This is a genomic window from Microbacterium sp. NPDC089695 (assembly GCF_044749085.1).
Classification (GTDB): Bacteria; Actinomycetota; Actinomycetes; order Actinomycetales; family Microbacteriaceae; genus Microbacterium.
The window spans coordinates 113,221-168,541 of the sequence record NZ_JBIVHG010000002.1; the positions used below are offsets into that span (position 1 = coordinate 113,221).

The 55,321-nt window shown below is 69.9% G+C and carries 61 protein-coding genes and 1 tRNA gene (2 of these 62 running past the window's edge); 26 read left to right on the top strand and 36 right to left on the bottom strand.

Annotated elements, in window-relative coordinates; all coding sequences use genetic code 11:
- From fliQ to ACIPYT_RS13750, 25 genes are all read right to left on the bottom strand, one after another.
- Positions 1–6, bottom strand: the 5' end (the start) of a protein-coding gene (gene fliQ / locus ACIPYT_RS13630; RefSeq protein WP_401075199.1) for a flagellar biosynthesis protein FliQ. The gene continues 270 nt to the left of window position 1, outside the view; 6 of the gene's 276 nt are visible here — the first part of the coding sequence; the start codon lies at positions 4–6; its stop codon lies off the left edge, out of view.
- Positions 6–842, bottom strand: a complete 837-nt coding sequence (gene fliP, locus ACIPYT_RS13635; RefSeq protein WP_401075202.1) for a flagellar type III secretion system pore protein FliP — start codon at positions 840–842, stop codon at positions 6–8. The genes fliQ and fliP overlap by 1 nt, the downstream gene beginning before the upstream one ends.
- A 115-nt stretch (positions 843–957) precedes the next feature.
- Positions 958–1,431 carry a flagellar biosynthetic protein FliO gene (locus ACIPYT_RS13640; RefSeq protein WP_401075204.1) on the bottom strand — a complete coding sequence of 158 codons (474 nt, stop codon included), beginning with the start codon at positions 1,429–1,431 and terminating at the stop codon, positions 958–960.
- A 3-nt stretch (positions 1,432–1,434) separates the two neighbouring features.
- A complete protein-coding gene (locus ACIPYT_RS13645) occupies positions 1,435–2,088 on the bottom strand; it encodes a FliM/FliN family flagellar motor switch protein (RefSeq protein ID WP_401075207.1) in 654 nt (217 codons plus the stop codon).
- Positions 2,088–3,005, bottom strand: a complete 918-nt coding sequence (locus ACIPYT_RS13650) for a flagellar motor switch protein FliM (protein WP_401075210.1) — start codon at positions 3,003–3,005, stop codon at positions 2,088–2,090. The genes ACIPYT_RS13645 and ACIPYT_RS13650 overlap by 1 nt, the downstream gene beginning before the upstream one ends.
- A 7-nt stretch (positions 3,006–3,012) precedes the next feature.
- Positions 3,013–3,831, bottom strand: coding sequence for a flagellar motor protein MotB (locus ACIPYT_RS13655; protein WP_401075212.1), 819 nt, complete (start codon positions 3,829–3,831; stop codon positions 3,013–3,015).
- Positions 3,828–4,616 carry a motility protein A gene (locus ACIPYT_RS13660; protein WP_401075215.1) on the bottom strand — a complete coding sequence of 263 codons (789 nt, stop codon included), beginning with the start codon at positions 4,614–4,616 and terminating at the stop codon, positions 3,828–3,830. The genes ACIPYT_RS13655 and ACIPYT_RS13660 overlap by 4 nt, the downstream gene beginning before the upstream one ends.
- A gap of 2 nt (positions 4,617–4,618) precedes the next feature.
- On the bottom strand, positions 4,619–4,849 hold the full coding sequence (locus ACIPYT_RS13665) for a flagellar FlbD family protein (RefSeq protein ID WP_401075218.1): 231 nt from the start codon (positions 4,847–4,849) through the stop codon (positions 4,619–4,621).
- Between the two features lie 176 nt (positions 4,850–5,025).
- Entirely contained in the window at positions 5,026–6,192 is a 1,167-nt protein-coding gene (locus tag ACIPYT_RS13670) for a flagellar hook protein FlgE (RefSeq protein ID WP_401075221.1), read from the bottom strand.
- Positions 6,193–6,222: 30 nt separating this feature from the next.
- Entirely contained in the window at positions 6,223–6,678 is a 456-nt protein-coding gene (locus ACIPYT_RS13675) for a flagellar hook capping FlgD N-terminal domain-containing protein (protein ID WP_401075224.1), read from the bottom strand.
- An 11-nt stretch (positions 6,679–6,689) separates the two neighbouring features.
- Positions 6,690–8,069: a hypothetical protein gene (locus ACIPYT_RS13680; RefSeq protein WP_401075227.1), complete on the bottom strand. Its 1,380-nt coding sequence runs from the start codon at positions 8,067–8,069 to the stop codon at positions 6,690–6,692.
- Positions 8,066–8,491 (bottom strand): hypothetical protein, encoded by a 426-nt coding sequence (locus tag ACIPYT_RS13685; protein WP_401075229.1) that lies wholly within the window; start codon positions 8,489–8,491, stop codon positions 8,066–8,068. Before ACIPYT_RS13685 ends, ACIPYT_RS13680 begins: the two co-directional genes overlap by 4 nt.
- Entirely contained in the window at positions 8,488–9,813 is a 1,326-nt protein-coding gene (locus ACIPYT_RS13690; protein ID WP_401075231.1) for a FliI/YscN family ATPase, read from the bottom strand. Before ACIPYT_RS13690 ends, ACIPYT_RS13685 begins: the two co-directional genes overlap by 4 nt.
- The gene (locus tag ACIPYT_RS13695) at positions 9,810–10,448 is read right to left on the bottom strand and encodes a FliH/SctL family protein (RefSeq protein ID WP_401075234.1); all 639 of its coding nucleotides are present in this window, start codon (positions 10,446–10,448) and stop codon (positions 9,810–9,812) included. Before ACIPYT_RS13695 ends, ACIPYT_RS13690 begins: the two co-directional genes overlap by 4 nt.
- A 112-nt stretch (positions 10,449–10,560) precedes the next feature.
- Positions 10,561–11,640 (bottom strand): flagellar motor switch protein FliG, encoded by a 1,080-nt coding sequence (gene fliG, locus ACIPYT_RS13700; RefSeq protein ID WP_401075237.1) that lies wholly within the window; start codon positions 11,638–11,640, stop codon positions 10,561–10,563.
- Entirely contained in the window at positions 11,637–13,283 is a 1,647-nt protein-coding gene (gene fliF, locus ACIPYT_RS13705) for a flagellar basal-body MS-ring/collar protein FliF (protein ID WP_401075240.1), read from the bottom strand. Before fliF ends, fliG begins: the two co-directional genes overlap by 4 nt.
- Positions 13,284–13,285: 2 nt before the next feature.
- On the bottom strand, positions 13,286–13,606 hold the full coding sequence (gene fliE / locus ACIPYT_RS13710) for a flagellar hook-basal body complex protein FliE (protein WP_401075242.1): 321 nt from the start codon (positions 13,604–13,606) through the stop codon (positions 13,286–13,288).
- Positions 13,603–13,998 carry a flagellar basal body rod protein FlgC gene (gene flgC / locus ACIPYT_RS13715; protein WP_401075245.1) on the bottom strand — a complete coding sequence of 132 codons (396 nt, stop codon included), beginning with the start codon at positions 13,996–13,998 and terminating at the stop codon, positions 13,603–13,605. Before flgC ends, fliE begins: the two co-directional genes overlap by 4 nt.
- Positions 13,995–14,342 (bottom strand): flagellar basal body rod protein FlgB, encoded by a 348-nt coding sequence (locus ACIPYT_RS13720; protein WP_401075247.1) that lies wholly within the window; start codon positions 14,340–14,342, stop codon positions 13,995–13,997. Before ACIPYT_RS13720 ends, flgC begins: the two co-directional genes overlap by 4 nt.
- 105 nt (positions 14,343–14,447) lie before the next feature.
- Entirely contained in the window at positions 14,448–14,723 is a 276-nt protein-coding gene (locus ACIPYT_RS13725; RefSeq protein WP_401075250.1) for a hypothetical protein, read from the bottom strand.
- 7 nt (positions 14,724–14,730) lie between these two features.
- A complete protein-coding gene (fliS, locus tag ACIPYT_RS13730) occupies positions 14,731–15,144 on the bottom strand; it encodes a flagellar export chaperone FliS (protein WP_401075252.1) in 414 nt (137 codons plus the stop codon).
- Between the two features lie 15 nt (positions 15,145–15,159).
- A complete protein-coding gene (fliD, locus tag ACIPYT_RS13735) occupies positions 15,160–16,524 on the bottom strand; it encodes a flagellar filament capping protein FliD (RefSeq protein WP_401075254.1) in 1,365 nt (454 codons plus the stop codon).
- A gap of 112 nt (positions 16,525–16,636) precedes the next feature.
- Complete coding sequence (locus ACIPYT_RS13740) at positions 16,637–17,464, bottom strand: flagellin (protein WP_401075257.1); 828 nt, start codon at positions 17,462–17,464, stop codon at positions 16,637–16,639.
- A 126-nt stretch (positions 17,465–17,590) separates the two neighbouring features.
- On the bottom strand, positions 17,591–18,448 hold the full coding sequence (locus ACIPYT_RS13745) for a sigma-70 family RNA polymerase sigma factor (RefSeq protein WP_401075260.1): 858 nt from the start codon (positions 18,446–18,448) through the stop codon (positions 17,591–17,593).
- A 121-nt stretch (positions 18,449–18,569) separates the two neighbouring features.
- Positions 18,570–19,691, bottom strand: a complete 1,122-nt coding sequence (locus tag ACIPYT_RS13750; RefSeq protein WP_401075263.1) for a VanZ family protein — start codon at positions 19,689–19,691, stop codon at positions 18,570–18,572.
- 204 nt (positions 19,692–19,895) lie between these two features.
- Between ACIPYT_RS13750 and ACIPYT_RS13755 the strand changes: the two genes are divergently transcribed.
- Genes ACIPYT_RS13755 through ACIPYT_RS13785 form a run of 7 tightly spaced genes read left to right on the top strand, consistent with a single transcriptional unit; the run spans position 19,896 to position 27,320 of the window.
- Entirely contained in the window at positions 19,896–20,372 is a 477-nt protein-coding gene (locus tag ACIPYT_RS13755; protein WP_401075266.1) for a GtrA family protein, read from the top strand.
- A complete protein-coding gene (locus ACIPYT_RS13760; RefSeq protein ID WP_401075269.1) occupies positions 20,369–21,853 on the top strand; it encodes a glycosyltransferase in 1,485 nt (494 codons plus the stop codon). The genes ACIPYT_RS13755 and ACIPYT_RS13760 overlap by 4 nt, the downstream gene beginning before the upstream one ends.
- Entirely contained in the window at positions 21,850–23,856 is a 2,007-nt protein-coding gene (locus ACIPYT_RS13765) for an ArnT family glycosyltransferase (RefSeq protein WP_401075272.1), read from the top strand. Before ACIPYT_RS13760 ends, ACIPYT_RS13765 begins: the two co-directional genes overlap by 4 nt.
- A 36-nt stretch (positions 23,857–23,892) precedes the next feature.
- Positions 23,893–24,735, top strand: coding sequence for a DUF4397 domain-containing protein (locus tag ACIPYT_RS13770; protein WP_401075275.1), 843 nt, complete (start codon positions 23,893–23,895; stop codon positions 24,733–24,735).
- A complete protein-coding gene (locus tag ACIPYT_RS13775; RefSeq protein ID WP_401075278.1) occupies positions 24,735–25,889 on the top strand; it encodes a glycosyl hydrolase family 8 in 1,155 nt (384 codons plus the stop codon). Before ACIPYT_RS13770 ends, ACIPYT_RS13775 begins: the two co-directional genes overlap by 1 nt.
- Positions 25,886–26,509 carry a class F sortase gene (locus ACIPYT_RS13780; protein ID WP_401075281.1) on the top strand — a complete coding sequence of 208 codons (624 nt, stop codon included), beginning with the start codon at positions 25,886–25,888 and terminating at the stop codon, positions 26,507–26,509. Before ACIPYT_RS13775 ends, ACIPYT_RS13780 begins: the two co-directional genes overlap by 4 nt.
- Before the next feature lie 19 nt (positions 26,510–26,528).
- A complete protein-coding gene (locus tag ACIPYT_RS13785) occupies positions 26,529–27,320 on the top strand; it encodes a polyprenol monophosphomannose synthase (protein WP_401075283.1) in 792 nt (263 codons plus the stop codon).
- 31 nt (positions 27,321–27,351) lie between these two features.
- Here ACIPYT_RS13785 and ACIPYT_RS13790 read toward each other — a convergent pair.
- Positions 27,352–27,424, bottom strand: a tRNA-Val gene (locus tag ACIPYT_RS13790).
- Between the two features lie 153 nt (positions 27,425–27,577).
- Here ACIPYT_RS13790 and aceE point away from each other — a divergent pair.
- The 6 genes from aceE (at position 27,578) to ACIPYT_RS13820 (ending at position 35,200) form a co-directional block, all read left to right on the top strand.
- A complete protein-coding gene (aceE, locus tag ACIPYT_RS13795; RefSeq protein ID WP_401075665.1) occupies positions 27,578–30,304 on the top strand; it encodes a pyruvate dehydrogenase (acetyl-transferring), homodimeric type in 2,727 nt (908 codons plus the stop codon).
- A 31-nt stretch (positions 30,305–30,335) separates the two neighbouring features.
- Positions 30,336–31,532 carry a PucR family transcriptional regulator gene (locus ACIPYT_RS13800; protein ID WP_401075667.1) on the top strand — a complete coding sequence of 399 codons (1,197 nt, stop codon included), beginning with the start codon at positions 30,336–30,338 and terminating at the stop codon, positions 31,530–31,532.
- 102 nt (positions 31,533–31,634) lie between these two features.
- Positions 31,635–32,555, top strand: coding sequence for an ACP S-malonyltransferase (locus tag ACIPYT_RS13805; RefSeq protein WP_401075286.1), 921 nt, complete (start codon positions 31,635–31,637; stop codon positions 32,553–32,555).
- Positions 32,552–33,553: a beta-ketoacyl-ACP synthase III gene (locus tag ACIPYT_RS13810; RefSeq protein ID WP_401075289.1), complete on the top strand. Its 1,002-nt coding sequence runs from the start codon at positions 32,552–32,554 to the stop codon at positions 33,551–33,553. The genes ACIPYT_RS13805 and ACIPYT_RS13810 overlap by 4 nt, the downstream gene beginning before the upstream one ends.
- Before the next feature lie 69 nt (positions 33,554–33,622).
- Positions 33,623–33,871 carry an acyl carrier protein gene (locus ACIPYT_RS13815; protein ID WP_050720772.1) on the top strand — a complete coding sequence of 83 codons (249 nt, stop codon included), beginning with the start codon at positions 33,623–33,625 and terminating at the stop codon, positions 33,869–33,871.
- A gap of 90 nt (positions 33,872–33,961) precedes the next feature.
- Positions 33,962–35,200, top strand: a complete 1,239-nt coding sequence (locus ACIPYT_RS13820) for a beta-ketoacyl-[acyl-carrier-protein] synthase family protein (protein ID WP_401075292.1) — start codon at positions 33,962–33,964, stop codon at positions 35,198–35,200.
- Between the two features lie 66 nt (positions 35,201–35,266).
- Here ACIPYT_RS13820 and ACIPYT_RS13825 read toward each other — a convergent pair whose 3' ends face one another.
- Positions 35,267–35,935 (bottom strand): YitT family protein, encoded by a 669-nt coding sequence (locus ACIPYT_RS13825; protein ID WP_401075295.1) that lies wholly within the window; start codon positions 35,933–35,935, stop codon positions 35,267–35,269.
- Positions 35,936–36,030: 95 nt separating this feature from the next.
- Between ACIPYT_RS13825 and ACIPYT_RS13830 the strand changes: the two genes are divergently transcribed.
- On the top strand, positions 36,031–37,434 hold the full coding sequence (locus tag ACIPYT_RS13830; RefSeq protein WP_401075298.1) for a PLP-dependent aminotransferase family protein: 1,404 nt from the start codon (positions 36,031–36,033) through the stop codon (positions 37,432–37,434).
- A 139-nt stretch (positions 37,435–37,573) separates the two neighbouring features.
- Here the strand turns inward: ACIPYT_RS13830 and ACIPYT_RS13835 are convergent, their stop codons facing one another.
- Positions 37,574–38,077, bottom strand: a complete 504-nt coding sequence (locus tag ACIPYT_RS13835; RefSeq protein ID WP_401075301.1) for a DUF3145 domain-containing protein — start codon at positions 38,075–38,077, stop codon at positions 37,574–37,576.
- Between the two features lie 175 nt (positions 38,078–38,252).
- Positions 38,253–39,026, bottom strand: a complete 774-nt coding sequence (locus ACIPYT_RS13840; protein WP_050721962.1) for a hypothetical protein — start codon at positions 39,024–39,026, stop codon at positions 38,253–38,255.
- 175 nt (positions 39,027–39,201) lie between these two features.
- Here ACIPYT_RS13840 and ACIPYT_RS13845 point away from each other — a divergent pair, with 175 nt between their 5' ends.
- The 3 genes from ACIPYT_RS13845 to ACIPYT_RS13855 are packed head-to-tail and all read left to right on the top strand — an operon-like array spanning position 39,202 to position 42,805.
- Complete coding sequence (locus tag ACIPYT_RS13845) at positions 39,202–41,205, top strand: DUF262 domain-containing protein (protein WP_401075303.1); 2,004 nt, start codon at positions 39,202–39,204, stop codon at positions 41,203–41,205.
- A 1-nt stretch (position 41,206) separates the two neighbouring features.
- On the top strand, positions 41,207–42,469 hold the full coding sequence (locus tag ACIPYT_RS13850; protein WP_401075305.1) for an alpha/beta fold hydrolase: 1,263 nt from the start codon (positions 41,207–41,209) through the stop codon (positions 42,467–42,469).
- Between the two features lie 54 nt (positions 42,470–42,523).
- A complete protein-coding gene (locus ACIPYT_RS13855; protein ID WP_401075308.1) occupies positions 42,524–42,805 on the top strand; it encodes a hypothetical protein in 282 nt (93 codons plus the stop codon).
- Positions 42,806–42,875: 70 nt separating this feature from the next.
- On the opposite strand, the gene ACIPYT_RS13860 is transcribed toward ACIPYT_RS13855, so the two are convergent.
- The 3 genes from ACIPYT_RS13860 to glgA all read right to left on the bottom strand — a co-directional run bounded on the left by ACIPYT_RS13860 (position 42,876) and on the right by glgA (position 45,230).
- Positions 42,876–43,130 carry a type B 50S ribosomal protein L31 gene (locus ACIPYT_RS13860; RefSeq protein ID WP_400853324.1) on the bottom strand — a complete coding sequence of 85 codons (255 nt, stop codon included), beginning with the start codon at positions 43,128–43,130 and terminating at the stop codon, positions 42,876–42,878.
- Positions 43,131–43,241: 111 nt separating this feature from the next.
- Positions 43,242–44,027 (bottom strand): ABC transporter ATP-binding protein, encoded by a 786-nt coding sequence (locus tag ACIPYT_RS13865; protein ID WP_401075311.1) that lies wholly within the window; start codon positions 44,025–44,027, stop codon positions 43,242–43,244.
- Positions 44,028–44,045: 18 nt separating this feature from the next.
- Complete coding sequence (glgA, locus tag ACIPYT_RS13870) at positions 44,046–45,230, bottom strand: glycogen synthase (protein WP_401075314.1); 1,185 nt, start codon at positions 45,228–45,230, stop codon at positions 44,046–44,048.
- Positions 45,231–45,299: 69 nt separating this feature from the next.
- On the opposite strand from glgA, the gene ACIPYT_RS13875 reads away from it, so the two are divergent.
- The 3 genes from ACIPYT_RS13875 to ACIPYT_RS13885 are packed head-to-tail and all read left to right on the top strand — an operon-like array spanning position 45,300 to position 47,958.
- Positions 45,300–46,541, top strand: a complete 1,242-nt coding sequence (locus ACIPYT_RS13875; protein WP_401075317.1) for a glucose-1-phosphate adenylyltransferase — start codon at positions 45,300–45,302, stop codon at positions 46,539–46,541.
- A gap of 50 nt (positions 46,542–46,591) precedes the next feature.
- Positions 46,592–47,227: a phosphoserine phosphatase SerB gene (gene serB / locus ACIPYT_RS13880; RefSeq protein WP_401075320.1), complete on the top strand. Its 636-nt coding sequence runs from the start codon at positions 46,592–46,594 to the stop codon at positions 47,225–47,227.
- A 32-nt stretch (positions 47,228–47,259) separates the two neighbouring features.
- Complete coding sequence (locus ACIPYT_RS13885; RefSeq protein ID WP_401075322.1) at positions 47,260–47,958, top strand: alpha/beta fold hydrolase; 699 nt, start codon at positions 47,260–47,262, stop codon at positions 47,956–47,958.
- Between the two features lie 58 nt (positions 47,959–48,016).
- Here the strand turns inward: ACIPYT_RS13885 and fabG are convergent, their stop codons facing one another.
- Positions 48,017–48,727 carry a 3-oxoacyl-ACP reductase FabG gene (gene fabG, locus ACIPYT_RS13890; protein ID WP_401075324.1) on the bottom strand — a complete coding sequence of 237 codons (711 nt, stop codon included), beginning with the start codon at positions 48,725–48,727 and terminating at the stop codon, positions 48,017–48,019.
- 138 nt (positions 48,728–48,865) lie between these two features.
- On the opposite strand from fabG, the gene ACIPYT_RS13895 reads away from it, so the two are divergent.
- The 4 genes from ACIPYT_RS13895 to ACIPYT_RS13910 all read left to right on the top strand — a co-directional run bounded on the left by ACIPYT_RS13895 (position 48,866) and on the right by ACIPYT_RS13910 (position 50,885).
- Positions 48,866–49,441 (top strand): DUF4190 domain-containing protein, encoded by a 576-nt coding sequence (locus tag ACIPYT_RS13895; protein WP_401075327.1) that lies wholly within the window; start codon positions 48,866–48,868, stop codon positions 49,439–49,441.
- 78 nt (positions 49,442–49,519) lie between these two features.
- Positions 49,520–49,885, top strand: a complete 366-nt coding sequence (locus ACIPYT_RS13900; protein ID WP_401075330.1) for a DUF3099 domain-containing protein — start codon at positions 49,520–49,522, stop codon at positions 49,883–49,885.
- Positions 49,882–50,076: a hypothetical protein gene (locus ACIPYT_RS13905; protein WP_401075333.1), complete on the top strand. Its 195-nt coding sequence runs from the start codon at positions 49,882–49,884 to the stop codon at positions 50,074–50,076. The genes ACIPYT_RS13900 and ACIPYT_RS13905 overlap by 4 nt, the downstream gene beginning before the upstream one ends.
- The gene (locus ACIPYT_RS13910) at positions 50,073–50,885 is read left to right on the top strand and encodes an SURF1 family protein (protein ID WP_401075336.1); all 813 of its coding nucleotides are present in this window, start codon (positions 50,073–50,075) and stop codon (positions 50,883–50,885) included. The genes ACIPYT_RS13905 and ACIPYT_RS13910 overlap by 4 nt, the downstream gene beginning before the upstream one ends.
- Positions 50,886–50,893: 8 nt before the next feature.
- Here ACIPYT_RS13910 and ACIPYT_RS13915 read toward each other — a convergent pair whose 3' ends face one another.
- From ACIPYT_RS13915 to ACIPYT_RS13925, 3 genes are all read right to left on the bottom strand, one after another.
- Positions 50,894–51,478 carry a pyridoxal 5'-phosphate synthase gene (locus ACIPYT_RS13915; RefSeq protein WP_401075338.1) on the bottom strand — a complete coding sequence of 195 codons (585 nt, stop codon included), beginning with the start codon at positions 51,476–51,478 and terminating at the stop codon, positions 50,894–50,896.
- A 35-nt stretch (positions 51,479–51,513) separates the two neighbouring features.
- Positions 51,514–53,112 carry an ABC-F family ATP-binding cassette domain-containing protein gene (locus ACIPYT_RS13920; protein WP_401075340.1) on the bottom strand — a complete coding sequence of 533 codons (1,599 nt, stop codon included), beginning with the start codon at positions 53,110–53,112 and terminating at the stop codon, positions 51,514–51,516.
- A 75-nt stretch (positions 53,113–53,187) separates the two neighbouring features.
- Entirely contained in the window at positions 53,188–53,529 is a 342-nt protein-coding gene (locus ACIPYT_RS13925; RefSeq protein WP_401075342.1) for a CHY zinc finger protein, read from the bottom strand.
- A 69-nt stretch (positions 53,530–53,598) separates the two neighbouring features.
- On the opposite strand from ACIPYT_RS13925, the gene ACIPYT_RS13930 reads away from it, so the two are divergent.
- Both ACIPYT_RS13930 and ACIPYT_RS13935 read left to right on the top strand, forming a co-directional pair.
- On the top strand, positions 53,599–54,219 hold the full coding sequence (locus ACIPYT_RS13930; protein WP_401075345.1) for a DedA family protein: 621 nt from the start codon (positions 53,599–53,601) through the stop codon (positions 54,217–54,219).
- Between the two features lie 5 nt (positions 54,220–54,224).
- A protein-coding gene (locus ACIPYT_RS13935) for a sensor histidine kinase (RefSeq protein WP_401075347.1) crosses the window boundary here: on the top strand, positions 54,225–55,321 show its 5' portion. Its footprint extends 160 nt past the window's final position; only the first 1,097 of its 1,257 coding nucleotides appear in the window; its start codon is at positions 54,225–54,227; its stop codon lies off the right edge, out of view.

Below are 55,321 nucleotides of genomic sequence, written 5' to 3' on the forward strand. Positions count from 1 at the left end.
GCTCATCAGCCACCCCCGTTGTACGACTGCACGAGCGCCGTGATGACCATGCCCCAGCCGTCGATCAGCAGGAACAGGAGGATCTTGAACGGCAGCGAGATCATGACCGGCGGCAGCATCATCATGCCCATCGACATCAGCGCGCTCGCGACGACGAGGTCGATCACGAGGAACGGCACGAAGATCACGAACCCGATGAGGAACGCGGCGCGCAGCTCGCTGAGCATGAACGCCGGCACGAGGGTCTGCAGGCCGATCGCCGACACGTCGTCGGGGTTGTCCATCTGCGCGGCGCGGTGCATCAGCGCGATGTCCTCTTCGCGGGTGTATGCCAGCATCCATTCCCGCAGCGGCTGCTGGGCCAGCTCGAACGCACGACCGAAGTCGATGTCGCCCGCGGTGAACGGGCTGACCGCGACCGCGTTGATGTCGGTGAGCACCGGCCACATGATGAACAGCGTCAGGAACAGGCTGAGCCCCGCGAGCACCTGGTTCGGTGGGATGGACGGCAGCGAGAGCGCGTTGCGGGTCAGGGCCAGCACCACGAAGATCTTGGTGAAGCTCGACATCATGAGCAGCAGCGCGGGTGCGACGCTCAGCACCGTGATGCCCAGCAGCGTCATGATGCTGTCGGACGGCGTGCCGTTGATGCCGTTGATCGTCACCCCGCCGCCCGTGCCGTCACCGGAGTCGGTCGGGTCGGTGGTCGCGGCGTCCGCGCCCACGGCCGTGCACAGCATCCAGGCCACGGCGATGGCCAGCGCGATCACGATCAGGATCACCGCGCGCGGAAGCCGACGGTCGCGCGCTGGCGACGCGATCACGGACGCGGAAGGGGGCACGGCGGCACTCCGGGACAGGGTGTCGTGGCCGATCCGTAGCCGAGGGGGCGAGCGATCCGTGCTCGTCGAGGACTATCGCGACAGGGCGGGGCGCCCGTAACCGCGAGTCAGCGGGTCAGGCGACCGAGCGCAGTGCGCGATCGACGATGTCGTCGGGCGGCTCGACCGTGGCGAGGGGTTCGGCCGCGGCGTCGTGCGCCTCGATCTCATCGTCGACGAGCGGCGCCTCCTGCGTGTCGACGACGCTCACGCCGCTCTCGGTGACGCCGAGCACATAGCGGATGCCGCCGAACTCGGCCACGACGAGCTGCGTCCTGCCGCCGAGTCCGGTGCGCGCGACGACCGTGATCTTCTCCGGGCGCGCTTTCGCACGGGTCCCCTGGCGGGATGCCGGGCGCGATGCCGTCCGGGCGGTCGTCGCGGCGGGCACCCGCGCGAGCAGCGCCCCCAGACGACCGGGCAGCAGCGCCGACAGCGGAGCGTCGCCCTTCGCCTGGCTCTTCTGCAGCCGGCGGCTGAGGAAGAGCAGCAGACCGAGCACCGCCGCCAGGGCGACCACCGCGCGCAGCGCGACGAGCAGGTCGTCCATGACTCAGACGACCTCGGCGCCGTCGAGGATCCGCTCCACGCGGATCGCGAAGTCCCCCTCGGCCACGACGACCGTGCCGTGCCCGATCAGACGCCCGTTGAGCTTGATGTCGGCGGGCGACCCGGCAGCACGGTCGAGCTCGACCACGCGACCCGGCTCGAGCGACAGCACGTCGCGCACCGGCATCCGCGTGCGTCCGATCTCGACCACGAGCTCCATCTCGACGCCGGCGATGCGACTCAGCCGCTGGTTTCCGGGCGACGCCGTGTGCGCGCCGTCGAGACGCACCGCGGCGCGCGCCACCACGGCGCCGGCCGCGTCGACCATGTCGAACACCTGCGTCCCGGCATCTGCGAACACGGTCGCCGCAGGCATCTCTTCGCCCGCGGCCAGCGTCCCCGCGCCGAGCACCGCCACCGCGGACTCCAGGATCGGATGCAGTCGATCGGCGAGCGGCGCCGTGGGCGATCCGTCCTCGAGCTGCGCCGGATCGAGCACCTGGATCGCGATCCGGGCGCCGGGAGATCCCGTGAACGTCGCGACGATCGCCGATCCGGTGGCACCGGGATCGGTCGAGGGCGCCGGGATGACGGGATAGCCGAAAGGCAGCCTGCCGGCAATCGCCGCGGCCACGGCGGTCTCGTGGAAGGTGCTCATCAGTGGGTCTCCTCGGAGGTGGTCGTGATCAGGCAGGTCAGTCGGGAGCCTCGGCTGCCGGGGGTCGCGAGCGCGATGCGCGTATCGCCGGCGACGAGCTCGTACGGCTTGGTCTCGGGGTGCGGCAGACGCAGCAGATCGCCTGGCGCGAGGTCGAGCACCTCGCCCGCGCCGATCGTGAGGGGTGCGAGCCGCAGTGTGACCTCGAGCGGAGTGCTGCGCACCTGCTCGACGGTGTGCGCCGGAGTGTGCGCCCCCGCGGCATCCGCTCCGGTCGCGGCGAGCCGGTCGGCCACGACCGAGGCCGGGATCATCACGGTCGCGGTGGTCTCGGCATCGCCCAGACGCAGGGAGTAGCGCGCGACGATCACGGCCGCGGTGGCCGAGATCACCTGCATGTACTGCGGGTTGTAGTGCACGGCCGAGAAGCGCGGCTCGGCCGGCAGCAGCCCGTCCATGCCGGCGTGCAGATGCTCGAAGGTGTCGTCCATGAGGTGGCGCACGAGAGCCAGTTCGATCGGCGTGAAGGTGCGCGCCGCCGGAAGCGAGGTGCTGCGTCCGCCCATCATCTGCACGACCCAGAGCAGCGCGCTGTCGAGACCGAACTGCACGACGCACGGCTCCTCGCGGCCCGCGAGGCCGGCGACCACCATGGCGGTGGTGACCGGAAGCGTCTCGGCGTACTCCTCGTACGACACGAGCTCCACCCGCTCGAGGGCGAGGTGAGCGCGCACCCTGACCTTCGCGGTGAGCTGCGCCGACCACAGCCGGGCGAACGCCTCGAAGCCCGCCTCGAGATGACGGATGCTCTCGCGATCGAGCTGCGCGGGTCGACTGAAGTCGTACTCCGGATAGCGGCTCGCCGGCGCATCGCTCCGGGCGTCGGTCGCGACGGTCTCGTCTGCGGTGATGGTCACAGGTCTCTCATTTCGCTCCGGCGCCCTGCGCGATGTCGGGGATCAGCGCACGCACCTGCTCCTCCTCGTTCGACTCGACGACGATGTCGACGCGTCGGTTGCTCGCGAGCGCCTCGGGCGAATCCCCCTGCGCGAGCGGCCGGGTGTCCGAGTAGGCCGTCGCCTTCACCCGCGGGCCGGCGATCCCCTCGTGCTCGACGAGGAAGCGCGCCACCTGCGTGGCGCGTCCGCCCGAGAGCTCCCAGTTCGTCGGGAAGGGGTACGCCGAGACCCGGTGGTCGGCGTGCCCCTCGATGCTCACCTGGTTCTCGACCGTCGTGAGCACGTCGCCGATCGAGTCGAGCACCGCGTCGGCCGTGGCCGACAGCGCCGTGCTGTTGTCGCCGAAGAACGTCTCGGCTCCGACGAGTCCCACGCTCAGGCCGCGGTCGTCGATCACGAAGTCGACCGTGTTCTGCAGCCCCTTCGCGGTGAGCGCGGCGAGCATCTGCTCCTTGAGCTGCTCGAGCGACTCGTACTCGGCGTTCGCGCGGGCCGTGAGATCGACGACGCCGTCGTCGTCCTGCATCTCCGGCGGCACGACGACGCCTTCCGCGGTGTCGGCGCCGCCTGTGTTCGTCTCCTCCTGACCGAACCCCGAGGCGAGGCTGTTGGCGAGCAGCTCGAACTTGGTGGCGTCGACGTTGGAGATCGCGAACAGCACGATGAACAGGCACATCAGCACGGTGACCATGTCGGCGTACGACACCGCCCAGCGCTCGTCGGGTTCGTCATGCCCGTCGTCGCCGTGCCCGCGTCCGCGCGCGCGACGGGAGGCCGTGCTCACGCGGCGTCCTCGGCGACGGCCTTGGCCTTCTTCGCCTTCGGCTTCACCGTCGAGAGCGCTTCGAGCCGCTCCTGCAGCAGATGGGGCGCACTCCCGGCCTGGATCGCGAGCATCCCCTCGGCGACGAGGGTCATGCGCTCGAGCTCGACGGCACCGATGCGGTTGAGACGCCCGGCGATCGGGTTCCAGATGAAGTTGGCCGACAGCAGCCCCCACAGCGTCGCCACGAACGCCGCGGCGATCATCGGCCCGAGGTGATCGGGCTCGTCGAGCTTCTCGAGCACGTGGGTGAGCGACACGACCGTGCCGACGATGCCGATGGTCGGCGCGTACCCGCCGAGCGAGGCGAAGAACTTCGCGGCGATGCGCGTGCGCGACGACGCCGCCTCGATCTCGTCGTCCATGACGGTGCGCAGGTCTTCGGCGTCGGTGCCGTCGGCGAGAGCCTGCAGCGCCTGCCGGGTGAAGTCGTCGGGCGCACTGTCGAGCTCCTGCTCCAACGACAGCAGTCCCTCGCCGCGCGCCTTCTCGGCGTACCCCACGAGGAACGGGATCACGGCCTCGGGTGTCATGCGCGGCCCCCGCACCATGCGGCCGAGACTCTGCACCGCGAGCTTGGTGTCGCGCAGCGTATGGCTCGCGATCCCGACGCCGATCGTCGAACCGAGCACGAGGATCATCGGTGCCGGGATCAGCAGCGCCTGGAAGCTCGCGCCCTCCATGGTGATCATGGCGACGAGGGCGCCGAAGGCGAGGACGACGCCGATCAGGAACGCGGGATCCATCCTCAGGCTCCGGTCCGGGTGGCGGGCGCGGCGGTCGTGAGCGCCTGAGCGGCGCCGAGCACACGGGCACGGTAGGCGATCACGAGCTCGATCACGGCATCCATGTCCTCGCGGATCACGTACACGTGACCGTCGACCATGTGCAGCGTCGTGTCCGGCGACTCCTGGACGCGCTCGATCAGATCGGGGTTGACCGCGAACCTCGTGCTGTCGAGGCGGGTGACGGTGATCATCGCGTTTTCTCCGGATATCGGATGGAGGGAGAGAGAGTCTGCCCCGACTATCGCGACACGGCCCGCCCCGGGTAACCAGGGCGGGCCGTGTGCACGGAGAGCCGAAAGCCTGACTTTCGATCTCGTTAATCAGGTTTACGGGTCATGAACCTGAATAGCGGGTGCGATACCGCGGACTAGCGCTTGAGCTGCGTGAGCTCCTGCAGCACCTCGTCGCTCGTCGTGATGATGCGCGCGTTCGCCTGGAAGCCGCGCTGGGCGACGATGAGGTTGGTGAACTCCTGCGACAGGTCGACGTTGCTCATCTCGAGCGCGCCCGACACGAGGTTGCCGAATCCGGCCTGGCCGGGCTCGCCCATGCGCGCCGCACCCGAGTTGACCGACACGCGGTAGGCCGTGCCGCCGGCCTTCTCGAGGCCCTCGGGGTTGCCGAACGTGGCCATCGCGATCTTCGCGAGGGTCTGCGTCGCCCCGTTGCTGAAGGTGCCGACGATCGAGCCGTCGCCGGTGATGCTGTACGACTTCAGCGTGCCGGCGGCGGCGCCGTTCTGCTCGGTGACGGCGACCGTCGACAGGGTCGCGTAGCCCGTGACGCTCGTGAGGTCGACCGTGACGGCACCGGCGGTGAGGGTGAGCCCGGCGCCGGTCTGCTTGCCGTCGGTGAAGGCGAGAGCGCCCGTCGCACCGCTGACCGGCTCGGTGACGTTCCATCCGGCCGCGGTCCTGGTGAACGTCAGGCTCAGCGTCGACGGCGTGCCCTGCGCGTTGTACACGGTCACGTCGCGCACCAGCTCGTCGCCGACCGCGGCGGTCGAGGGCAGGTTGCCGGTGACGCCGGCGGTGGTCGTCGCGCGGGCCGGCGAGACGGCATCCAGCGGCAGCACGATGTTGCCGACGGCCTGACCGGTGTTGACCAAGCCGTTCTGCGCCGACCAGCCCTGCACGATCGCGCCGTCGCTCGTGACCATCTTCCCGGTGGCGTCGAACGTGAATCCGCCGGCGCGCGTGTACAGGGTCTCGCCACCCGAGCGCACGGCGAAGAAGCCGTCGCCCGAGATCATGAGGTCTCCCCCGCGGCCGGTGGCCTGCGCGGAGCCCTGGGCGAAGTTGGTGCGCACGCCCGCGACCTGCACGCCGAGTCCGACCTGGGCGGGGTTGCGTCCGCCGACCTGGTCGTCGGGGATGCCGGGGTTGCCGATGAGCTGCGAGAGCGAGTCCTGGAACAGCACGGACGAGCCCTTGAAGCCGGCCGTGTTGACGTTGGCGATGTTGTTGCCGGTCACGTCGAGCATCGTCTGGTGCGAGCGGAGCCCGGAGATCCCGGAGTAGAGCGAGCGGAGCATGGGGTTCTCTCTTCCTGTGTGGAGCGGGGGTCAGGCGGCCGGTGCGGCCGGTGCGGTCGTGGAGGTGACGCCGGTGATCGCGTCGAGGGCGACGGTCTTGCCGCCGATGGTCACCTGAGGGATCGGCCCGTCGAACGACACCTTCGTGACGACCCCGGTGACCGCCTTGCCGTCGGCGTCCTTGTAGCTCGCCTCCTGACCGATCAGGGCGGTGGCGGCCTGCCGCATGTTGAGCGCGAACGCCTCGGATCCGCTGTCGGCGAGGGAGGTGAGCTGCTCCATCATGGCGAGCTGCGTCGTCTGCGAGATCATCTCGTTCGTGTCCATCGGATTCGACGGATCCTGATGCGTGAGCTGCGTGACGAGGAGCTTGAGGAACACCTCGCCGTCGAGCACCTGCTTGCGGGCTGCCGGATCGGTCGTGCTGCCGGTGTGGATGGAGCTCGACGCGTCGATCGGGGCTGTCGTGGTGATGGGGATGGTCATGGTGCGCCCTCTCAGGCCAGGATGTCGAGGCCGGAGCCCGGGGCGGATGCGGTGGTCGTGGGAAGGGGGCGCAGGTCGGCGGGTGCGGGGTCGACGCGCTCGGATGCGCGGGTCGTCTCACGGCCGGATCCCCGGTCGGCCGATCCCTGATCGCCCGCGGCGCTCGCGAGGCCCTGCCCGCCCCGGTCGGCCCCCGCGTCGGAGGCTGCGCCCTGGGCGATGCTCAGGGTCGCGTGCGGCATCGCCGCGGCGAGGTCGCGACGGAGATCGGTGACGAGGGCGCGGAGCGCGTCGCGCCCGGCATCCGTCGCCCCGATCAGCTCGACGCGCACGTCGCCGCCCTGTCCGATGTGCGCGCGGACCGTGACCGGTCCGAGCGTGTCGGGGTTCACGGTCATGGTGATCTGATGCGTGCCGGCCGGGCGCTGCGCGATGCCCATCACGACGGGCGACACCTGCGCCGTGAGAGCACGCGGCGTCGCCGCGGACGCGGTCGGGTCGACCGAGGGCGTGACCGTGGACGGCGCGGCGACCGGAGCCGGCACGACAGCGGATGCCGGAGGCGCGGGCGCCGGCCGATCGGTTTCGCGCTCCGCAGATCCTCCGGTGGCGCCGGGGGCCGCGGGTGCGATCCCCGATGCGGGAACCACGCCCGCCGCGACGCCCGGAGCCGGTGCGGGCGGTGTCGATGCGGCCGACGCGACGGTCGGCGACGTGGGTGCGGTCGATGCCGCCGGTGCCGAAGAGACCGGTGCTGAGCCGTCAGCGGCGTCGACCTGCACGGAAGCGGATGCCGGAGAGAGCGACTGCGGCGCGGCCACGGTCGCCGTGCGCGGAGCGGGCGGAGGCGTGAGCGCGGCGGCGTCCGCCGGTGTCGCCGCAGAGTCCGTGGCCGTGACCTCGACGGCGACGTGCGGGACGTCGTCCGCGGACTCCGACGACGCGTCCTCCGTCGGAGTGATCGTCGCGGCGACGGCGAGTCCCTCTGCGGACTCGATCCTCCCGACCTCGGCGGCGACCGCGGTATCGACGGCGACGACGACCCGGGGCGTGGCGGCGTCTGCACCGCCACCGCTGTCCGTCCGGGTCCGAGTGTCGGGGACCGACGCGTCGCTCGGCACGGTCTCGCCGGGCGCCGGTGCGACGACGAGCGCGACAGGTGCGCACGCCGGCGATGCGGATCGATCGGCGTCCGCCGTATCCGCCTCGACGGCGACACCCTCGTGCGTCCGTCCGCGTGCGGAGTCGGCGGCCGCCGACAGCGCGACCCCGGCCGCGGCGAGCACATCGCCGAACGATCCTGCGGAGGCTCCATCACGGGCACCGCGTCCCGTGCGCTCACCGCTCGTCGGCGTCGCACGCATCGCGTCGACGAGTGCGACGCCGCTCACGCCGCGCTCCCCGTGGGGCGCGTCGCGCGTACGGTCGCAATCTCGTCGAGTGCCGCCTGCTCGGTCGCGAGCTCCTCCCGAGCAGCCTCGACGCGATGCGCCGTCTCCAGTCGCTCGAGGCCCTTGAGCTCCCGCCGCGCCTCCACATGGGCGGCGCTCGCGGCTCCCTCCGACATCCTCCGCATCTCCACGAGCGCCTGGAGGTCGCTCAGAGTGCTGCGACCGGCCGCGCGCGCTGCGGCCATGGCGAGCAGGGTCGCCGCGTCGTCGATCCGATCGCTGATCTCGGAGAGACTCGCGACGGCCGACTGCTCGGCGGCCTCGGCGTCGGCGCGTGCTGCACTCGCGCGCGAGAGCTCCTCCGCGGCGACGCGCTCCTGCACGCCGCGCACTCGGAGCAGACCCGAAAGCGGGAAGGTCATGGTGCCAGTCCTCCGAACTCGTCGGTGAGGGCGGCGAGGAGCCGCCAGGAATCGTCGGACGAGGTGAGGTCGTCCATCCGCTGCGTGAGGAATCGCGCGATGTCGCCGTCGTGCGCGATCGCCGCGTCGACGAACGCGTTCGCGCCCTCTCGGTACGCGCCGATGTCGATCAGGTCATTCGCCGAGCGGCGCGCGGCCAGCACGCTGCGCAGCGTGACCGCGTGCGCGCGCTGCTCCGGCGTCGTGATCTTCGACACGACGCGCGACACCGACCCGAGCACGTCGACCGCCGGGAAGTGGCCCCGCACAGCGAGCCCCCGGTCGAGTACGACATGTCCGTCGAGGATCCCTCGGGCCGCATCGGCGATCGGCTCGTTGTGGTCGTCGCCGTCGACGAGAACGGTGTAGAGACCCGTGATCGAGCCCGTCGTGCCCGTGCCCGCGCGTTCGAGCAGCCGCGCGAGCACGGAGAACGTCGAGGGCGGGTATCCGCGCGTCGCCGGCGGCTCCCCGGCGCTCAGGCCGATCTCACGCTGCGCCATGGCCACGCGGGTCAGCGAGTCCATCATGAGGACGACGTCGAGACCCTCGTCGCGGAAGCCCTCCGCGATGCGCGTGGCCACGAAGGCCGAGCGCATGCGGGCCATCGCCGGCTGGTCCGAGGTCGCGACGACGACGACCGACCGCGCGAGTCCTTCCGGGCCCAGATCGTCCTCGAGGAACTCGCGCACCTCGCGGCCACGTTCGCCGACCAGGGCGATCACGTTCACGTCGGCGCTCGATCCGCGCGCGATCATCGACATGAGCGACGACTTGCCCACACCCGATCCGGCGAACAGGCCGAGCCGCTGCCCCGACCCGACGGGCGTCATCGTGTCGAGCACGCGCACGCCGAGCCCGAGCTGGCGATCGATCCGTCGTCGATGCAGGATGCTGGGCGGCGCCTGCTCCAGCGGGACGCGCGCTGCGGCCACGTCGATCGGCCCCTTGCCGTCGATCGGCCGCCCCAGTCCGTCGAGCACCCGTCCGAGAAGCGCGCGGCCCGTCGGCACGAGGAGCGGCGCTCCCGCATGACGGACCCGTGCCCTCGCGGTGATGCCGCCGAGGCGTCCGAGCGGCATGCATCGCGCCGTGCCGCCGTCGACCGCGACGATCTCGGCGTCGACGGGATCTCCGTCGACCACATCGATCCGCACCCGGTCGCCGACGGCCGCATCGATGCCTCGCACCTCGACGCCGAGGCCGACGACCGCGCGCACGGTGCCGGAGCGCTCGGGTCGTGCCGCGGCGACGGCGCGATCCCACGATGCCGTCCGGGTCACCGTGTGCCTCCCTGTGCAGGCCCGTCGTGCCCGTCGAGCGCCGCACGCACACGCGCGAAAGCCTCGGCGATGCGGGTGTCCACGGCTCCGTCGTCGATGTCGACGATCGCGCCGCCGTCGTCGACCGCCGCCGAGACGACGACCTCGACACCCGACAGCGCCGCCAGCGCCGCGTCGTCGTGCAGGGTCTCGGCGTCGCGAGGGCTGAACATCACCCGCGTCCACCGCTCCACCGGCATCTCGTCGAGCGCCCGACGCAGTGCGTGCGCGGCGGAGCGCGCCGGGTCCGAGAGCTCGGCGCCGAGGATCGCCGACGCGAGGTCGAGAGCGAGGCGCTCGATCTGCTCCGCATCGAGCCCGGCCACGTCCGCGACCCGCTGATCCAGTGTCGAGCGCGCTGTGCGCACGGCATCCAGCGCCGCCTGGGCACGTTCGACGAACGCGACCTGCATCTCCTGCATCCGCGTCGCCTGCTCTACGCTCTCGACCTGCGCCTGCTCGAGCGCGATCCGCCGGCCCTCCGCGAAGCCCTCTGCGTAGCCACGGGTGCGGGCGCGATCGGTCTCGCCCCGCAGGTCGATCGGCGTCTCTCCCACACGCGGCACCCTGAGGGGCGTGAAAGCGGGATCGAGCACGGCGTGCACCTCGGATGTCGTCGAGAGGGCCTGTCCGTGGCCTGGAGTTCGAGCTGTCCGTGCTCGCTGATCACTATCGCGACGCTCCGCCGTGGCGGTAACCGTCGACCGCTCACTCGACGAGCTCATCCTCGTCCTCACGGGAGATCGTGATCTCCTCGGCCGCCTCCAGTTCGCGGATGATGCGCACGATCTCGGCCCGCGCCTCGTCGACCTGCCGCATCCGTACCGGCCCGAGCACCTTCGTCTCCTCGGCGAGGTTCTCCTTGTTGCGCTCGGTCATGTTCGCGGCGACCTTCTCGACGATCTGCTCGTCGGCGCCCTTGAGCGCGAGAGCGAGCATCCGCAGGTCGAGGCCGCGGAGCACGCGCTGCGTGTCGCGATCCTCCAGCCGCGAGATGTCGGCGAACGTCACCATCCGGCTCCGGATGTCCTCCGCGAGGGCGAGATCGCGCCCTTCGAGGCTCGCGAGCAGTGACTTCTCGAGCGCGGTGTCCGAGCGATTGATGATCTCGACGAGAGGCTGCACGCCGCCGATCGCCTCGTGGTTGTCGCGCATCGCGAACACGCCCGTGCGGGAGCGCAGCGAGTCGGCCACGATCGAGATCGCCTCCTGCGTCGCGGTGCCCATCGTCGCGATCGCCTGCGCGACGTCGGTGCGCAGCGGATCCTGGAGGGCGGCCAGCACGGCGGCCGCGCGGTCGGCGCGCAGGTTCGCGAGCACGACGGCCACGGTGGTGGGCAGCTCGCCGTCGAGGATCGTCGCGAGCTGGGCGGGGTCCGCGGCGTTGAGGAAGTCGAACGACACCGTGCCCTGCGACATCACCCGGCCGACCATGCCGACGGCCTTCTCGCGTCCGAACGCCGTCTCGAGCAGACCGGTCGCGAGCTCCTGACCTCCGCGCGAGGGCACAGCGCCTCCGGTCGCGATGCGGCGGAACTCGGCGAGGGCGCGCGCGGTCGAGGCCACGTCCACGCCCCCGAGCTGTGTGAGCTCGGCCGCGAGCATCTCGGCGCGCTCCTCGCCGAGATGCCGCAGCACCTCGGCGCTCGCGGCCCGGTCCATGTTCATCAGGACGATCGCGGCCTTGCGAAGGCCCGACATCTCCGGCGACGTCATCGTGGGCGCCTCGGCGGTCGACACCTCGACCGTGTCGGCCTGGGCGTCGAGCATCTCGGTGAGCCCGCTCATACCGTCGCCTCGTCCATCAGGTCTGCCAGCGCGCCGGCCGTCGCCTGGGGCTCGCGCTTCGCCAGGTCGTCGATCTCACGACGGCGGCGCTCCACGAGCACCTTGTCGGGCTCGGGCTCGTCATCGGGATCGATCACGGCCGAGGGTAGAAGCTTGGTCGGACCGGGCAGCGGGATCGCATCCGGGTCCTTGAGGTCGCGCAGCGAGCGCAGCTTCTGCTCCTCGTCCTCCGTGACGGTCGCGAAGTACTCGATCGGCCCCTCGTCGGTGTACATCACGCGCCGTTTCATCCGGCGCCGCACCGCGAGGAAGACGACGAGGATGACGACGGCGAGGAGGATCGAACCGCCGATGATCGCCGAGCGGATCAGCTCCTGCTGGAACTCGGCCGCCCGCGCGTCCTCCGCCGCCTGCAGGGCGGTCGCGGCCGCCGTGGCCCCCGAGGTCGCGAAGTCGACGAACTCGACCGCGATCTCGTCGCCGCGCTCCACGTCGATGCCGGCGGCGGAGGCGACCAGCGACTCGATCTGGTTCGCCGTCACCCCGGTGACCTCGCTGCGGTTCACGGCGATGCTCACGGTCTGCCGCGTGACCTCCCCCGCGGGCGTGATCGTCTTCTCGGTCGTCTTGTTGACGGCGTTGCTGCGCGAGGTCTCCTCGAACTCGTACTCGCCGTCGCCGGTCGTGCCGTTGGGCACCGCGATGTTGTCGGGTCCCAGCACCCCGGCGTTCCCACCCGGACCACCGCCCCCCGTGTACGTCTCGGTCTTCGTCTGCTCCGAGGGGCTGAGGGCGTCGTCGGGGGCGCTGTACGTCTCGTCGAGGCGCTCCGACGTCGAGTTCGCGACGTCGGCCGACACCGTGACGGTCGCGTTCCCGGCGCCGACGATCGTGTCGAGCATGCTGGTCACCGAGGCCGCGACCTTGGCCTCGTGCTCCGACGCCTGCTTCGACGAGCTGCCGTTGATCCCGGCGCCCACGGATGACAGCACGCGACCGTTCTGGTCCGTGACGGCGACGTCCTCGGGCGTCATCCCCGGCACCGCAGCACTCGTGAGATGCACGATCGCCTCGATCTTCTCGTCGCCGAGCGTCGCGCCGTTGCGCGTCTTGACGAACACCGATGCGGTCGGGTTGCGCGTCTCCGACACGAAGACGCTCTCCTCGGGGATCGCGAGCTGCACGGATGCCGTCGAGATGCCGTCCATCGCCCCGATCGTGCTCGCGAGCTCACCCTCGATCGCGCGCTTGTACGTCACGGACTGCTGGAACTCGCTCGCGGTCACGCCCATCTTGTCGAGCAGCGTGTACCCCTCGCTCGTGTCTCCGGGGAGTCCTGCGGATGCCGCGGCGAGGCGCTGCGCGTACACCTGGTCGTCGGGGACGAGGATCGTCGCGCCGCCCTCCGCGAGTTCGTAGCCGACTCCCGCCGACTTGAGCTGCTCGACGACGGCCGAGGCGTCACCGGCGCTGAGTCCGGTGAAAAGCGGGCTCATCTGGGGACGCGTGAGCCAGGCCCCGAGAGCGACGGCGCCCATGACGAGCAGCGCGACGCCGATCACGGCGATCGTGCGCTGAGCGACGGAGAATCCCGACACGACCTGCTTGGCGCGGGCGAGGGAGGTGGTCAGCACGGTGGGCATCGTCAGGCCTGCATCCTCATGATGTCGTTGAACGCGGCGACGCTGCGGTCACGCACCGCCACGACCAGGTCGAGGGTCACCGAGGCGCGCGACGAGGCGATCATCGCCTGGTGGATGTCCTGCAGGTCGCCCGTGACGGCCTGCACCGCGAGCTCGTTGGAGGTCGACTGCAGCTGCTGCAGGTTCTCGACCGCGCCGGTGAGCGAGGTCGCGAACGACCCCGCGGCGGCCGACGACGCGGCATCCGCTCCCCCGGACTCGAAGCTCAGCGCGGAGAGCGGGGTCACACCCGCGGCCGAGACGGCGCCGATCGGGATGCTCACGAGTTCCGTCCGATCTGCAGCGCGGCCTCGTACGTGGTCTTGGCGCGGTCGACGACGGCGGCGTTCGCCTCGTAGCCGCGCTGCGCGATGATGAGCATGCTCATCTGGTCGCCGAGGTCGACGTTGGGGTACTGCACGTAGCCGTCCTCGTTCGCGTACGGGTGCTCGGGGTCGTACACGAGCCGGGGCGCGGCCTCCGACTCGACCACGCCGGCGACGTAGACGCCGGGGCTCTGCGTTCCCGCCTGCACGGTGACGAGCTTCTCGCGGAACGCCTCCTGTCCCGGCGGCGTCGCGGTGTTGACGTTGGCGATGTTGTCGCTGACCGCGTCGAGCCACTTGCGGTGCGCGGTGAGTCCGGTGCCGGCGATGCCGATCGCGTCGAAGGTCATGCGGACGCCTGACCGATCGACTTGGTGATCGAGGCGGCCTGGCCGCCGATCGCCTGGCTCGCGAACTGGAACCGCAGCACGGTGTCGATGTTCGAGAGGGTCTCGGTGTCGAGGTTGACGTTGTTGCCGTTCAGGCGCGTGGGCTCGAGCGAGCGCTGCACGGTGGGCGCGACCGCGCCGGTGCCGTCGGCGACGGCCGCACGCAGTTCGTCCTCGAAGCGGACGCGCTTGGCGTGGTAGTCGGGGGTGTTGACGTTCGCGATGTTCTCGGCGATCGAGCGCTGTCGCAGCGCCAGCCCGTCGAGAGCGCTGATGAGCGCGGTGGAGGTGACGGATTCGAGCACGGGGGCACTCCGGGACGTTGTGAGAGAAGCCGATCCCTGGCCAATCGTCGAGCTATCCGTGCTCGATCCCCACTATCGCGACACCACCGCGGTCGCGTAACCGCCTCAGCCCTGCACGTCGAGATAGGCCGGTGCGTCGGATGCCGAGGTGGGCACGCGACGGAGGGCGGCGAGTTCACGTGCGACGTGCGCACGCGACACCGCGAGGCTGTCGACCATCATCTTCTGTCGGCCGAGCACCGCTTCCGCGCGCTCACGCAACTCGTCGGGCACCGGCCCCGGAGGCGCGTCGAACCCCTCGTCGAGCTGCTCGTCGGCCGCGTCGAGAGCGCGCTCGAACCGGTCGAGCACGGCGAGCCAGGCGGTCAGGTTGTCGGTCATGGTCCGCTCAGGCGATCGCCGACACCGCGCCCTGCGGCGCAGCGGTCACGGTGGCCGCCGCCTGGTGCCAGGCGTCGCGGAGCGGGGCGACCATCTCGCGGCACTCCGTCGTCACCTCGCGGTCGTGCGAGAGGTTCGCGTCGATCAGGCGCGACGTGAGGTATGTGTACACGGCGCGCAGCTGCTCCGCTCCGTCCCAGGCGTCGGTCAGCGTCGCGCTCAGTTCCGAGACGATCCACTGCGCGTGCGTGAGGTGCGTGCCCGCGCCCGCCCAGTCGGCGGCGTCCTGCGCGACCGCGGCGCGGTCGATGTCGACGAGGAGGCGGTCGTACAGGAGCACGAGGAGCCGTTCGGGAGACGCCGAGGCGACCTGCTGCTCGAGGTACTGCTGCTTCGCGCGGGCGAGGGAGGTGGTGGACATGCGGATCTCCGGGTGTCAGGAGGAGGACTTCGGGGTGAGGCCGGCGAGCTGGGACTCGAGCCACGACGACTGCGACTGCATCTTCGAGAGCTGCACCTCGAGCTGCGCGTACGTGCGCTCGAGCGTGGCGCGGCGCTGTTCGAGACGCACGTCCCAGCGCTCGACCTGGGTCTTCAGCGTCTTGATCTCGGATTCCTGACCCGTGATGCGCTGCGTCAGCAGACCGTCGTACTTGTCGGAGTACTGGTCGGCGACGCCCTCGAGCCGCGCGCCGACCGCCGAGAAAACCTTCTGCGTCGCCTGGGGGTCGTCGGCGAGGGCCGCGGCGAACTTCTCGGCGTCGAACGCCAGCACCCCCTTGTCGTCGACCGAGATGCCGATGCTCGACGGCGAGACCCCGTCGATCGGGTGCTGCACCGCGTTCGCGAGAGCCGTGCGCAGCCCGCGCACGGTGCTGTCGCCGGTGAACACTCCCAGGGTGGTGGTCTCCCCCACCTTTCCGACCGTGGCCTTGGAGCCGTTGTCGATGCGGGTGAAGAGCGCGGCGACCTCTTTGATGAAGGCCGCGGCCGTGGCCGACTGCCCTTTCGCATCGAGCGCGACCGATACGGTCACCGGGTCGGCGCTGACCGTCGACACCGTCACCGAGATGTCCTCGCCGACCGAGATCGTGTTGCTCCCGCTCGTGAGCGTCTGCTCGGCGGAGGTACCAGCGAAGAGACGGATGCGGGCGTCGCTCCCCTGGCTGATCACTGCCGCGCCGGGTGCGGTCGACAGGTCGGCGGCGGTTCCGGCATCCACCTGCGCGGCGGTGCCGCGGTGGAGCGTGAAGCGGGCGTCCTCGCCCGTCTCGGTCGAGGTGAGCTGAATGCGCGACAGCGGCTTGCCGTCGCCGTCGACGCCGGCGGGCACGACCGTCGCGGAGACGCCCGCGTTCGCGGCGTTGATGGCCTTCGCGAGGTCCTGGGGGCCGGTTCCGGTCGGGGTGATCTCGGTCTGCTCGCCGTCGACGCCGACGAGCGTGAAGGCGCCGCCCCAGGCCGTGTTCCCGGCGGCGGCGGTCACGATCGAGTGCCGCACGGCGACCGCGTCCACGACGACGCCCGTCGAGAACGCGCTGGCCTTCGGACCCGCGGTCACGGTGACGCTCTCCGACGAGGAGGTCGCGGTGAACGCGGCGAGCGACGAGGCTCCCGCCGCGGTCTTCGCCTTGTCCATGAGCGTCTGGAGCGAGGCGTTCAGAGACTGCAGGTTCGTCACGATCGACGTGCGATCGGTGATCTTCGCCGTGATCTGGGTCTGAGGGATCGCCGACACCTTCATCAGTGCGTCGATGAGCTCCCCGGTCTTCAGACCGGAGACGAGGCCGTCCAGCTTCATCCTCGTGCGCCTTCCGTGCGTGCGGGGTCGGGGTTCTCCTCGCGGGCGATCGGAGGGAGCGGACTCCCCCCGATCGCCCGCTGCGGAGGCGGTGCGTCAGAGACGCAGCGACTCAGCGGAGCAGCTGCAGGACGCCCTGGCCCGACTGGTTCGCCTGCGCGAGCATCGCGGTACCGGCCTGCTGCAGGATGTTCGAGGCGGTGTACTTGACCATCTCGGCAGCCATGTCGGTGTCGGCGATGCGGCTCTTCGCGGCCGACAGGTTCTCGGCCGAGACCTGCAGCGAGTTGATCGTCGACTCGAAGCGGTTCTGCGCGGCACCGAGGCCGGCACGAGCCGTCGAGACGTTGGTGATCTCGGCGTCGATCGCGGCGATCGAGGTGAGGGCGTTCGCCGCGGTGTCGACGTCGAGCGCACCGATCGTGGCACCGAGACCCGAGAAGTCCGTCAGGGTGACGGCGATCTGGTCCTCGGCGGCCGTGGAGCCGGCGCCGACCTGGAACGTCAGGCTGGCGTTCGAGCCGTCGAGCAGCTTGATGCCGTTGAAGTTCGTGCTGGCGGCGACGCGCGTGAGCTCCTCGCCCAGCGTGTCGAGCTCCGTCTTGATCGCGGCGCGCGAATCGGCGTTGTTCGAGTCGTTACCGGCCTGCACCGCGAGGTCGCGGACACGCTGCAGGATGGAGTGGACCTCGGTCAGGGCGCCTTCTGCGGTCTGGATGACCGAGATGCCGTCCTGTGCGTTGCGGGCAGCGACATTCAGGCCGTTGACCTGCGAGCGCAGGCCCTCGGAGATGGCGAGACCCGCGGCGTCGTCAGCAGCACGGTTGATGCGCAGACCGCTCGAGAGCTTCTCGAGCGACTTCGACATGTCGCCCTGGTTGATGGACAGGTTGCGGTAGGCGTTGAGGGCGCCGACGTTGGTTGCGATCTGAAGACCCATGTTGTTCCTCCGTGGTTATGGGATCGAATGCGGGTCCGTCCGTGGACCCGTACATCCCACTTTCGCGACACGGTCCGATCGCGTAACCGGGAATCCCGACGACTTTCTCCGGCGCGTCCGGTGCGCTCAGCTGGCGACGAGCAGCTCGTGACCGCGGGCGCGCTCTGCGGGTGCGGCCGGGCCGAACAGGGCCTCGAAGAACTCGGCCTTCGCCTTGGTGGAGCGGTCGCCGGCGGAACCGTTCTCCCAGGCCTCCATGGCCTCGCGCATCAGGGCGAGGCCACGGCTGCGCAGCTTCGAGACGTAGGCGTGGCTCACGGCCAGCTCCTCCGCGATGTCCTTGACCATCCGGTCGTCGACGTAGATGCCGCGGATCACCTGGCGCATCGCCGTGGGGAGCGCATCGACGACCTTCGCGAGCATGTCGCGCATCTCGCTCTGCTCGACCGCGTGGTCGGGCAGGATCACCGCGTCCGTGAGGTCGGCGGCCTGGCGACCGCTGTCGACGTCGAAGTGCTCTTCGAAGCTCGTCGCACCGCGGACCATCTCGTCGAGCTGCATCATCTCGACGACGGCATCCGCGGCGAGTCCGGATTCGCGGGCCACCTCGGCGACGGATGCGGGGCGCCCGGTGCGGGCGGACACGAGTTCGGATGCCGCGCGCACGCGTTCGATCTTGTCGCGTCCGCGCTCACCGGCGGGATCGGCACGACGCATCTCCGAGAGCATCGCCCAGTTGATCTGACTGCTGGCGAACGCGCCGAACGGGATGCCGCGCTCGGGCTCGTAGGTCATGGCGGCGCGCGCGAGGCCGAGGCGGGCGGCCGAGAGCAGATCGTCGAGGTCGACGTGCGCGGCCGTGCGTGCCTTCTCGACCGCGAGGAAGGTGGCGAGGGGCATGTTGTCCCGTGCGAGCTGCTCGGGCGTGGAACGTACCGCGCCGATCGGAGCGGAATCAGCAGAAAGTGCAGAATGACTCAGCAATGTGACTCCGTCGCTTGTTCAACTGGTTTATCAGTGAAAATAGCACGAAGATCACGTATTCAAAGAAAAAGTTTGCGCGCTGGACATTCCGCTCAGGGAGCGGAATCGCGCGGGGTCGGGGTCAGGCGCGCGAGTCGCGCAGTTCCGCACCGGCGAGCACGAGCGACAGGCCGCGTCGACCGCGCGTGAACGGCACCGAGACGACGGCGATCGCGACGACGAGGGCACTGACGATCCCGACGATGCCCGTGACCGTCTGCAGCGCATCCGATGCGCCCTCCGGCAGCTGCGCGAACGTCGAGGCGAGCACGTAGGGAAGACCGATCACGCCGGCGCGCGCCAGGCTCCGCCCGATCGGACGCCTCTCGCCGTGCCACTCCGGCGCGAGCCAGACGAGACGCTGTCCGATCGACGCCCCGGTCGACACCGTCGCCGGGATGACGACGACGAGCACGAGCGCTCCGACCGCGATCACCGCGAGCTCCACCGCGTTCTCGGGGACGCTGGGCCCCGAACCGCCCGACACGATCAGTTTCGGCACCAGGAGCGCGAGCGACACGAGCGTGATCGCGACCTGCACGGCGACGGCATCGAGGACCATCCCGAACCAGCGTCGCCACACCGTGACCGGTCGTGGCATACCGCGCTGCGCGCGCAGGTTCTCCGCGCTCGGCATCCACGCCAGGAGCACGGGAGCGAGCAGCACGCCGAGCGCGGCGCCCGCGGTGTTCGCGATCAGGTCATCGACATCGGCGACGCGATAGGCGCACTCGAAGATGCCCCAGACGCCCGTGAGCTGCGTGGTCTCGATCAGGAGCGACAGCAGCGCCCCCATCAGGATGGAGACGACCGCACCGCGATTCCAGTATCGCCGCGCGATGACGCCGAACGGCACGAACAACGCCACGTTGAGCACGACCTGCAGGGTCGCGGTGCTCGTGAGCGTGCGCAGCAGCGACAGCCCCTCCGTCTCGCGGAGGATGTCGCCGATCGAGTGCCCCGGGACGAGCTCGACCCCGCCGCCGCCGGCACCGCAGTTCGCCCGCACGTCGGGGATCGGCAGCAGCGTGTACGCGACGAGCGCGACTGCGTAGATGCTCACGGCAGCCGTACCGAGCAGGCGCCGGAACGACAACGCGCCGTAGCGCCGCGTCTGGATCACGACGATCGGCACGAGCACGGAGAGGAAGATCAGCCCGCCGCCGAATAGCGCGAACCACGCCTGCCACGCCCATCCGGTCACGCGCATAATCCTATGAGAGACGAGCGGAAACGCGTTTTCAACGGGGTACTACGGTCAGAAAAATCCGAGGCCAGAGGCCCTTTTTCCCGAGCGCTCAGCAGCGAAGACTAGTCGTCGCACCACGGATAGTCAACGCCTCAGACATATTTCTCCGATCATCGAATTTAACCAATCCGAACGGACACCTGCGTCCGAACCCCTTGCATGACGCTCTCCCCCTCCGCGCCATTCGCTTCGCTGTCCCGCATCGCCTCGGCGGTGCGGGCCGCCGTGCCCCAGCTCGCCACCTTCGGCGGTGTGGGACTCCTCGCCTTCGTCGTCGACGTGGGCGGTTACAACCTTCTCCGAGCCACCGTGATGCCCGATCAGGTGATCTGGGCGAAGGTCGTCTCGGTCATCGTCGCCACCGGCGTCGCCTGGCTCGGGCACAGGTACGTCACCTTCCGCACCACCCGACGCCCGACCATGGCCAAGGAGCTGCTGCTGTTCCTCCTCGCGAACGGCGGCGGGCTGGCCATCGCCTCCGCGTGCCTGTTCGTCTCGCACTACGTACTCGGATTCACCTCCGCGCTCGCCGACAACATCGCGGGCAACGGCGTCGGCCTCGTGCTCGGCACCCTCTTCCGGTACTTCACGTACCGATTCCTCGTCTTCCGTACTCCGCAGGAGGCAACACCGTGATCCCCTCCCTCGCCCACGTGCTCCCCGCCGCCCTCCGTCCGTTCGAGAGCGATCCGGCGCCCGGGCCTCTGCTCACGCCCGCGCCCGGGCAGGCCCCAGCCCCCGACGGCGTGCCCAACCGCGAGGTCCTCGACCCCGGAGTGGTCGACGCCCCGCAGAACGCCGGTGGCGTCGACTGGATCTCGATCGTCGGATACTCGGGGCTCATCGCCGTCGCGCTCGCGCTCACCCTGATCGCCGTGACGACGCTGTGGTGGATGCTGTACGCGTGGCGCTCGAAGAGCACCTACGACAGCACCGCCTTCTCGAAGAAGCCCCTCGAGCCCGCACACACCTTCACACTGCTCGTCCCCGGACGTCACGAAGAGGAGGTGATGGGGCAGACGCTCGACGCCCTCGCCGCGCAGACGCACCCCGACGTGCAGATCATCGCGATCGTCGGGGACGACGACCCCGGCACCACCGCCGTCGTGCGCGCAGCAGCCGCACGGCATCCCGACCGTATCGAGGTCGTCGTCGACGACAGTGTGCCGAAGAACAAGCCGAAGGCTCTGAACCGGGCGCTGCCCCTGGCGGCCGGCGACATCGTCGGCGTGTTCGACGCCGAAGACGAAGTGCATCCCGAACTGCTTCGCCACATCGACTCGCGCTTCACCGAGACCGGCGCGACCGTCGTGCAGGGCGGCGTGCAGCTGATGAACTTCCGCACGACCTGGTGGTCGCTGCGCAACGTGCTGGAGTACTACTTCTGGTTCCGTTCCCGACTGCACTTCCACGCCGGAGCGAGGTTCATCCCGCTCGGCGGCAACACCGTCTTCGTCACGCGCGAGGCCCTGATGCGCAACGACGGCTGGGATGCCGAATGCCTCGCCGAGGACTGCGAACTCGGCGTGCGCCTGTCGAGCCAGGGCGAGAAGGTGGTCGTGGCCTACAGCCCCGAGTACGTCACTCGGGAGGAGACCCCCGGCACGTTGACCTCCTTCTACAAGCAGCGCACCCGCTGGAACCAGGGCTTCCTCCAGGTGCTCCGCAAGGGCGAGTGGCGTTCACTCCCCACCCGGGGCCAGCGCCTCTTCGCGCGGTACATGCTCGCGATGCCGTTCCTGCAGGCGGCGACGGGTCTGCTGATCCCGCTGTCGATCCTGTTGATCCTGCTGGTCAAGGTGCCGACGGTCGTCGCGCTGCTCACGTTCATCCCGCTCGCACCGACGCTCGTCACCGTCGCGGTCGAGATCGCCGGGATCGGCGAGTTCGGTCGCCTCTACGGACAGAAGGTCCGCATCCGCGATTACGTGCGACTCGTGCTGGGCACCATTCCCTTCCAGGTTCTGCTCGCCGGAGCCGCCCTGCGCGCGGTGTTCCGCGAGTTCCGCGGAGAGCGCGGCTGGGAGAAGACCGAGCACACCGGCGCGCACCGCGACGAGGCACCGTCCGCCGCACCCGCGCCGGTCTCACTCGTGCGCGAGGAGGTGGCGGCATGACCACCACGCTCGAGCGCCCGACCTCCGTCGAGGCAGACGAGACCGTCGTTGCGGCGCCGTCATCCCCCGACTCGTCCCTCCGCCACGCTGCGCGACGCACCGGGGAGTGGCTGCGCGATCGGGCCCCCGCTCTGGTCTGGCTCATCCCCGTGCTCGCCGTGAGTGCGATCGTGAACTTCCTCAACGTGGGCGGAGCCCCGCAGCGCATCGACGACGAGGGCACGTACACGGCGCAGGCCTGGGCCGTCACGCATCTCGGCGAACTCGCCCACTACACGTACTGGTACGACCACCCGCCGCTGGGCTGGCTGCAGATCGCGGGCTACACGCAGATCACCGGTGCGTTCGAGCGCTGGGACATCGCTGTGCTCGCCGGACGCGAGGCCGTTCTCGTCGCGACGCTCATCTCGGTCGCCCTGGTCTGGATGCTCGCCCGTCGGCTGGGCATGTCCCGTCCCGCGTCCGCGGTGGCCGGGCTCGTGTTCGCGCTGTCGCCGCTCGCGGTGCAGTTCCACCGCACCGTGTACCTCGACAACGTCGCGACGCCCTGGCTGCTGCTCGCCTTCGTGCTCGCCATGAACCGGCGCGGTCAGCTCGCCGCCTTCGCCGGCTCCGCGCTCGCGTTCGGCATCGCCGTGCTGACCAAGGAGACCTTCCTGCTGGCGCTGCCCTTCCTCATCTGGGTAATGATCCGCTCCGCCCGCCGGGAGACGCGTCGATACACCCTGTCGGTGGCGTCCAGCATCCTCGTCCTGATCGGCGGGAGCTACCTGCTGCTCGCCGCCGTCAAGGGAGAGCTGTTCAGCGGCGCCGGGCGGGTGAGCCTCATGGACGGCATCACCTTCCAGCTCGGATCCCGCGAGAGCTCAGGATCCATCGCCGATCCCGACTCGCTGATCAACCGCACCCTCGGGATGTGGTGGCAGCTCGACCCCGTGTTCATCGTGCTGAGCCTCGTCGCGGCGGCCGTGGCGGTCTTCCTGCCGCGGTTCCGGCCCTACGCGGTGCTCGTGCTCGCGATGACCGCGTTCATGTTCCGCCCGGGCGGCTACCTGCCGGTCCCCTACGTGATCATGCTGATCCCGTTCGGCGCCCTGCTGATCGCCGGCGTGTGCGACGCGGCGGTGGCACGCGTCCGACGCAAGGGCTCTGCGCACCGCGGCCTCGCCATGGCGGCGATCGGCGTGACCGCAATCGGCGCCGTCGTGGCCGTGCCGCTGTGGACCACCCAGTTGCGCGGCTTCGTGCTCGCCGACCTCGACGAGCCGCTGCGCGACGCGCAGTCCTGGCTCGTCGACAACGCGGGCACCGACCAGCGCGTGATCGTCGACGATGCGATGTGGGTCGACCTCGTCAAGGCCGGATGGGACCGCGACAACGTCATCTGGTACTACAAGCTCGACACCGATCCCGCCGTGCAGGCCCAGTCGCCGAACGGGTGGCGCGACGCCGACTACGTGATCACCACCGACTCGATGCGCACGTTCCCCGGGGCGTTCCCCCAGGTGCAGCAGGCGATCGACAACTCGGTCGTCGTCGCATCCTTCGGATCGGGAACGCAGGCCGTCGAGGTCCGGCGCGTCGCGATCGACGGCGCGGAGCAGGCGGCGGCAGCGGCCGACGACGCGGAAGCGACGCGCGCGGCACTGGGCGCCGAGCTCGCCACGAACCCCGAGGTCGACGTCACCGACGCCGACCGGGATCGGCTGATCGCCGGGCAGGTGGACTCGCGCATCATCGCCGTCCTCGCCACGCTCGCCGGCGCCGGCTCCGTCACGGTCGGGGGCTTCCCGATCGTGCCGGGTGAAGACGGGATGCCGTTCCGCCAGCTCGCGCTGACGGCGATCGGCGGCTCCCCGACCATCGTCGACGGCGAGCTCAGCGCGGTGGCCCAGGCATTCGTCGAGTCGCTGTCCGGCTCGTACGAGCCGTCGGACGTCACCGTCTCCGACGACGATCTCGTTCTCCGCTACCCGGTCTCGCTGCAGCCCACGTTGCCCTGACCTCCCCTTCGAACGACCAACCCTAAGGAGCACATCATGAACACCTCACGATTCCCGCACCTGAAGACCACCCTGGCGGTCGGCGCCGCCTTCATCGTCACGGTCGTGACGCCGCTCTCCGCCGCCGCAGCACCTGCTGGCTCTCCGGCGGGTGCCGCACCGACCGCGGTGAGCGAGTCCGCCGGATGGCTGCGCCTCGGCCACCTGTCCCCCGACACCAAGTCCGTCGACGTCCGCGTCTCGGCCGTGAGCGGAGGGTCGACCCTGTTCGAGCTCGACGGCGTCGGCTACGGAGACGTGTCCACGTATGAGGAGCTCCCGGCCGGCACGTACACCGTCAGCATGGTGCCCGCCGGCGCCTCGGGTTCGAGCGTCCCGGTGATCTCCGAGACGGTCACGATCGACTCCGGCACCGCGACGACGGTCGCCGCCTATGGTCCGACCGACGACCTGCAGGTGCGCTCGTTCGACGACGACCTCACCGAGCCCGCTGCGGGATCCGCACGGATCCGGCTCATCCAGGCGTCGACCATCACCCCCGAGGTCGACGTGACCACGGCGCAGGGCGATGCGATCGCCCGAGACGCCCGCGCGGGTTCCGCGACCGGGTATGCCGAGATCCCGGCCGGTGACTGGTCGCTCGATCTGACCGGCGAGGGCGTGTCCGACACGGCCCAGGTCTCGGTCGCCCCCGGCAGCGTGACGACGCTGTTCGTCCTCGACACGGCGAGCGGCGGCCTGACGATCCTGCCCGTCCTCGACAGCGCCTCGGTCGGCGACGTGCCCGACGGCGGCGTCGACACCGGCGGCGGGTTCCTCGGCTCGACCGACGCGGCCTCGACGCCGCGGCCGGCCACGCTCCTGGGAGGGCTGCTCTGATGCGCCGCGCCGCACTGCTCGGCATCGCCGCGGGAGCGGTGGTCGTGACGGCCGGCGCCGCCGTGCTGGCGGTCGGGTTGAACTCCTCGGATCACGGTCCCCCCGAGTCCGCGCCCGAGACGTCCGCCACACCGCTCCCGGCTGCCGGGAGCGCCCCCGATCTGAACGCGACCGAGCTGGCCACCGCGTTCCTCGACGACTGGGTCGACGACGGTCGCGTCGTGCGCCACGACGAGGGCGGCGACACCGTGAGCGAGGGGCAGGCCTACGGCTTGTTCGCCGCGGTCATCGCCGACGACGAGAAGAGCTTCGACGAGATCTGGACCTGGACGCAGGACGAGCTCATCCGCCCCGACGGTCTGATGGCCTGGCGATGGGACAAGGGCGCCGTGGTCGACGACGAGCCGGCCTCCGACGCCGACCTCGACGCCGCGCGGGCGCTGGTGCTCGCGGGTGACCGGTTCGGACGCGACGACCTCCGCGCCTCCGGTGTCGAGCTCGCCACCGTGATCGCCGACCGGATGACCGTGGTCACCGAGCGCGGCCGCATCCTGCTCCCGGGCCTCTGGGCGGCGGATCGCGAGCCGTATGCGTACAACCCGAGCTACGCGTCGCCCGTCGCGTACGAGATCCTCGCCGATGCGACCGGCGACCCGCGCTGGACGGAGCTGCAGGCAGGCAGCGCGGCGGTGACCTCCGAGATCCTCACCGCGACCGATCTGCCTCCGGACTGGGCGCAGATCCATGCGAACGGCGTGATCGAGCCGATGCCGGGGCCGCTCGGAGAAGGAGACCCCGTGCAGTACGCGTTCGACGCGCCGCGCCTGATGCTGCGCTACGCGGAGTCGTGCGTTCCGACCGACGTCGCACTCGCGGCGATGCCGCTGGCGACCCTGGATCGCGAGAAGGAGCTGTCGTCGCGACTCGATCTCGGCGGCGGAGCGCTCGCGCAGGAGCAGTCGGCATTCAGCTACACGGCGCGCGCCGCATCGGCGCACGCCGCCGGTGACCAGGTCGCCGCGACCGTCGACCTGGAACGGGCAGCGGAACTGTCGGCCGAGTACCCGACGTACTACGGCGCGGCATGGGTCATGCTCTCCAGCGCGATGCTCACCGACGACGCCCTCGGCGGCTGCGGGACGAGCTCGTCATGAGCGCGGCGATCGGCGGACGGCGCGCGATGGGAGCGGTGGGCGCCCTGGTGCTCGCGCTGCTCCTGGCCGCGTGCGGATCCGGGTCCGCCGACTCCGGGTCCACCCCGCCGTCCGACCGCGGAGGCTTCTCGGCGGGCGGACTGCAGGATCCCTCTGCTCCCGCCGAGTCCTCCCCGGGCGAGGCGCCCACCCGCGTGCAGATCCCCGCGATCGGCGTCGATTCGACGCTGGAGAGCCTCGCTCTCGATGCGACCGGGCGGCTGGGCGCGCCCGTCGACTACGACCTCGCCGGGTGGTACGCCGACGGCGTCTCCCCCGGCGAGGTCGGCCCGGCGATCATCGCCGGCCACGTCGACTCCCCGACCGCCCCGGCCGTGTTCGCGCAGATCGGGGCGCTGACGGCAGGCGACGAGATCGTCGTGACGCTCGCCGACGGCTCGGACCTGACCTTCACGGTGACCGGTTCGGTGCAATCGGCCAAGGCCGAGTTCCCCACCGCCTCCGTGTACAGCAACGTGCCGACGCCGGAGCTGCGGCTGATCACGTGCGGCGGCGTCTTCGACGCGTCCACCGGCCACTACCTCGACAACCTCATCGTCTTCGCCGAACTCACCCGCTGACCACCTTAAGGACCCTCCCATGAACGAGACGCTCGTCATCATCCCCACCTACAACGAGATCGACAACCTCGGCTCGATCGTCGAGCGGGTCCTGGCCTCCGTGGACGCCGACATCCTCGTCGTCGACGACGCCTCCCCTGACGGAACAGGCGCGCTGGCCGACGAGTTGTCCGCGCGGCATCCCGAGGTCCACGTCCTCCACCGCGAGGAGAAGAACGGGCTCGGTGGCGCATACCTCGCGGGCTTCGCCTGGGGCCTGGAACGCGACTACTGGGCGCTCGTCGAGATGGATGCCGACGGCTCCCACCGCCCCGAGGAGCTCCCGCGACTGGTCGAGCAGTTGATCGACCACGACCTCGTGCTCGGGTCGCGCTGGGTGCCGGGAGGCAAGGTCGTGAACTGGTCGCGGCATCGCGAGCTGCTGAGCCGCGGCGGCAACCTCTACGCGCGGCTCGCGCTGGGCATCGACGTGCGGGACTCCACGGGCGGCTACCGGGTGTTCAGCGCCGCCGCGCTGCGCCGCATCGACCTGCTGCACGTCGCGTCGCAGGGCTACTGCTTCCAGGTCGACCTGCTGTGGCGTGCCCTCGAGCGCGGGCTGCGCGTCGTCGAGGTGCCCATCACGTTCGTCGAGCGCGTGCACGGCGAGTCGAAGATGAGCGGAGCGATCGTGACCGAGTCGCTGTCGCTCGTCACCTGGTGGGGCATGCGCCGCCGACTGTCGGCGATCTCGCTGTTCCTCCGGCACGGACAGAGGCTGCGATCGGTGCGCGCCCTGTCACACCGCATGCTGCCGCCCGTGCGCCCCTGAACCCGGACGCCCACCGACGCTCGACTCACGGTGGGCCCTGCCGGGATCGAACCGACGACATCCACGGTGTAAACGTGGCGCTCTACCAGCTGAGCTAAAGGCCCTGGTGCCCTCAGTCTACAGACGACCCGATGCGCACCCATGTCGTGGAAGAGGGATAGGCTGAGGGCGGCACGCGTTGTGCACAGCCGACAAGGCTGCCCGCGTCGCTTCCCGTTTCCTTGGCATGACCTGCCAGCATGACGAAAGGCTCCCCCGTGACCGTGCACGACCAGGATCCGTACTCCCAGGGCCCCCTCGACAGCGATCCGGACGAGACGGGCGAGTGGCAGCAGTCGCTCGACGAGCTCGTCGACGCGAAGGGCCACGGACGTGGTCGCGAGATCATGCTCAGCCTGCTCAAGCGCTCCAAGGAGCTGCACCTGAACGTGCCGATGGTCCCGACCACGGACTACATCAACACGATCGCGCCCGAGAACGAGCCGCAGTTCCCCGGCGACGAGGAGATCGAGCGCCGCTACCGCGCATGGATCCGGTGGAACGCCGCGATGACCGTGCACCGCGCGCAGCGCCCCGGCATCGGCGTCGGCGGCCACATCTCCACCTACGCGTCCTCGGCCGCGCTGTACGAGGTCGGCTTCAACCACTTCTTCAAGGGCGCCGACCACGCGGGCGGTGCCGACCAGATCTTCATCCAGGGGCATGCCTCCCCCGGCACCTACGCGCGCTCCTTCCTCGAAGGCCGCCTCAGCGAAGACCAGCTCGACGGCTTCCGTCAGGAGAAGTCGCACGCGCCGTACGGACTCCCGTCGTACCCGCACCCCCGTCTGATGCCGGAGTACTGGCAGTTCCCGACCGTGTCGATGGGCCTCGGCCCCATCAACGCGATCTACCAGGCGATGTCCAACAAGTACCTCGAGAACCGCGGCATCAAGGACACCTCCGCCTCGCACGTCTGGGCCTTCCTCGGCGACGGCGAGATGGACGAGGTCGAGAGCCGCGGCCAACTGCAGGTCGCCGCCAACGAGGGCCTCGACAACCTCACCTTCGTCGTGAACTGCAACCTCCAGCGCCTCGACGGTCCCGTCCGCGGCAACGGCAAGATCGTGCAGGAGCTCGAGTCGTTCTTCCGCGGCGCCGGCTGGAACGTCATCAAGGTCGTCTGGGGCCGCGAGTGGGACGACCTGCTCTCCCGCGACACCGAGGGCGCGCTGCTCAACATCATGAACTCGACGCCCGACGGCGACTATCAGACGTACAAGGCCGAGTCGGGCGCGTACATCCGCGAGCACTTCTTCGGCAAGGACGAGCGTGCCGCGGCCCTGGTCAAGGACTACTCCGACGACGACATCTGGAACCTCAAGCGCGGCGGACACGACTACCGCAAGGTCTACGCCGCGTTCAAGGCCGCGACCGAGCACAAGGGCAAGCCCACCGTCATCCTGGCGAAGACGGTCAAGGGCTACGGCCTGGGACCGCAGTTCGAGGGTCGCAACGCGACTCACCAGATGAAGAAGATGACGCTGGACAACCTCAAGACGTTCCGCGACGCCATGCACATCCCGATCACGGATGCGCAGCTCGAGGAGAACCCCTACCTGCCCCCGTACTACAACCCGGGACCGCAGGACGAGACGATCCAGTACATGATGGAGCGCCGACAGGCTCTCGGCGGGTTCCTCCCCGAGCGTCGCACGACGCACGTCGGACTCTCGCTCCCGGACGACACCGCCTACGCGCTGCCGAAGAAGGGCTCGGGCACGCAGGAGATCGCCACGACGATGGCGTTCGTCCGACTGCTCAAGGATCTGCTGCGCTCCAAGGAGTTCGGCCACCGGATCGTGCCGATCATCCCCGACGAGGCGCGCACGTTCGGCATGGACGCGTACTTCCCGACCGCGAAGATCTACAACCCCAACGGCCAGCACTACACCTCGGTCGACCGTGAGCTCCTCCTCGCCTACAAGGAGAGCCCGCAGGGCCAGATCGTGCACGTCGGCATCAACGAGGCCGGCGCCCTGGCGGCGTTCACGGCCGCGGGCACGTCGTACGCCACGCACGGCGAGCCGCTGATCCCGATCTACCTCTTCTACTCGATGTTCGGGTTCCAGCGCACGGGCGACGCCCAGTGGGCCGCCGGCGACCAGATGGCTCGCGGCTTCATCATCGGCGCCACCGCCGGACGCACCACGCTCACGGGCGAGGGCCTTCAGCACGCCGACGGTCACTCGCACCTGCTGGCGGCGACCAACCCGGCGACCGTGTCGTACGACCCGGCCTACGGCTACGAGATCGCGCACATCGTGCGGTCCGGCCTGGAGCGGATGTACGGCGGCGCCCACGAGGACCCCGACGTCATGTACTACCTCACGGTGTACAACGAGCCGCTCATCCAGCCGGCGGAGCCGGAGGACGTGGATGTCGACGGCATCGTTCGCGGCATCCACCGCGTCTCGGTCGGCGAGGGCGACGGTCCGCGCGCGCAGATCTTCGCGTCGGGCGTGGGCCTGCCCTGGGCGCTGGAAGCCCAGGAGCTCCTGAAGAACGACTGGAACGTCGTCGCCGACGTCTGGTCGGTGACCTCGTGGACCGAGCTGCGCCGCGACGGCCTCGCCGCCGACGAGCACAACTTCCTGCACCCCGAGGAGGAGCCCCGCACGGCGTACCTCACCACGAAGCTCCAGGGCGCTGAGGGCCCGGTCGTCGCGGTCAGCGACTACATGCACGCGGTGCAGGACCAGATCCGTCCGTGGGTCCCGAACCGCTTCGCCACGCTCGGTGCCGACGGCTTCGGCTTCTCCGACACCCGTGCCGCCGCCCGTCGGTTCTTCAAGATCGACGGACCGTCGGTCGTGGTCCGCACGCTGCAGGCGCTCGCCGAGGAGGGAACGGTCGACCGTTCGCTGGCCGCTCAGGCCATCGAGAAGTACCGTCTCCACGACGTGAACGCCGGCACGAGCGGCAACGCGGGCGGCGAAAGCTGAGCCATCGGTGACAGCATCGTCCGCACGCGGGATGGACAAGGCCGCGACACTCACCTGGCTGCGCCGGATCTCCGGTGACATCGCCTCGGTGACGATCAAGCGGCTCGAGGACACCCTTCCCTGGTACGCCGACATGCCACCGGCCCGCCGCTCCGCGGTCGGGCTGGTGGCGCAGGCCGGCATCACCTCGTTCATCCAGTGGTACGACGATCCGACGTCGACGCCGTGGATCGCTGCCGACATCTTCGCGGCTGCTCCTCGTGAACTGCTCCGCAGCGTCAGCCTGCAGCAGACGCTGCAGCTGATCCGCGTCACGGTCGAGGTCACCGAGGAGCGCGTCGCAGGTCGCGGCGAGGATCTCCGCGAGGCGATCCTGCTCTACTCCCGCGATCTGGCCTTCGCCGCCGCCGATGTGTACGCCCGCGCGGCGGAGGCGAGGGGTCTCTGGGACGCGCGTCTCGAGGCGCTCGTCGTCGACTCGATCCTCACGGGCGAGGCCGACGAGGAGCTCCCGAGCCGCATCGCGGCACTCGGCTGGCACGGACACGGCGAGGTCGCGGTGCTCGTGGGCACCACACCCCCGCAGTTCGACGTCGACCTGGTGCGCCGCACCGCCCGCAAGCTCTCGATCGACGTCCTGATCGGCGTGCAGGGGTCTCGGCTCGTGCTCGTGATCGGCCGCGCACGCGTCCCCGGTCAGGACGACGACGAGCCGGAGCTCGGGTTCGACGAGATCGCCGCCCGACTCGAGCCGTCCTTCGGTCCCGGGTACGTGGTGCTCGGCCCGGCCGTGGCCGCGCTCGTCGACGCCAGCCAGAGCGCGCGCGCGGCTCTCGCGGGTTTCGCGGTGGCGCGTGCCTGGCGCAGCGCGCCGCGTCCGGTCGACGCCGACGATCTGCTGCCGGAGCGCGCACTGGCCGGCGACCCCCTCGCGAAGCAGACGCTCATCGAGCGGATCTACCGCCCGCTCCAGGCGCACTCGACGGATCTCGTCACGACCCTGTGGAGCTACCTCGACAACGGACGATCCCTCGAGGCGACGGCGCGGGAGCTGTTCGTGCATCCGAACACCGTCCGCTACCGCCTCAAGCGGGTGAGCGAGGTGATCGGGTGGGATGCCACGGGTCCCCGCGAGGCGCTGATCCTGCAGACGGCACTGATCCTCGGCTCGATCGGCGCGGCCGACCAGGTACGACGGCGTGCTCCGATGCGCCGACAGGCGCGCTGACCCCGCGCGACACGCCGATTCTGTCCGTCATACACAAGGGTTCTTCGGAAACTTGTGATGGATCATCCACCGCTTCGGCCGGATCGTTGGCAGACTTGGGATGTGATTGTCGTCGTATGCCCAGGACAGGGCTCGCAGACCCCCGGTTTCCTCTCCCCCTGGCTCGAGGTGGACGGCGCGGCTGAGAGCATCGCCGCCTACTCCGAAGCCGCTCAGGTCGACCTGCAGCAGCACGGCACGCTGTCGGATGCCGACACGATCCGCGACACGCGCATCGCGCAGCCGCTGATCGTCGCCGCCTCGCTCGTGGCCGCGACCGCGCTCGAGTCCCGGGCGGGTCGCCGCGCCGACGGCGTCGCCGGCCATTCGGTCGGCGAGATCGCCGCACTCGTGAACAGCGGTGTGCTCGATGCCGAGACCGGCATGCGACTCGTCGGCATCCGCGGTCGGGCGATGGCGGATGCCGCCGCGCAGAGTCCCACAGGCATGAGCGCCGTGCTGGGCGGAGACGAAGAGGCCCTCCTCGCGCGCCTCGCCGAACTCGGCCTCTCCCCCGCGAACTACAACGGCGGCGGCCAGATCGTCGTCGCCGGCGCGCTCGACGCGTTGGCGACCCTCGCCGCCGAGCCCGTCAAGGGCACGCGGGTGGTTCCGCTCCAGGTCGCCGGCGCGTTCCACACGTCGTACATGGCCCCGGCCGTCGACGTGCTGCGCGACGCCGTGTCGTCGGTGACCGCCGCCGACCCGACGATCACGCTGTGGACGAACCGTGACGGTTCGACCGTCGCCGACGGCGCGACCGCGCTGAAGTATCTCGTCGACCAGGTCTCCTCGCCGGTCCGCTGGGACCTGTGCATGGCGTCGTTCGCCGACCAGGGCATCACGGGCCTGATCGAGCTGGCGCCCGCGGGCGCTCTCACCGGACTCGCCAAGCGCGGACTGCGCGGCATCCCCACGGTCGCCGTGAAGACCCCCGACGATCTCGACGCGGCCGTCGCGCTGCTGAACGGAGAAGCAGCATGACCGTCACCCTGAACCAGATCGCCGGCCCTGCCTACACGCGCATCTACTCGTACGGCGCGGCGCGCGGCGAGAACTCCGTGCCGAACGACGACCTCGTCGGCCCCATCGACTCGAGCGACGAGTGGATCCGTCAGCGCACCGGCATCGTCACCCGCGTCAGGGCCGACAAGGGCACCGATGCGATCGACCTGGCGACGACCGCCGCCGTCGAGGCCATCGAGAAGTCCGGCGTCCCCGCCGATCAGGTCGACCTCGTGATCGTGGCGACGATCAGCAACCCCAAGCAGACGCCGTCGGTGTCGGCGATCGTCGCCGATCGCGTCGGCGCCAACCCCGCGGCGGCGTATGACGTGAACGCGGCGTGCGCGGGGTACTCGTACGCCGTGACGCAGGCCGACGCGCTCATCCGGGCGGGTGCGGCCCGCTACGCGCTCGTGATCGGCACCGAGAAGCTCTCCGACATCGTCGACCCGACCGATCGCAGCATCTCGTTCCTGCTCGGTGACGGCGCCGGCGCCGCCCTGATCGGGCCGAGCGACACCCCGGGCATCGCGCCCGCCGTGTGGGGCTCCGACGGCTCGAAGTCCGACGCGGTCGGCATGAACAGCACCCTCACCGAGTTCCGCGACGGCGAGGTGCCGTGGCCGACCCTGCGCCAGGAGGGTCAGACGGTGTTCCGCTGGGCCGTCTGGGAGATGGCGAAGGTCGCGCGCGAAGCGCTCGACAAGGCCGGCGTCGAGCCGTCCGACATCGCGGCGTTCATCCCGCACCAGGCGAACATGCGCATCATCGACGAGTTCGCGAAGCAGCTCGGGCTCCCGGAGTCGACCGTGATCGCGCGCGACATCGAGACGACCGGCAACACGTCAGCGGCATCCATCCCGCTCGCGAGCCACCGCCTGATGTCCGAGCATCCCGAGCTGTCCGGCGGTCTGGCGCTGCAGATCGGCTTCGGCGCCGGGCTCGTGTTCGCCGCACAGGTCGTCGTCCTCCCCTGAGAACGCGCCGACCTTCCCTAGACTGTTCCACGGTTCCGAAATCAACCCCGTAAGAAAAGGAAGACCACAATGGCTTTCACCAAGGATGAGGTCCTCTCGGGCCTCGCAGAGCTGATCACCGACGAGACCGGCATCAACGCCTCCGAGGTCGCCCTCGAGAAGTCGTTCACCGACGACCTCGACATCGACTCGATCTCGATGATGACGATCGTCGTCAACGCCGAGGAGAAGTTCGGCGTCACCATCCCCGACGACGAGGTCAAGAACCTCAAGACGGTCGGCGACGCCGTCGACTTCATCGTCGCGGGCCAGGAGTAATCCAGCCAGGATGCCACCCCCGCATCCGCGGGGCGTGGCATCCTCTGCCTTGCCCGCCTTCCGTTCGACCCGCCTGACAAGGAACCACACATGACCAAGCGCATCGTCGTCACCGGCATCGGCGCCACGTCCGCCATCGGCGGGACCGCCCCCGAGAACTGGACCAATCTCCTCGCCGGGAAGTCCGGCGCCCGTACGCTCGAGCACGACTGGGTCGAGCAGTACCAGCTCCCCGTCACTTTCGCGGCTGAAGCCATCATCCGCCCCGAGGAGGTGCTGCCCCGGCACGAGGCCAAGCGCCTCGACCCGTCGTCGCAGTTCGCGTTGATCGCGGCCCGCGAGGCGTGGGAAGATGCGGGCTCGCCCGATGTCGCCCCTGAGCGCCTCGGCGTCGACTTCGCCACCGGCATCGGCGGTCTCTGGACCCTGCTCGACGCCTGGGACACCCTGCGCGAGAAGGGCCCGCGCCGCGTGATGCCCCTCACCGTGCCCATGCTCATGCCGAACGCCGCGGCCGGCAACCTGTCGCTGCAGTTCGAGGCCCGTGCGTACGCGCAGACCGTGGTCAGCGCCTGCGCCTCGAGCACCGAATCGATCATCCACGCCTACGACCACCTGCAGGAGGGACTCGCCGACGTCGTGATCGCCGGTGGAACCGAGTCGGCGATCCACCCGATCACCATGGCCTCCTTCGCCTCCGCCCAGGCGCTGTCCCGTCGCAACGACGACCCGGCCTCGGCATCGCGCCCCGGCGCGATCGACCGCGACGGTTTCGTGATGGGCGAGGGCGCGGCCGCGCTCATCCTCGAGACCGAGGAGCACGCCAAGGCCCGCGGCGCCAAGATCTACGGCTACGTCCTCGGTGGGTCGGTCACCGCCGACGCGTACCACATCACCGGCAACGACCCCGAGGGCAACGGTGCGGCGCGGGCCGTCACGCAGGCTCTCGAGGGAGCCGGGATCACGGCCGACCAGGTGACGCACATCAACGCGCACGCGACGTCGACCCCGGTCGGCGACCCGAACGAGTACGTCGCCCTGCGCAAGGTCTTCGGCGACCGGATCGACGAGATCCCCGTCTCGGCCACCAAGGCGTCGACCGGGCACCTGCTCGGCGGCACGGGGGCGCTCGAGGCGATCTTCTCGCTGCTGGCGCTGCGCGACCGCATCGCTCCGCCGACGATCAACATGACCGAGCCCGACCCGGCGGTGCCGTTCAAGCTCTCGGGCGAGGCGCAGCCGCTGGGCGACGGCCCGCAGTTCGCGATCAGCAACTCGTTCGGCTTCGGCGGGCACAACGCCGTCGCGGTGTTCGCGAACGAGCTCTGACACGCACAGACACGACGATGCGGCCCCGGGGAGGATCTCCCGGGGCCGCATCCGTGTCGAGAGGGACTACTCGCGCGGCGTCGCTCGCGCCAGCTGCTGCGACCGCGCCGTGCGCAGGCGCGTGGCCCAGGGCAGGAAGAGTCCGACGAGCGGACCGACCCCGAAGGCGAACAGCACCGTTCCGACTCCCACCGGTCCGCCGAGGAGGAAGCCGATCACGAGCACGCTGCCCTCGATCAGCGTGCGCACGATCCAGACCCGCCACCCCGTGCGCGCCACGAGGCCGGTCATGAGGCCGTCGCGCGGTCCGGGGCCGAAGTCGGCGGCGATGTAGAGACCCGTCGCGAAGGCGAGCAGCACGAGACCGAGGACGAACAGCGGTGCGCCGATCCAGACGGACGGCGGTGCCGGAACGAGCACGAGGGTCAGATCGGCGGCGGGCCCGATCAGCAGGGCGTTGGCCACGGTGCCGACCCCGACGCGCTGTCGCAGCGGGATCCACAGCAGCAGCACGACGATCGACACCAGCACGGTGACGAGGCCGTAGCCGAGTCCGAACTGCTCGGCGACACCCAGCGCCAGCACGTCCCACGGCGCGACGCCGATCCCGCCGCGCACCATGAAGCCCAGCGCGACGCCGTAGAGGAACAGGCCGACCACGAGCTGCACGAGACGCTCGACGAGGTCGCGCCGACTGGTCGCGGTGACGGGGAGGAACGGGGAACGGAGCTGCATGATTCCATCGTGACGGGCGACCCCCATCGGAGGGCACGACCAGTACTCGAAAAGTGGCCCGATGATTCCAGGCCAATCTGAGGCATGCTGGACTCATGACTTCCCGCCTCGTGGAACACCTCGGCCCCTCGAACATCTCCGGGGCGTCCGCGGTCGAGATCGCCGACCGCATCCGTGCGTTGATCCTCGACGGCCGCCTGACCGTGGGCGAGCGGCTGCCCAGCGAACGTGCCCTGGCCATCGAACTGCGACGGTCGCGCTCCACGACCACCCGCGTGTACGACATCCTCAACCAGGACGGCTACGTCTCCCGCGTGCACGGCGGCGGAACCCGGGTCGCTCTCCCCCACTCGGGCACGACGACCGTCGATGGCGACGACGAGAGCATGATCGATCTCTCGATCGCCTCGATGGACTCGACTCCCGGGCTGTACGACGCCACCGTCCGCTCGCTCCCCCGGCTCGCGGCGCTGCGCGGCACCAGCGGGTACTCCCTGCAGGGCCTCCCCGAGCTGCGGGATGCCGTGGCGCAGCGCTTCAGCGCCCGCGGCGTCCCTACGACGCCCGAGCAGATCATCATCACCTCGGGCGCGCTGAACGCGCTGAACCTCGTGCTCGCCACGGTGGGACGTCGTGGAGAACGCGCTCTCGTCGAGCAGCCCACATTCCCCCACGCGCGCGAATCGCTGCACCGGCACGGATATCGGATGCTCCCGACCCCCGTCGACGTCGACGGGTGGGACGAGAGGCATGTGACCGACACCCTGCTGCACGGCCGTCCGCACGTCGCCTATCTCATCCCCGACTTCCACAACCCGACGGCGGCGACCCTTCCGGATTCCGCGCGCGCACGCATCGCGACGACCGCACGAAACGTCGGCACGCACGTGATCGTCGACGAGACGACGGCAGAACTCGACATCGACCGCGGGTGGGCTCCCCGTCCCTTCTCGGCGTTCAGCCCCGAGGTCATCACACTCGGATCCATGTCGAAGATCGCGTGGGGCGGGCTCAGGCTCGGCTGGATACGCGCCGAGCGCGGGCTCGTGGGGCGGCTGCTCGCGACACGACCCTCGTTCGAACTGGGTACGGCACTCCTCGAGCAGTGCATCGCGATCGAGCTGCTGCAGGACATGCCGGCGCTGACCGCCCATGTGGCGACACGGCTCCGCGACGGTCGTGCCGCGGTCGCGGCCGGGCTCGCACGGCTGGACGGCGTCGAGATGCCGTCCACACCCGGAGGGCTGTCGACATGGCTGGATCTCGGCGAACCGATCTCGACGGCGCTGTCGCTCGCAGCGCGTGACCGCGGACTCGTGCTGCCACCGGGTCCGCGCTTCGCGACGGGCGGGGTGCTGGAGCGCCGTGTCCGCATCCCGATCACGCTGTCGCCTGAGCGGACCACGCAGGCGATGGAGCGACTGAGCATGGCCTGGAGCGACGTGCACGCGGGTGACGAACCGCGAACGCTCGCTCTTCCGCACGCGGCGGTGATCTGAGCGCAGACGAGGACCCCACCCTTTCCGGGGCGGGGTCCTCGTCATCTGGAACGGGAATTCGCTTCCTCAGCGTCCGGGATGAGTCACCGGCATCCGATACTCGCGCCTCCCCGTTCCACGTTCATGCGGCGGCGATCGCTCAACCGACCTTGTGGAGCCAGACGACCCGGGCGTCGTCGCTCGCGTGGCGGAACGGTTCGAGCTCCTCGTCCCATGCCGATCCGAGTGCGATGTCGAGCTCACGCTGCAGCTCGAGCGCGCTGCCCGCCGCGATCTCCATCGCGTAGCGGATGCGATCCTCGCCGATCACGATGTTGCCGGCCGCGTCCGTCTGCGCGTAGTGGATGCCGAGATCCGGCGTGTGCAGCCACCGGCCCCCGTCGCTGCGGGGCGTCGGGTCCTCGGTCACCTCGAAGCGCAGATGCTCCCAGCCGCGGATCGCCGTCGCGAGCGCGGCTCCCGTGCCGACCGGCCCGTCCCAGTAGAACTCGGCGCGTCGGGCGCCGTCGAGCACGGGCTGATCGCTCCAGTCGAAGCTGACCGCACGACCGATAGCGCGTCCCACCGCCCATTCCAGGTGCGGGCAGAGCGCGCGAGGTGCGGAGTGGATGAACACCACTCCGCGTGCGTGTGCCGTCGCCATGATCTCTCCGTTTCATCAGGTGCGTCTTCCCCAACGACCTGAACCCACGGGATCCGGCGAGATATGCGGTTATGCACCCATTCTCGCCCAGACACGAGGAAATCACAAGCGTGTGATTCGTGACACGACGAGAGCCCCGGCCGCATGCGACCGGGGCTCTCGGAGCGGGAGGCGCTTACGCCTCGCTCATGGCCTGCTTGACCTGCTGACCCTTGGCCGCGTAGTAGGCGGCGCGGGCGGCGTCGCGACGCGCCTGCTCGGCGTAGCCCGCCTCCAGCACGTCCTGCGGCACCTCGACGTTCGGCACGTCCTGCGTGCCGTTGTACTTCTCGATGTAGGCGTCGAGCTCCGGGCCCGAGGTCCACGACGTGATGAGGCAGTAGCGGGGCTCGGTGCCGACGTGCGTCGCGGCGTGCCACAGACGCTGAGTGTCGACGATGAGCTGCGCGCCGGCCGGGAGGGCGATGCGGTACTCGATGCTCGGGTCGGTGCGGTTCTCGCGCAGGACGAAGAAGCTGTCCTTGTCGTCCGTGAGGTTGAAGAAGCCGCGCACGACCCAGCCGGTGCCGTCGGGGTTCAGACGGTTGTTGTCGTCCTGGTGCAGGTTGTACAGGCACTCCCCGTACGGGGTCGGCTGCAGCTCGATCACGCGGCAGCGGCCGACGTTCGCACCCGGCTCCTGCGCGCGACGCGTGAGATTCGGAGCCTTGGCGGTCTGCGAGTCGATCCAGACGCCGTCCTTGTCGGTGCGCGGCGGCTTGTGGTTCCAGAAGCCGTTGCACTCGATCTCGCCCTTCGCGCTCGCGAGAGGCGCGAAACGGGTGTCGCCCGAGGACTTCCAGTCGTTGTACTCGATGTCCAGCCACTCCTTGGGGTCGAGTTCCTGGTTGTAGCTGTCGAGCACGACGAAGCCCTTGTCTTCGAGCGCCTTCGAGGTGATGTATCCCATGATCGAGGTCATGTCCTTTCATCGGGGGCCAGCACGTTTTAACAGGCCCTGATAAGGCAAGCCTAACAGCGAGCGTCGGGAGCGCTGCCGAGGGTCGCCGTGAATAAGCGAATAGACTGGATCGGGCGCCCGGGCGACTCCTCGACGGCGTGCGCACGGGAGGGCGAGACACCAGATGAGCACTGCGACCAACGTCGAGGCGACCGCCGTGAACACGATCGCCTGGCTCGCAGCGGACTCCACGACCATCGTCGTCCCGGTGTATCAGCGGCAGTACCGGTGGGACATCGGCGGCTGCGAACGGCTCCTCTCCGACGTGCGCGCCGTGGCCCGCGAAGACGCGTCGCATCGACACTTCATCGGGTCCATCCTCTCGGCGGCCGACGACTCGGACGCCGACACCGACCTCGTGCTGATCGACGGTCAGCAGCGCATCACGACCCTGATGCTCCTGGTGGCCGCACTCCTGCACGCCGTGCGCGACAGCGATCCGGCGCTCGCCGCCGAACTCTCCCGCGTGCTCGTGCGCCCCGACGACGCCGGCCGCACGAAACTGCGTCCCCACGACGCGTGGGCCGAACTGTACGAGTCGGTCGTGCTCGACCGCGGCGCTCACTCCGACCGCGAGTCGCGTTTCGATGACAACTACGCGTTCTTCCGCAGTCAGGTGCACGCCGACGAGGCGGCCTCGATCTGGCGTGGTCTCCAACGCCTCGAGCACGTGTCGATCACGCTCGGCGCCGAGGCGAACGCGCAGCAGATCTTCGAGAGCCTGAACTCGACGGGCGAGCCGCTGCGCGACCACGAGCTCATCCACAACTACATCCTCATGGGTCTCACCCACTCCGAGCAGCTCGACGTCGAGGCACGTTTCTGGCTGCCGATCGAGCGGCACACGGGCGAGACGATCGGCGCGTTCTGGCGGCACTACCTCGTCATGACGACGGGTCGCGAGGTCGCAGCGAACGGCGAGCACGGTGTGTACAGCGCCTTCCGGCAGTCGTTCCCCCGGGTGGACGTGGAGCACCTTCAGGCGGATGCCGAGGTCTGGCGTCATTACGCGGAGATCTACGGCATCCTGCTCGATCCGTCCCTGGAGGCGGATGCCGAGGTCGCGGCGCAGCTTCGCGGCGTGAACATCTTCGGCCGCGCCGCCTACCCGCTGGTGCTCAGCGTGTACAGCGATCACGCGCGCGGCCTGATCGAGCGCGCGGAGCTGCTGCAGACCCTGGAGTGGATCCAGGCGATGTACCTGCGGCGCACCCTCGTGAACCTGCCGAACGAACGTCTCGTCGCCCGCCTGTGTCGTGCAAGGACGAACGGCGCAGAGGCACTCGCGCGCGCCTTCGCGCGCATCACGCCCTCCGACGAGCGGGTGAGCGCGGTGCTGAAGTACAGCGAGCTCCCCCATCCCGCCTACGTGCTGGGGCGCATCGAGGGCGTCGACGACGTCGCCGAGTTCGACGTCGAGCACATCGTGCCGACCGTGCCGAGCGACAGCTGGTCGGGCGACGGTGCGCGCCCGTGGATCGACTACTCCGACGACGAGCGCAACGCCCACCGCGCCCTCGCCCCCACCCTCGGCAACCTGACGCTCCTCGAGCAGGGGCTCGCAGAGCGCTGGTTCGGGGAGTCCTACGACGTCAAGCGCACCTCCGCCTACGCCCGCAGCGCCGTCGCGGAGACGGCTCTCCTCGCCGAGACGCCCACGTGGGGCACCGCGGCGATCTCGGCACGGACCGTCCGTCTGACCGCTGACCTGCTGCGCATCTGGGCGCGCCCGGCCCTGCCCGAGATCGACGACGACGGCCTCACACCCGTGCTCGACGCCGTGCGCCGCCGGGGATGGCCGGCCGGGTGGGAACGCGAGTTCGAGTACGTCGAGTACCGGGGCGAACGCTGGGAGGTGTACGACGTCAAGCACCTGTTCAACCGCGTGTTCCGGCGGGCGTGGACCGACACGCGCGACGCGGCCGTCGCCTACTGCACCGCCCACGGCGGTCCGATCTACGACGAGACCGCGTGGAAGGGCCAGTGGGATCAGCTCGACGCGACGCACCACCTGTACATGGGCTGGGACTCCAACTACATGATGAGCGCCGTCCAGGGAGTCCTCGACGAGGCGGGCATCGCCTCCGAGGTCTTCGTGAAGTACTCCTACATCGGGAACGTGATGTGACATGACCGCTTTCGCCGCCACCACCGGCATCCACCGTCTGCTCGATCTCGCGATCGAGGAGCACACCCTCACCGTGCCGCTCGTCTGGGACGACCCGAGCGACGCGCGCACGATCGACGTGTTCGCCCGCGTCGTGACCCGGGACGGCGGCGAGCACCTTCCCTATCTCGTCTTCCTGCAGGGCGGCCCCGGACACGAGGCGCCTCGTCCCTTCCACTCCTCCACCTCGCCGGCCTGGCTCGACGAGGCGCTCGCGCACTATCGACTGGTGCTGCTCGATCAGCGCGGCACCGGGCTCTCGACCCCCGTGGGCGACGATGACCTCGAGCGTGGTTCCGCCGCCGTGGCCGAGCATCTGACCCATCTCCGCGCCGACGCGATCGTGCGCGACTGCGAGGCGTTCCGTGAGCACCTCGGTGCGATCACCTGGAGCGTGCTCGGACAGTCGTTCGGCGGCTTCACGACCCTCGCCTATCTGTCGACGCACGCGGAGTCGCTCGCCGACGTCTTCATCACGGGCGGCCTCAGCACCGTCACGCGCCACCCCGACGAGGTCTACGCGCTCTGCTACGACAAGATGCGCACGGCGTCTGAGCGCTACTACCGCCGCTTCCCGGAGCATCGTGACCGTATGCGCCGGCTCGTCGATCTCGCGGGCGCGGGCGAGATCGTGCTCCCCGATGGCGAGATCGTCTCGCCCTCGCGGCTGCGCTCCGTCGGCTCGGCACTCGGCACGAACGACGGCTGGCAGACGGTGTGGTCTCTGCTGGAGCGCGATCCCTCGTCGAACGCCTTCCGGTACGACCTGCAGCACGCGATGCCGTTCGACGGCCGCAATCCGATGTACTTCGCGTTCCACGAGTCGAGCTATGCCGACGGCCAGGCGACTCGCTGGTCGGCCGAGCGTGTCGAGCCCGACGACTTCCGCGACGACGTCACGCTGTTCACGGGCGAGCACATCCGCCGCGAATGGACCGAGACCGTCCCGGCCTTCCGGCCGTGGCGCGAGGTCGCCCTCGAGCTCGCGGAGTTCGAATGGCCGCGCGTCTACGACGCCGCCGCGATCGCCGCATCCGGAGCGACCGGGGCCGCAGCGGTGTACGTGAACGACGTCTACGTGCCCCTCGAGTTCTCCCTCGAGACGGCCCGACTGCTCCCCGGCGTCGAGCTCTGGGTGACGAGCGAGCACGAGCACAACGGTCTGCGCTCGGGCCCCGTGCTCTCACGTCTCGTCGATCTGGCCCAGGGGCGACGCATCCGCTGAACATCATCCCGTGGACGGATGCCGTCGCCGCGGCGCCCCGCTTAGCCTGGAGTCATGGCTGAGACCGTGGGCATGCTCCTGACGATCGCGATCGTGCTCGTGGTGGTGATCGCGGTCGTCGTCGTCATCGTCGCCGTCTACTCGCGATTGCCGCTCGAGCGCAAGTACGAGGGACCGGGCGGCGGGCTGGGCGGCTCGTTCGAGGCCGTGTGGATGCCGTCGGCCCATGGCGCCGGCATGGAACGCGACCGTCAGACCAAGCGCACGGCACCGGCACCGGTCGCCGGCGACCCGCCCCACGGCATCCGCGGTGATCGCATCACACTGGATCTCTGACGGTCGTCGGAGCGCGGACACGACGAAGGCCCCGGTTCCTCGGAACCGGGGCCTTCGTCGTGCGGAGTCCTTACTTGGAGCCGCCGAAGCCCTTGAAGCGCTGGTTGAACTTCTCGACGCGACCGGCCGAGTCCATGATGCGCTGCTTGCCCGTGTAGAAGGGGTGCGAGGCCGAGGAGATCTCGACGTCGATCACCGGGTACTCGACGCCGTCGAGCTCGATGGTCTTGTCGCTCGAGACGGTCGAACGGGTGAGGAAGGTCTCGCCCGATCCGAGGTCGCGGAACACGACGGCCTTGTACTCGGGGTGGATGTCAGTCTTCATGGGATTCCTTAGCTACTGCCCTGGATTGTGCCAGGGACGAGGGAAGTCTGCGGTGCCGAATGCACCAAGGATCGATTCTATCAGATCGGTCGACCGCGTCTGCGCGGGAGTTCAGGATGCGGCGCGCGCGGCGTAGCGTCCGCCCTCGCTGGTCAGCGTGATCGGCATGCCGAACGTCTCGCCGAGCGCCTCGGCCGTGAGGGTCTCCCCGATCGGTCCGGCTGCGACGATCCCGCCGTCGCGGATCAGGAGCACGTGCGTGAAGCCCACGGGGATCTCCTCCACGTGATGCGTGACCATGAGCATCGCGGGCGTCGTCGGCGCCGAGGCGTACCCGCTGAGCAGAGCGAGGAGCTCCTCGCGCGAGCCGAGGTCGAGCGAGGCGGTGGGCTCGTCGAGCAGCAGCAGCTCGGGATCGGTCATGACCGATCGGGCGATCTGCACGCGCTTCTGCTCGCCGTCGCTGAGGGTGCCGAACGTGCGGTCGGCGAGGTGCTCCAGGCGCCAGTCGCCCAGCACGCGCAGAGCGCGGCGCTCGTCGATGTCCTCGTAGCTCTCGTTCCAACGACCGAGCACCGAGTACGCCGCGGTGAGCACGGTGTTGAGCACGGTCTCGTCGCGGGGTATGCGCTTGGCCATCGCGGAGGACGCGAAGCCGATGCGCGGACGCACCTCGAACACGTCGGTACGGCCGAGGGTCTCCCCCAGCACCGTCACGGTTCCCGCGGTCGGGTGCATCAGCGTGTCAGCGAGCTGCAGCAGCGTGGTCTTCCCGGCGCCGTTCGGGCCGAGGATGACCCAGCGCTGATCGTCGTCGACCTGCCAGGTCACGTGATCGATGATGTTGCGGCCCTCGCGGCGCACGACGACGTCGGTGAATTCCAGAGCGCTCGACATGCTCTCCAGCCTATCGGCTCAGGCGGTCAGCTCCGCGTACAGCGCGCGCGTGGTGTCCGCGATCGCCGCCCAGCTGAAGTCGTCGCGTGCGCGTTCGCGTCCGGCGTCGCCGTAGTCGCGGGCGCGGGCCGGATCCGTCGCGACCTCGGTGAGCACGGCGGCGAGATCCGCGACGAACCGCTCGGGGTCGACGGGCGTCCCCGTGCCGTCCTGCACCTGATCGATCGGCACGAGTCGACCCGTCACTCCGTCGACGACGACCTCGGGGATGCCGCCGGTCGCCGTACCCACGACGGCGGCGCCACAGGCCATCGCCTCGAGGTTGACGATGCCGAGCGGCTCGTACACCGACGGGCACACGAAGGTGGTCGTGTCCGTCAGGATCGCCGAGAGCTCGTCGCGCGGGAGCATCCGCTCGATCCAGATCACGCCGTCCCTCGTCTGCTGGAGCAGACGGACGCCCTCCTGCACCTCCGCCATGATCTCGGGGGTGTCAGGCGCACCGGCGCACAGCACAAGCTGCACCTCCGGCGGCAGTTCTCGTGCGGCGCGAAGGAGGTAGGGCAGACCTTTCTGCCGGGTGATGCGCCCGACGAACACCACGGACGGTCGTGCCGGGTCCATGCCGATGGACCGCAGGAACGCGTCGTCGTGCACCGGTCGCCACTTCTCGACGTCGATCCCGTTGTGGATCACACGCACCCGCGTCGGATCGACCGCCGGGTAGCTGCGCAGGATGTCGGCCCGCATCCCGGCGCTCACCGCGATCACGGCTGCGGCGTTCTCGTACGCCAGCTTCTCGATGCCTCCGGAGACCGCGTACCCGCCCCCGAGCTGCTCGGCCTTCCACGGGCGCAGCGGCTCGAGGCTGTGGGCCGTCAGCACATGCGGGATCCCGTGCAGCTGCGACGCGAGGTGACCGGCGAAGTTCGCGTACCAGGTGTGACTGTGCACGAGGTCGGCGTCCGAGATCGCGGCGACGATCTCGAGGTCGGTGCCGAGCGTCTGCAGCGCCGGGTTCGCGGAGGCGAGACCGGAAGGGGTCCGGTAGGCGAAGGTGCCGGGTTCCGCGCGCTCGGATCCGAATGCGCGGACGGCCACGTCCACGGTCTCCCGCAGCGCCGACACGAGCTCCGCGACGTGCACGCCGGCACCGCCGTAGATCTCGGGCGGGTATTCCTTCGTGATCATCTCGACGCGCATTCTTAGACGCTAGTGACTCGCATGTCCAGATGCTAGTGACGCGAGGCCCGTGGCATCTAAGGTGGGGTCATGTCAGCACCAAAGAAGGTCTTCGGTATCATCCTCGCCGGCGGCGAGGGAAAGCGGCTCATGCCCCTGACCGCTGACAGAGCCAAACCGGCGGTGCCGTTCGGCGGCCAGTACCGATTGATCGACTTCGCGATCTCGAACCTCATCAACTCGGGGCTCCGTCAGATCGTGGTGCTCACGCAGTACAAGTCGCACAGTCTCGACCGGCACATCTCGCAGACCTGGCGGATGTCGGCGCTGCTCGACTCGTACGTCGCCTCGGTCCCCGCGCAGCAGCGACTCGGCAAGCGCTGGTTCTCGGGCTCGGCCGACGCGATCCTGCAGAGCATGAACCTCCTGAACGACGAGAAGCCCGACATCGTCGTCGTGATCGGCGCCGACCACGTGTATCGGATGGACTTCCGCCAGATGCTCGAGGCGCACATCGAGTCGGGCGCGAAGGCCACGGTCGCCGGCATCCGGCAGCCGCTCGCACTCGCCTCGCAGTTCGGCGTGATCGACGCCGACACCGAGTCGGGACGCATCCGGCAGTTCCTCGAGAAGCCGTCGGATGCCGAGGGCCTCGCCGACTCGCCGCACGAGGTCCTCGCCTCGATGGGCAACTACATCTTCGACGCCGACGCGCTGATCGCCGCGGTCGAGTCCGACGGCGAGTCGCCCACCTCGGGTCATGACATGGGCGGCGACATCGTGCCGTACTTCGTCGAACGCGGCGAGGCCGGGTACTACGACATGAAGCAGAACGACGTGCCGGGATCGTCTCCGCGCGACCGCTCGTACTGGCGCGACGTCGGTACGATCGACTCGTTCTTCGACGCGCACCGCGACCTCATCTCGACCCTGCCGATCTTCAACCTCTACAACATGGAGTGGCCGATCCACTCGCAGGCCGTGAACTCCCCTCCCGCGAAGTTCGTGCGCGACTCGGTCGGACGGATCGGCAACGCGATCGACTCGATCGTGTCGCTCGGTTCCGTGCTGTCGGGCACGCATCTCGAACGCAGCGTCGTGGGACCGTGGACGCTCGCGGGCGGCGGTTCGACGATCACCGATTCGGTCCTGTTCGACCATGTGCAGGTGGGCGCGGGTTCGCGCGTGCATCGGGCGATCCTCGACAAGAACGTCGTGCTCGCGGACGGCGCGACGGTCGGCGTCGACCGGGAGCGCGATCTCGCACGCGGGTTCACGGTGACCGAATCGGGCATCACCGTCGTCGGCAAGGGCGTGTTCATCGAGCCGTGACGATCGTCACGGCGCACGGCCGCCACTCCCGCGGTCGCTAGGCTCGGAGCGTGACCTCCGCGCGCTTCCTCGTCGTCCTCGATGCCGATTCCACCCTGATCCGCAACGAGGTGATCGAGCTGATCGCCGACGAGGCCGGGCGACGCGCCGAGGTGCAGGCCGCGACCGAGGCCGCCATGCGCGGCGAGGTCGACTTCGCCACGAGTCTGCGCTCCCGCGTCGCCGCCCTGACCGGCGTCCCGGTGACGGGACTCGAGCGCGTGCGGTCCCGGGTCGAGCCGACCCCCGGGGTGCACGAGCTCACGGCGGCGGTGCACGAGCGCGGCGGCGTGGTCGGTGTTGTCTCCGGCGGCTTCCACGAGATCCTCGACGACGTCGCGCCGCGCCTGGGTGTGGACCGCTGGCGCGCCAACCGGCTCGACGTGCGCGACGGCGCCCTGTCGGGTCAGGTCGACGGAGAGATCGTCGACGCCGCGGCCAAGGCGGAGTCGCTGCAGCGGTGGGCCGACGAGCTCGGCGTTCCCCGGCACGCCACGATCGCGATCGGCGACGGCGCGAACGACCTGCTCATGATGAGTGCCGCGGGACTCGGCCTCGCGTTCAACGCCAAGCCCGCGGTGCGCGCTGCGGCGAGCCTGGTGATCGGTCCGCAGGATCTGTCCGAGGTCATCCCGCTGCTGCCGTAGCCGATGTCGGAGGCCACGGCTATCGTCGGGCCATGGACATCATCCTCATCCCCGGGCTGTGGCTCGACGCCGACAGCTGGAACGACGTATCCGCCGACCTCGAGCGGGCAGGGCACTCCGTGCATGCCCTCACCATGCCTGGGGTCGGTGCGCCCGCGAGCGAGTCCGCCGACATCGGCATCTCCGACTGGGTCGCGGCAGGAGTCGCCGCCGTCGACGCGGTGGGCGGCCCGGTGGTCGTGGTCGGCCACAGCGGCGGCGGCAACGTCGCCTGGGGCGTCGCCGATGCGCGGCCGGATGCTGTGTCGAGGGTTGTGTTCGTCGACACGGTGCCGCCGCCGTCGGGCTCCGGCATCAGTGAATTCGCCGTCGTCGACGGTGTGATCCCGTTCCCCGGCTGGGACTTCTTCCCTGCCGAAGACGTCGACGACCTCGACGAAGCGACGCGTGAGCGCACCGCTCCCCTCACGAAGAGCGTGCCAGCGCGCGTGCCGACCGACCCGATCGTTCTCGATGGAGGCCGGCATCGTGTGCCGGTGACGCTGCTCATGGGCGGCCTCGATCAGGAGAGCCTCGAATCCGACCTCGATGCGTGGGGATCCTACGCCGACGAGTACCGCGCGATCGACGACGCCGAGGTCGTGCGCGTCGGGTCAGGCCACTGGCCGCAGTTCTCGGTCCCGGCACGCCTGGCGGATCTGATCCACACGGCGGTCTCGCGGCGCTCCTGACGAGCCTGAAGCCGGCCTGCCGAGCCGTGAGCTCGGGCGAACAATGGCGGGTGCCTGATCAGTGGCCCATGCCGAGGCCGCCGTCCACCGGGATCACGGCTCCCGAGATGTACCCGGCGTCGTCGCCCGCGAGCCACGTGACAACGCCGGCGACCTCATCCGCCGTCGCGAAACGACCGGCCGGGATGCTGGCCATGTACTGCGCCTGCGTCGCCTCGGGCAGTTCGGCGGTCATGTCGGTCTCGACGAATCCGGGAGCGACGACGTTGGCCGTGATGCCACGGCCGCCGAGCTCGCGGGTGATCGAGCGGGCGAAGCCGACCAGAGCACTCTTGGACGCCGCGTAGTTGACCTGGCCGGCCGAGCCGTAGAGGCCCACGACGCTGGAGATCAGGATGATGCGGCCGAAGCGTGCGCGGAGCATGCCCTTCGAGGCTCGCTTCACCACACGGAAGCTGCCGCCGAGGTTCGTGGCGACCACGCTGTCGAAGTCGTCCTCGCTCATGCGCAGCAGGAGGGTGTCCTTCGTGATGCCCGCGTTCGCGACGAGGATCTCGACCGGTCCGAGCTGCTGCTCGACCTCGGTGAACGCGGAGTCGAGGGATGCCGAGTCGGTGACGTCGGCGCGCACGGTCAGGGTGCCCTCGGGGCCCTCGCCGCTGCGGGCCGTCACGGCCACGCGGAACCCGTCGCGGACGAAACGCTCGGCGATGGCCCGACCGATACCGCGGTTGCCGCCGGTGACGAGGACGACGCGCTCAGAACTCATTTCCACTCCAGATCTGGCCGCGGGGGTCGACGGCCGGGTCGCCATCGATCCTAGCCGCCGCACCGTCTGCGCCATCCCCGCGGTGTTTGACAGGTTGCAGGTCCGACTGGAACGCTGAACGCGACGAAAGGCACGAGCGTGAGCGACAACAGCATCCCCACCTCTTCCGACGGGCAGCAGCCGACTCCCCCTCCCGCCGCGCCGCCGTATCCGCACTACCCGACCGCCGCGTACCCGTCGGCGGCGTCGCCCGCGTACCCACAGTCGCCCCAGACCCAGGCATATCCGGGCGCGGCGCCGACTCCGGCGCCGAACGCGTACGCGCAGCCCCATGGCGCCCCGCTCGCACAGCCCGCGTACGGCGCAGCTGCCCCCGCGCACCAGCCCGGCGGCTACCCGGCCTATCCGGCGGCGTCCTATCCCGCTTCCCGGCCCAGCAGCGGGCTCGCGATCACCTCCCTCATCTGCGGTATCGCCGGCGTGGTGTTGTTCTGGGCGCTCGTCCCGCTGCTCGCGTCGATCGTCGCCGTGATCACGGGCCACATGGCGCTCAAGCAGACCAAGGCGAACCCGGCGATCGGCGGACGGGGAATGGCGCTCGCCGGCCTCATCATGGGCTATGTCATGGTCGCCTTTCTGGCCATCGGGATCGTGATGCTGCTCGTCAGCTTCGTCGTCGGCTTCGCCGCACTCCCCTTCTACTTCTCCTCCTGACAGGCACCGTCTCGGACGACTATCTGGCTCGCCGATCGGCACGCCGCACCCTCCGCATCGGCGTAGGCTGGACTCATCGTGAAGAGCAAGCGCCTGGTCCCCGCTGTCACCTCTCTGCCGCAGTCACCGCAGGCCGAGAGTGACCACCGCGTGCGCCGCTACGCCCTCACGATGACGATCCGCATCGTCTGCTTCGGCCTGATGATGTTCGTGCAGCCCTACGGCTGGTACACCTGGGTGTTCGCGATCGCGGCCGCCGTGCTGCCCTACATCGCGGTCGTCTTCGCGAACGCGGGGAGCGACAGCACCGAGACCACCGCGGAGTCGCCCGTGCAGCAGCTCGACGCTCCCCGCTCCCCCTCCGTGCCCGATACGCCGCACGATATCGATGACCACGGCCCGCAGATCTTCACGATCCGCGAGAACGGCCGGGATGACGCGTGAGTCCGCTCGAATGCTCGCGGGCCGGATGCCGGAACGCGGCCGTCTCCCAGGTCGTGTGGCGTAATCCTCGCATCCATGCCGCCGACCGTGAGAAGGTCTGGCTCGCGTGCGCCGAGCATGTCGCTTTCCTTCGCGACTACCTCGCGGCCAGGGACTTCCCGGTGACCGTTCGAGACGGGGTCCCGTCGTGAGCGCGCGCATGACGCGCTGGGTCGTGTACGTGCTGATCGCGATCGGGTTCGCCGTGGCGTGCGCGTTCCTCTCCCAGTGGCAGTTCGATCGCAACGAGTCGCGTGCCGAGCAGATCGCTCTCGTCGAGCAGAACTACGACGCCGAGCCCGTTCCCCTCTCCGAACTCATCGGCGCCGACGGCGAGCTCGACCCCGGTGACGTCTGGCACCCCGTGCTCCTCGAGGGCGAGTATCTGGCCGACGAGCAGGTGCTGGTGCGCAACCGTCCGCACGGCGGCACCAGCGCCTTCGAGGTCCTCGTCCCCTTCCGCGACGTCGACGGGCGCGTCTTCGTGGTCGACCGCGGCTGGGTGCCGCCGGGCGACGGCGACGCGCCTGATGCCGTGCCGGCTCCCCCGTCGGGCGAGGTCGAGGTGATCGTGCGTCTGCGTCCGGGCGAGCAGCTGCCGGCATCCGGTCGCGGAGCACCCGAGGGACAGGTCCCGACGATCCATCTCCCGTCCATCGCCGAGGTGGTGGGCGGCGACGTCGTCACCAGTGCCTACGGCCAGATCGTGAGCGAAGAACCCGCGGCCGACGCCGGGCTCGGCGGGTTCGACTCCCCCACCGACGACCCCGGGCCGCATCTGTCGTACGCGATCCAGTGGATCCTCTTCGCGCTGATGGGCTTCGTGTTCATCGGCTACATCATCCGCACCGAGATCGTGAAGCACCGCGAAGAGGTCGAAGGGCGACCGGCTCCTGTCAGGAAGCCGCGCCGCCGCGACGCCGATGCGGACGTCGAGGACGAACTGCTCGACGCACGCTGATCTTCGCGTCACATGGCGTCAGCGGCACGCCCGGAGATGCTCCGCGCCCACGTGCCGCCCGAGCGCACGAACACGATACGCGAGTGCCGTCGATCCTCTTCGCCCTGCCAGAACTCGACGCGGACCGGGCGCACCCGCCACAGCTTCCAGTCGCCGGGGGCGACGCCTGCTCGAGCCGCGGGCGAGCGCGCAGCGAGATCGGCGGCCGTGTCCTCCGCAGACGCCTCCTCCACACGGCCACGCACCCGCACTGCGCGCACCACCGGCTGCCACCAGAAGTTGAGGGCCGCGACCGGATGCGCCGTGAGCTGGGCGCCCTTGCGAGAAGAGCGCGGCCCCGCGAAGGCCCATCCCCGATCGTCCACGCCTTTGAGGATCAGCGTGCTCGCGTCGGGGATGCCGTCGGCGTCGAGCGTGGCGAGCGTCATCGTGTGAGGTTCGGCGACCCCGGCATCCACGGCCTCCGCGATCCACGTGCGGAACAGCAGCACCGGGTCGTCATCGAGGGTCGCCGGGTCGAGTGAGGGCGCCGTGCCCGTGAGCGAGGGCTGACTGCGGAGCCACGAGGTGGTGGCGTCGAAGGGATCCGTCACCCTCTCGACTATGCCACCGCTGCGCGCGGCACGGGTCAGGCGAGCTCGATGAGCTCCTGGTACTCCTGGTTCCAGATGTCCTCGACGCCGTCGGGCAGGATGAGCACGCGCTCGGGGTTCAACGACTGCACGGCGCCGGGGTCGTGCGACACGAGCACCACGGCGCCCTCGTAGTGCGCGAGCGCGCCGAGGATCTCCTCACGGGATGCCGGGTCGAGGTTGTTGGTCGGCTCGTCGAGCAGCAGCAGGTTGGCCGAGGACACGACGAGTGTCGCGAGCGACAGACGCGTCTTCTCGCCGCCCGACAGCACGCCGGCGGGCTTGAGCACGTCGTCGCCCGTGAACAGGAACGATCCGAGCACCTTGCGCGCCTCGGTCTCGGTGATGTGCGGGGCGGCGGAGACCATGTTCTCGAGCACCGAACGGTTCACGTCGAGGTTCTCGTGCTCCTGCGCGTAGTAGCCGACCTTGAGGCCGTGTCCGGGCTCGAGCTGCCCGGTGTCGGGCTGGTCGACGCCCGCGAGCATCCGCAGCAGGGTGGTCTTGCCTGCGCCGTTGAGCCCGAGCACGACCACCTTGGAGCCGCGATCGATCGCGAGGTCGACATCGGTGAAGATCTCGAGCGACCCGTAGGACTTCGAGAGACCGGATGCCATGAGCGGCGTCTTGCCGCACGCCGCGGGCTTCGGGAACCGCAGCTTCGCGACGCGATCCTCCTGGCGGACGTCGTCGAGCCCGGCGAGGAGCTTCTCGGCGCGGGCGATCATCTGGTGCGCGGCGGCGGCCTTGGAGGCCTTGGCGCCGAACCGGGCGGCCTGCTGCTGCAGCGTGGTCGCCTTCTTCTCGGCGTTCGCGCGCTCCTTCTTGCGGCGCTCCTCGTCGGCGGCGCGCTGACGGAGGTAGTTCTTCCAGTTCATGTTGTACGCGTCGATGACCTGGCGGTTGGCATCGAGGTAGAACACGCGGTTGACGGTCTCTCCGACGAGCTCAACGTCGTGGCTGATCACGATCAGCCCGCCCTTGTAGTTCTTGAGGAACTCGCGCAGCCACACGACGCTGTCGGCGTCGAGGTGGTTGGTCGGCTCGTCGAGGATCATGGTGTCGGCGTCGGAGAACAGGATGCGGGCGAGCTCGATGCGGCGACGCTGACCGCCGGAGAGCGTCTTGAGCGGCTGATCGAGGATGCGGTCGGGCAGCGACAGGTTGTTCGCGATCGACGCGGCCTCGGCCTCGGCCGCGTACCCTCCCTGACCCTCGAACTGCTCGGTCAGACGCGCATAGCGCTTCATCGCCTTATCGGCGACGGCCGGGTCGTCAGAGCCCATCGCGACGGTCGCCTCGGCCATGCCGAGCGCCAGACTGCCCAGGCCGCGGGCGTCGAGGATGCGGGTGCGGGCGAGTATCTCGGGGTCACCGGAGCGAGGGTCCTGCGGCAGGTAGCCGAGCTCGCCCGAACGGGTGACGCTGCCGCCGGAGGGGAGCACATCGCCGGCGAGGACCTTGGTGAGCGTGGTCTTGCCCGCCCCGTTACGGCCGACGAGACCGATCTTGTCGCCGTCGTTGACGCGGAACGACACGTTCTCCATGAGGAGGCGTGCGCCCACGCGGATCTCGAGTTCGTGCACGGCGAGCACAGCGGATGTCCGTTCGTCGGGGAGGGAGGCGGGTCGAGCGACCAGCCTCCCAGTATAGATCCCGCACCTGGGTGCTCAGTCGAAGTACAGGCGGTGGTGCAGCCGGCATCCGGGATTGAACCCTGCTCGGCAGCGCGGACAGGCGTCCGTCGCGAGGTAGTCGTCGATCCGCAGCCGAATCCCGCACTCGCCGCAGAGCACGCCCTCCTCGTGGCGGGCCTCGACCGGCCACGGCGAGGCAGGATGGTCGGCGACGTCGGCATGGCAGTCGTGGCAGGGGTACCACTCGCGGCAGCAGGCGAAGCGCAGCGCGATGACGTCGAGGGGCCCGTGATAGTGCGCGCACCTCGTCCGGTCGTCGACCAGGAGGCCGCGCACGAGAGTCTCGCCGATCAGCACCGAACCCGACGAAGTCACTCTCCGGGGTGATGCGGTCGATACTCCAGGGTGATGCCTCACGACCCTCCCGCTTCCTAGCCTTCTCGGGTGGATGTTATCAACGAGCTCATTCTGCAGACCGTCGCGTCGCCGTGGCTGTACCTCGTGCTGTTCGCCGTGACGGTGATCGACGGCTTCTTCCCGCCGGTCCCGAGCGAGACGGTGCTCGTGGCAGCGGCCGCCGTGGCGGCGTCGACCGGGGCGCTGTGGATGCTGCTCCCGCTCGGCCTCATCGCAGCGATCGGGGCGGCGATCGGCGACAACGTCGCCTTCGCGATCGGGCGCCGCGTCGGCACCACGCGCTGGGCGTGGATGCGGCGTCCGCGAGTCTCGGCCGCGTTCGCTCACGCGCATCGCGCCCTCGACCGGCGCAGCGCCGCACTGATCCTCGGCGCACGGTACATCCCGGTCGGTCGCGTCGCGGTGAACATGTCGGCGGGCGCTCTCGGTTTCGCCTGGCGTCGTTTCGTGCCGCTGAGTCTCGTCGCCGGTGCGAGCTGGAGCGCGCTGAGCCTCGCGATCGGACTCCTCGCCGGCGCCTGGATCAAAGATCAGCCGCTCGTCAGCGCGGGCATCGGGATCGCGATCGCGCTCGTCCTCGGTCTCGTGATCGACCGCATCACGGCAGCCCGCCGCCGCCGCGACCCCGTACCGCACCTGGCAGGATGACTGTCATGGCACGATCACGGCAGCGCATCGACGGCGTGCCCACGGTCCGACGGCGCACCGTGGCGCTCGTGCTGCTCGGGGTGGCGACCATCGTGCTCTACTCCGTGTCCGTGCCCCTGCAGACCGTGCTGTTCGGCACGCCGCTGCCGTTGTCGTTCATCCTCGGCGCCGCCCTCTGCGGTGCGCCCCTGCTCGCGCTCAACCGACCGCGCAGCGCGATCGCCCTCTTCCTCGTGGCCGCGGTCGCCTCGCCGCTGTTCGTTCCCTCCGCCGCTGCCGCCGCGTCGCCGTGGCCCTGGTCCGTCCCGACTCTCCTCGCCTTCGTGCTCCTCGTCGGAGTCGTGACGTTCCGTCACGGAGCACGGCTCGGGGCATTCCCCCTCGTGATCGGCAGCCTCGCATCCCTCGGTCTGCTCGTTTTCCGGCAGGATGTCGTCGCTCCGGCCGGCGTCGCCGCGAGCGTCACGGCGAACCTCATCGTCACCGCTTCGGTCGCCCTCGCGACATACCTGATCGCGGCGCTGATCGCCGGCCGCCTCCGCGTGTCGGAGGAACTCACGAAGGAGCGGGAGCATTCGGCACTCGAGGAGTCACGGCGCGCTCTCGTCGAGGAGCGCACCCGCATCGCCCGCGAGCTGCACGATGTGATCGCGCACAGCATGTCGGTGATCCAGGTGCAGTCGTCGACCGCCCGGTACCGCCTCCCCGATCTCGACGAGACGGCAGCCGCGGAGTTCGACAGCATCGCCGCGACCGCACGCACGTCGCTGACCGAGATGCGGCGCATGCTCGGGGTTCTCCGCACCGAGGACCAGTCCGCCGAACTCGTGCCGCAGCAGGGCATCGACGACATCCCGGCGCTCGTCGACACGATCCGTCGAGCGGGAGTCACCGTTGGACTCGAGATCACCGGGTCCGTCGGCGACGCTCCGACCGCCGTGCAGATCGCGGTCTACCGGATCATCCAGGAGGCGCTGAGCAATGCGGTGCGGCACGCCCGCGGCGCTGCCGCGACGGTGCGCGTGCAGGCCGACGACGCGACCGTCGAGCTCCGCGTGCGCAACTGCCGACCGGAGACCGCCGAGGAGACCAGGAGCGGCGG

Bases quoted from the DNA above. Each gene is read 5' to 3' on its own strand.
- ACIPYT_RS13855 (WP_401075308.1), top strand. From the start codon at position 42,524: ATGGCTGAGACCGTGGGCATGCTCCTGACGATCGCGATCGTGCTCGTG.
- ACIPYT_RS13825 (WP_401075295.1), bottom strand. From the start codon at position 35,935: ATGCAGCTCCGTTCCCCGTTCCTCCCCGTCACCGCGACCAGTCGGCGC.
- ACIPYT_RS13780 (WP_401075281.1), top strand. From the start codon at position 25,886: ATGAGCGCGGCGATCGGCGGACGGCGCGCGATGGGAGCGGTGGGCGCC.
- fliS (WP_401075252.1), bottom strand. From the start codon at position 15,144: ATGTCCACCACCTCCCTCGCCCGCGCGAAGCAGCAGTACCTCGAGCAG.
- ACIPYT_RS13840 (WP_050721962.1), bottom strand. From the start codon at position 39,026: ATGGGATACATCACCTCGAAGGCGCTCGAAGACAAGGGCTTCGTCGTG.
- ACIPYT_RS13885 (WP_401075322.1), top strand. From the start codon at position 47,260: ATGGACATCATCCTCATCCCCGGGCTGTGGCTCGACGCCGACAGCTGG.
- ACIPYT_RS13785 (WP_401075283.1), top strand. From the start codon at position 26,529: ATGAACGAGACGCTCGTCATCATCCCCACCTACAACGAGATCGACAAC.
- ACIPYT_RS13815 (WP_050720772.1), top strand. From the start codon at position 33,623: ATGGCTTTCACCAAGGATGAGGTCCTCTCGGGCCTCGCAGAGCTGATC.
- ACIPYT_RS13875 (WP_401075317.1), top strand. From the start codon at position 45,300: ATGTCAGCACCAAAGAAGGTCTTCGGTATCATCCTCGCCGGCGGCGAG.
- ACIPYT_RS13765 (WP_401075272.1), top strand. From the start codon at position 21,850: ATGACCACCACGCTCGAGCGCCCGACCTCCGTCGAGGCAGACGAGACC.
- ACIPYT_RS13685 (WP_401075229.1), bottom strand. From the start codon at position 8,491: ATGACCTTCCCGCTTTCGGGTCTGCTCCGAGTGCGCGGCGTGCAGGAG.
- ACIPYT_RS13865 (WP_401075311.1), bottom strand. From the start codon at position 44,027: ATGTCGAGCGCTCTGGAATTCACCGACGTCGTCGTGCGCCGCGAGGGC.
- ACIPYT_RS13820 (WP_401075292.1), top strand. From the start codon at position 33,962: ATGACCAAGCGCATCGTCGTCACCGGCATCGGCGCCACGTCCGCCATC.
- ACIPYT_RS13645 (WP_401075207.1), bottom strand. From the start codon at position 2,088: ATGAGCACCTTCCACGAGACCGCCGTGGCCGCGGCGATTGCCGGCAGG.
- ACIPYT_RS13755 (WP_401075266.1), top strand. From the start codon at position 19,896: ATGACGCTCTCCCCCTCCGCGCCATTCGCTTCGCTGTCCCGCATCGCC.
- ACIPYT_RS13770 (WP_401075275.1), top strand. From the start codon at position 23,893: ATGAACACCTCACGATTCCCGCACCTGAAGACCACCCTGGCGGTCGGC.
- ACIPYT_RS13640 (WP_401075204.1), bottom strand. From the start codon at position 1,431: ATGGACGACCTGCTCGTCGCGCTGCGCGCGGTGGTCGCCCTGGCGGCG.
- fliF (WP_401075240.1), bottom strand. From the start codon at position 13,283: ATGCCCACCGTGCTGACCACCTCCCTCGCCCGCGCCAAGCAGGTCGTG.
- ACIPYT_RS13725 (WP_401075250.1), bottom strand. From the start codon at position 14,723: ATGACCGACAACCTGACCGCCTGGCTCGCCGTGCTCGACCGGTTCGAG.
- ACIPYT_RS13845 (WP_401075303.1), top strand. From the start codon at position 39,202: ATGAGCACTGCGACCAACGTCGAGGCGACCGCCGTGAACACGATCGCC.
- ACIPYT_RS13740 (WP_401075257.1), bottom strand. From the start codon at position 17,464: ATGGGTCTTCAGATCGCAACCAACGTCGGCGCCCTCAACGCCTACCGC.
- ACIPYT_RS13800 (WP_401075667.1), top strand. From the start codon at position 30,336: ATGGACAAGGCCGCGACACTCACCTGGCTGCGCCGGATCTCCGGTGAC.
- ACIPYT_RS13830 (WP_401075298.1), top strand. From the start codon at position 36,031: ATGACTTCCCGCCTCGTGGAACACCTCGGCCCCTCGAACATCTCCGGG.
- flgC (WP_401075245.1), bottom strand. From the start codon at position 13,998: ATGACCTTCGACGCGATCGGCATCGCCGGCACCGGACTCACCGCGCAC.
- fabG (WP_401075324.1), bottom strand. From the start codon at position 48,727: ATGAGTTCTGAGCGCGTCGTCCTCGTCACCGGCGGCAACCGCGGTATC.
- ACIPYT_RS13670 (WP_401075221.1), bottom strand. From the start codon at position 6,192: ATGCTCCGCTCGCTCTACTCCGGGATCTCCGGGCTCCGCTCGCACCAG.
- ACIPYT_RS13675 (WP_401075224.1), bottom strand. From the start codon at position 6,678: ATGACCATCCCCATCACCACGACAGCCCCGATCGACGCGTCGAGCTCC.
- ACIPYT_RS13850 (WP_401075305.1), top strand. From the start codon at position 41,207: ATGACCGCTTTCGCCGCCACCACCGGCATCCACCGTCTGCTCGATCTC.
- ACIPYT_RS13665 (WP_401075218.1), bottom strand. From the start codon at position 4,849: ATGATCACCGTCACCCGCCTCGACAGCACGAGGTTCGCGGTCAACCCC.
- ACIPYT_RS13810 (WP_401075289.1), top strand. From the start codon at position 32,552: ATGACCGTCACCCTGAACCAGATCGCCGGCCCTGCCTACACGCGCATC.
- ACIPYT_RS13860 (WP_400853324.1), bottom strand. From the start codon at position 43,130: ATGAAGACTGACATCCACCCCGAGTACAAGGCCGTCGTGTTCCGCGAC.
- ACIPYT_RS13835 (WP_401075301.1), bottom strand. From the start codon at position 38,077: ATGGCGACGGCACACGCACGCGGAGTGGTGTTCATCCACTCCGCACCT.
- glgA (WP_401075314.1), bottom strand. From the start codon at position 45,230: ATGCGCGTCGAGATGATCACGAAGGAATACCCGCCCGAGATCTACGGC.
- ACIPYT_RS13660 (WP_401075215.1), bottom strand. From the start codon at position 4,616: ATGGATCCCGCGTTCCTGATCGGCGTCGTCCTCGCCTTCGGCGCCCTC.
- ACIPYT_RS13775 (WP_401075278.1), top strand. From the start codon at position 24,735: ATGCGCCGCGCCGCACTGCTCGGCATCGCCGCGGGAGCGGTGGTCGTG.
- fliD (WP_401075254.1), bottom strand. From the start codon at position 16,524: ATGAAGCTGGACGGCCTCGTCTCCGGTCTGAAGACCGGGGAGCTCATC.
- fliG (WP_401075237.1), bottom strand. From the start codon at position 11,640: ATGAGCGGGCTCACCGAGATGCTCGACGCCCAGGCCGACACGGTCGAG.